Source organism: Actinomycetospora sp. C-140 (assembly GCF_054796175.1).
Map to the genome: position 1 here is coordinate 54,554 of NZ_JBTWNF010000025.1, position 47,749 is coordinate 102,302.

39 protein-coding genes (1 of these 39 only partly in view) are annotated in these 47,749 nt (G+C 75.1%); 22 read left to right on the top strand and 17 right to left on the bottom strand.

Annotation, left to right across the window (positions count from 1 at the left end; translation table 11 throughout):
- On the top strand, positions 1-176 hold the 3' portion of the coding sequence (locus ACR9E3_RS29910; RefSeq protein ID WP_460384545.1) for an alpha/beta fold hydrolase. It extends 667 nt beyond the left edge of the window; 176 of the gene's 843 nt are visible here — the last part of the coding sequence; the start codon falls outside the window, past its left edge; its stop codon occupies positions 174-176.
- Here ACR9E3_RS29910 and ACR9E3_RS29915 read toward each other — a convergent pair.
- Positions 173-841: a TetR/AcrR family transcriptional regulator gene (locus tag ACR9E3_RS29915; RefSeq protein WP_460384546.1), complete on the bottom strand. Its 669-nt coding sequence runs from the start codon at positions 839-841 to the stop codon at positions 173-175. The two genes, ACR9E3_RS29910 and ACR9E3_RS29915, sit on opposite strands and share 4 nt — an antisense overlap.
- Before the next feature lie 111 nt (positions 842-952).
- On the opposite strand from ACR9E3_RS29915, the gene ACR9E3_RS29920 reads away from it, so the two are divergent.
- Positions 953-3,472 (top strand): DEAD/DEAH box helicase, encoded by a 2,520-nt coding sequence (locus ACR9E3_RS29920; protein WP_460384547.1) that lies wholly within the window; start codon positions 953-955, stop codon positions 3,470-3,472.
- Positions 3,473-3,688: 216 nt separating this feature from the next.
- Positions 3,689-3,898 carry a hypothetical protein gene (locus ACR9E3_RS29925; RefSeq protein ID WP_460384548.1) on the top strand — a complete coding sequence of 70 codons (210 nt, stop codon included), beginning with the start codon at positions 3,689-3,691 and terminating at the stop codon, positions 3,896-3,898.
- A 4-nt stretch (positions 3,899-3,902) separates the two neighbouring features.
- On the opposite strand, the gene ACR9E3_RS29930 is transcribed toward ACR9E3_RS29925, so the two are convergent.
- Positions 3,903-4,775 carry an AraC family transcriptional regulator gene (locus tag ACR9E3_RS29930; protein ID WP_460384549.1) on the bottom strand — a complete coding sequence of 291 codons (873 nt, stop codon included), beginning with the start codon at positions 4,773-4,775 and terminating at the stop codon, positions 3,903-3,905.
- Positions 4,776-4,996: 221 nt separating this feature from the next.
- On the opposite strand from ACR9E3_RS29930, the gene ACR9E3_RS29935 reads away from it, so the two are divergent.
- Both ACR9E3_RS29935 and ACR9E3_RS29940 read left to right on the top strand, forming a co-directional pair.
- Positions 4,997-5,869, top strand: coding sequence for an NmrA family NAD(P)-binding protein (locus ACR9E3_RS29935; protein ID WP_460384550.1), 873 nt, complete (start codon positions 4,997-4,999; stop codon positions 5,867-5,869).
- 15 nt (positions 5,870-5,884) lie between these two features.
- Positions 5,885-7,240, top strand: coding sequence for a cryptochrome/photolyase family protein (locus tag ACR9E3_RS29940; RefSeq protein WP_460384551.1), 1,356 nt, complete (start codon positions 5,885-5,887; stop codon positions 7,238-7,240).
- A gap of 4 nt (positions 7,241-7,244) precedes the next feature.
- On the opposite strand, the gene ACR9E3_RS29945 is transcribed toward ACR9E3_RS29940, so the two are convergent.
- Positions 7,245-8,105, bottom strand: coding sequence for an exodeoxyribonuclease III (locus tag ACR9E3_RS29945; protein WP_460384552.1), 861 nt, complete (start codon positions 8,103-8,105; stop codon positions 7,245-7,247).
- 84 nt (positions 8,106-8,189) lie between these two features.
- Between ACR9E3_RS29945 and ACR9E3_RS29950 the strand changes: the two genes are divergently transcribed.
- Positions 8,190-9,791: an ATP-binding SpoIIE family protein phosphatase gene (locus ACR9E3_RS29950; RefSeq protein ID WP_460384553.1), complete on the top strand. Its 1,602-nt coding sequence runs from the start codon at positions 8,190-8,192 to the stop codon at positions 9,789-9,791.
- Positions 9,788-10,102, top strand: coding sequence for an STAS domain-containing protein (locus ACR9E3_RS29955; protein ID WP_460384554.1), 315 nt, complete (start codon positions 9,788-9,790; stop codon positions 10,100-10,102). The genes ACR9E3_RS29950 and ACR9E3_RS29955 overlap by 4 nt, the downstream gene beginning before the upstream one ends.
- A gap of 9 nt (positions 10,103-10,111) precedes the next feature.
- Here the strand turns inward: ACR9E3_RS29955 and ACR9E3_RS29960 are convergent, their stop codons facing one another.
- The 3 genes from ACR9E3_RS29960 to ACR9E3_RS29970 all read right to left on the bottom strand — a co-directional run bounded on the left by ACR9E3_RS29960 (position 10,112) and on the right by ACR9E3_RS29970 (position 14,303).
- Complete coding sequence (locus ACR9E3_RS29960) at positions 10,112-10,567, bottom strand: SRPBCC family protein (RefSeq protein ID WP_460384555.1); 456 nt, start codon at positions 10,565-10,567, stop codon at positions 10,112-10,114.
- A gap of 68 nt (positions 10,568-10,635) precedes the next feature.
- Positions 10,636-12,576, bottom strand: a complete 1,941-nt coding sequence (locus ACR9E3_RS29965; protein ID WP_460384557.1) for a trypsin-like serine peptidase — start codon at positions 12,574-12,576, stop codon at positions 10,636-10,638.
- Positions 12,573-14,303, bottom strand: coding sequence for a peroxidase family protein (locus tag ACR9E3_RS29970; protein WP_460384558.1), 1,731 nt, complete (start codon positions 14,301-14,303; stop codon positions 12,573-12,575). Before ACR9E3_RS29970 ends, ACR9E3_RS29965 begins: the two co-directional genes overlap by 4 nt.
- 357 nt (positions 14,304-14,660) lie before the next feature.
- Here ACR9E3_RS29970 and ACR9E3_RS29975 point away from each other — a divergent pair, with 357 nt between their 5' ends.
- Positions 14,661-17,435: a helix-turn-helix transcriptional regulator gene (locus tag ACR9E3_RS29975; RefSeq protein WP_460384560.1), complete on the top strand. Its 2,775-nt coding sequence runs from the start codon at positions 14,661-14,663 to the stop codon at positions 17,433-17,435.
- Positions 17,436-17,550: 115 nt separating this feature from the next.
- Positions 17,551-18,879 carry an ATP-dependent 6-phosphofructokinase gene (locus ACR9E3_RS29980; RefSeq protein ID WP_460384561.1) on the top strand — a complete coding sequence of 443 codons (1,329 nt, stop codon included), beginning with the start codon at positions 17,551-17,553 and terminating at the stop codon, positions 18,877-18,879.
- A gap of 22 nt (positions 18,880-18,901) precedes the next feature.
- Here ACR9E3_RS29980 and ACR9E3_RS29985 read toward each other — a convergent pair whose 3' ends face one another.
- Genes ACR9E3_RS29985 through ACR9E3_RS30005 form a run of 5 tightly spaced genes read right to left on the bottom strand, consistent with a single transcriptional unit; the run spans position 18,902 to position 25,142 of the window.
- On the bottom strand, positions 18,902-19,300 hold the full coding sequence (locus ACR9E3_RS29985; protein WP_460384562.1) for an FKBP-type peptidyl-prolyl cis-trans isomerase: 399 nt from the start codon (positions 19,298-19,300) through the stop codon (positions 18,902-18,904).
- Positions 19,301-19,311: 11 nt separating this feature from the next.
- Positions 19,312-20,628 carry an MFS transporter gene (locus ACR9E3_RS29990; RefSeq protein ID WP_460384563.1) on the bottom strand — a complete coding sequence of 439 codons (1,317 nt, stop codon included), beginning with the start codon at positions 20,626-20,628 and terminating at the stop codon, positions 19,312-19,314.
- A 30-nt stretch (positions 20,629-20,658) separates the two neighbouring features.
- On the bottom strand, positions 20,659-22,470 hold the full coding sequence (locus ACR9E3_RS29995) for a thiamine pyrophosphate-requiring protein (protein ID WP_460384565.1): 1,812 nt from the start codon (positions 22,468-22,470) through the stop codon (positions 20,659-20,661).
- A 20-nt stretch (positions 22,471-22,490) separates the two neighbouring features.
- Entirely contained in the window at positions 22,491-24,086 is a 1,596-nt protein-coding gene (locus tag ACR9E3_RS30000) for an alpha/beta-hydrolase family protein (protein WP_460384566.1), read from the bottom strand.
- Positions 24,087-24,095: 9 nt separating this feature from the next.
- Positions 24,096-25,142 (bottom strand): glutathione S-transferase family protein, encoded by a 1,047-nt coding sequence (locus ACR9E3_RS30005; protein WP_460384568.1) that lies wholly within the window; start codon positions 25,140-25,142, stop codon positions 24,096-24,098.
- A gap of 238 nt (positions 25,143-25,380) precedes the next feature.
- Here ACR9E3_RS30005 and ACR9E3_RS30010 point away from each other — a divergent pair, with 238 nt between their 5' ends.
- The 5 genes from ACR9E3_RS30010 to ACR9E3_RS30030 are packed head-to-tail and all read left to right on the top strand — an operon-like array spanning position 25,381 to position 28,836.
- The gene (locus ACR9E3_RS30010) at positions 25,381-25,956 is read left to right on the top strand and encodes a dihydrofolate reductase family protein (RefSeq protein WP_460384569.1); all 576 of its coding nucleotides are present in this window, start codon (positions 25,381-25,383) and stop codon (positions 25,954-25,956) included.
- Between the two features lie 14 nt (positions 25,957-25,970).
- On the top strand, positions 25,971-26,573 hold the full coding sequence (locus ACR9E3_RS30015; protein ID WP_460384570.1) for a dihydrofolate reductase family protein: 603 nt from the start codon (positions 25,971-25,973) through the stop codon (positions 26,571-26,573).
- Entirely contained in the window at positions 26,573-27,187 is a 615-nt protein-coding gene (locus ACR9E3_RS30020) for a dihydrofolate reductase family protein (protein ID WP_460384571.1), read from the top strand. Before ACR9E3_RS30015 ends, ACR9E3_RS30020 begins: the two co-directional genes overlap by 1 nt.
- Before the next feature lie 43 nt (positions 27,188-27,230).
- Complete coding sequence (locus ACR9E3_RS30025; RefSeq protein WP_460384572.1) at positions 27,231-27,611, top strand: YciI family protein; 381 nt, start codon at positions 27,231-27,233, stop codon at positions 27,609-27,611.
- A 4-nt stretch (positions 27,612-27,615) separates the two neighbouring features.
- Complete coding sequence (locus ACR9E3_RS30030; protein ID WP_460384573.1) at positions 27,616-28,836, top strand: RNA polymerase sigma factor; 1,221 nt, start codon at positions 27,616-27,618, stop codon at positions 28,834-28,836.
- A gap of 13 nt (positions 28,837-28,849) precedes the next feature.
- Here ACR9E3_RS30030 and ACR9E3_RS30035 read toward each other — a convergent pair whose 3' ends face one another.
- The gene (locus ACR9E3_RS30035; protein ID WP_460384575.1) at positions 28,850-29,467 is read right to left on the bottom strand and encodes a methyltransferase family protein; all 618 of its coding nucleotides are present in this window, start codon (positions 29,465-29,467) and stop codon (positions 28,850-28,852) included.
- 179 nt (positions 29,468-29,646) lie between these two features.
- Here ACR9E3_RS30035 and ACR9E3_RS30040 point away from each other — a divergent pair, with 179 nt between their 5' ends.
- From ACR9E3_RS30040 to ACR9E3_RS30050, 3 genes are all read left to right on the top strand, one after another.
- The gene (locus ACR9E3_RS30040; protein WP_460384576.1) at positions 29,647-30,114 is read left to right on the top strand and encodes a nuclear transport factor 2 family protein; all 468 of its coding nucleotides are present in this window, start codon (positions 29,647-29,649) and stop codon (positions 30,112-30,114) included.
- A gap of 142 nt (positions 30,115-30,256) precedes the next feature.
- The gene (ppc, locus tag ACR9E3_RS30045) at positions 30,257-33,040 is read left to right on the top strand and encodes a phosphoenolpyruvate carboxylase (RefSeq protein WP_460384577.1); all 2,784 of its coding nucleotides are present in this window, start codon (positions 30,257-30,259) and stop codon (positions 33,038-33,040) included.
- 285 nt (positions 33,041-33,325) lie between these two features.
- Positions 33,326-34,567, top strand: coding sequence for a hypothetical protein (locus tag ACR9E3_RS30050; RefSeq protein ID WP_460384579.1), 1,242 nt, complete (start codon positions 33,326-33,328; stop codon positions 34,565-34,567).
- Here ACR9E3_RS30050 and ACR9E3_RS30055 read toward each other — a convergent pair.
- From ACR9E3_RS30055 to ACR9E3_RS30075, 5 genes are read right to left on the bottom strand one after another with little or no spacing between them, the layout of a single operon-like run.
- Positions 34,564-35,379 carry a hypothetical protein gene (locus ACR9E3_RS30055; RefSeq protein WP_460384581.1) on the bottom strand — a complete coding sequence of 272 codons (816 nt, stop codon included), beginning with the start codon at positions 35,377-35,379 and terminating at the stop codon, positions 34,564-34,566. The genes ACR9E3_RS30050 and ACR9E3_RS30055 overlap by 4 nt on opposite strands.
- Positions 35,372-38,335 (bottom strand): sensor histidine kinase, encoded by a 2,964-nt coding sequence (locus ACR9E3_RS30060; protein ID WP_460384582.1) that lies wholly within the window; start codon positions 38,333-38,335, stop codon positions 35,372-35,374. The genes ACR9E3_RS30055 and ACR9E3_RS30060 overlap by 8 nt, the downstream gene beginning before the upstream one ends.
- The gene (locus ACR9E3_RS30065) at positions 38,332-39,747 is read right to left on the bottom strand and encodes a sensor histidine kinase (RefSeq protein ID WP_460384583.1); all 1,416 of its coding nucleotides are present in this window, start codon (positions 39,745-39,747) and stop codon (positions 38,332-38,334) included. Before ACR9E3_RS30065 ends, ACR9E3_RS30060 begins: the two co-directional genes overlap by 4 nt.
- 12 nt (positions 39,748-39,759) lie before the next feature.
- Positions 39,760-40,425 (bottom strand): response regulator transcription factor, encoded by a 666-nt coding sequence (locus ACR9E3_RS30070; RefSeq protein WP_460384585.1) that lies wholly within the window; start codon positions 40,423-40,425, stop codon positions 39,760-39,762.
- Positions 40,416-41,009 carry a histidine kinase gene (locus ACR9E3_RS30075; RefSeq protein WP_460384586.1) on the bottom strand — a complete coding sequence of 198 codons (594 nt, stop codon included), beginning with the start codon at positions 41,007-41,009 and terminating at the stop codon, positions 40,416-40,418. The genes ACR9E3_RS30070 and ACR9E3_RS30075 overlap by 10 nt, the downstream gene beginning before the upstream one ends.
- A 197-nt stretch (positions 41,010-41,206) precedes the next feature.
- On the opposite strand from ACR9E3_RS30075, the gene ACR9E3_RS30080 reads away from it, so the two are divergent.
- The 5 genes from ACR9E3_RS30080 to ACR9E3_RS30100 all read left to right on the top strand — a co-directional run.
- On the top strand, positions 41,207-43,297 hold the full coding sequence (locus ACR9E3_RS30080; protein ID WP_460384588.1) for an Hsp70 family protein: 2,091 nt from the start codon (positions 41,207-41,209) through the stop codon (positions 43,295-43,297).
- A gap of 160 nt (positions 43,298-43,457) precedes the next feature.
- Complete coding sequence (locus ACR9E3_RS30085) at positions 43,458-45,380, top strand: DICT sensory domain-containing protein (RefSeq protein WP_460384590.1); 1,923 nt, start codon at positions 43,458-43,460, stop codon at positions 45,378-45,380.
- 39 nt (positions 45,381-45,419) lie between these two features.
- Positions 45,420-46,463 (top strand): methylenetetrahydrofolate reductase C-terminal domain-containing protein, encoded by a 1,044-nt coding sequence (locus tag ACR9E3_RS30090; protein WP_460384592.1) that lies wholly within the window; start codon positions 45,420-45,422, stop codon positions 46,461-46,463.
- Positions 46,460-47,236 carry a class I SAM-dependent methyltransferase gene (locus tag ACR9E3_RS30095; protein ID WP_460384594.1) on the top strand — a complete coding sequence of 259 codons (777 nt, stop codon included), beginning with the start codon at positions 46,460-46,462 and terminating at the stop codon, positions 47,234-47,236. Before ACR9E3_RS30090 ends, ACR9E3_RS30095 begins: the two co-directional genes overlap by 4 nt.
- A 220-nt stretch (positions 47,237-47,456) precedes the next feature.
- Positions 47,457-47,749 (top strand): hypothetical protein (locus ACR9E3_RS30100; protein ID WP_460384596.1); only part of this gene is annotated, 293 nt, incomplete at its 3' end.

Genomic DNA, 47,749 nt, shown 5'->3' on the forward strand with positions numbered 1-47,749 from the left:
CCCGGATCGTCGTCGGCATCGGCGAGCGGTCCACGGGCCAGCTCTGTGACCGCACCTCACGCGCCCTGGCCGACGGGCTGGGCGTGGCGCCCGTGCTCTTCCCCGGCGACCACATCGGCTTCGCCGAGGACCCGGCCGCCTTCCTCCCGGCCCTGCGCGCGGTCCTGCCGGGCTAGTCGCCGTTCCCCGACGCCGACGACGCCGGCGGCATGCGCAGGAGCAGCCGCAGCACGCGGCTGAACAGGTCGGTCGGGACGGCGTCCTCGCCGAGGACGCGGCGCAGCCGGATGAGCCCGTGGTGCAGCGCGGCCGCGGCGACGACGAACTCGTCGTCGCGGACCGCCGTCCGCACCGCCGGGTCGACCTCGTCCCAGTTCCGTGAGAGCAGTTCGGTGGCGAAGCGCGCGAGACGGACCTCGTGGTCGGCGAGGCGACCCGCGAACTCCGGGTGGCGCACGGCGTAGAGCCACACCTCGGCGTCGAGCAGCGCCTCCTCGCGGGAGTCGGCGATCTCTCCCACCATGCGGTCCAGCGCGGCGAAGGTCTCTTCGGGGTCCCCCTGCACGAGCGCGGCCTTGGCCGCGACGTCGGCCGAGGTCTGCTCCTCGACGAGGGCGGTGAACAGCGCTTCCTTGCTCGCGAAGTGCACGTACACCGAGCCGACCGAGACCCCGGCCGTGCGGGCGATCTCCTCCACCGACGCCGGGCCGTAGCCGCGCTCGGCGAACACCCGGCGCGCCGCCGTGAGCAGGGACTCCCGGGTGCGCGCCTTGTCCGCCGCCCGCCGGCCGAGGGGCGCTCGCACCGACCCGGCCGCCGACTCTCCGCCACCCTCGGTCACGTCCTCATCCTCCCTGGCACCGTCCGGCCCAACGAGGAGGTCCTCGGGCGGTGACGCATCGTAAACCGCGGGGTCCGGCGAGCCGAACGCTCGATCACCGACAATGGAGAGGTGACCACCTCCACCGCGCTCCTGGCCGCCCCCGGCGCGGACCCCGACGAGCTCTACGAGGGGTTCTCCGACTGGGCCGCCGAGCGGGGCCTGGAGCTGTACCCCGCGCAGTCCGAGGCGCTCATCGAGCTCGTCTCGGGGTCGAACGTGATCCTCTCGACGCCCACGGGGTCGGGGAAGTCGCTGGTGGCGCTGGGCGCCCACGTCGCCGCGATGTCGCGGGGCGAGCGCACGGTCTACACGGCGCCGATCAAGGCCCTGGTCTCCGAGAAGTTCTTCGCCCTCGGCGCCCAGCTCGGCTACGCGTCGGTCGGCATGCTCACCGGTGACGCCGCGGTGAACCCCGAGGCGCCGGTGATCTGCTGCACCGCGGAGGTCCTCGCCAACTGGGCGCTGCGCGAGGGGACCGCGGCCGAGGTCGGCCAGGTCGTCATGGACGAGTTCCACTACTATGCCGACCCCGAGCGCGGCTGGGCCTGGCAGGTGCCGCTGCTGGAGCTGCCGCAGGCCCAGTTCCTGCTGATGTCGGCGACGCTCGGCGACGTCTCGTTCTTCGCCGAGGACCTGACACGCCGCACCGGGCGCGAGACCGCGGTCGTCGCCCACACCGAGCGCCCGGTGCCGCTGTCGTTCCGCTACGCCCGCACGCCGCTGCACGAGACGATCACCGAGCTGCTCTCCGGGCAGCAGGCGCCGGTCTACGTCGTGCACACCACGCAGGCCGCGGCGATCGAGCAGGCCCAGGCGCTCATGAGCCTCAACGTCTCGTCGAAGGCCGAGAAGGAGCAGATCGCCGACCTCATCGGCGGCTTCCGCTTCACCGCCGGGTTCGGCAGGACGCTCTCGCGCCTGGTGCGCCACGGCATCGGCGTCCACCACGCCGGCATGCTCCCCAAGTACCGGCGGCTGGTGGAGACGCTCGCGCAGGCCGGGCTCCTCAAGCTCATCTGCGGCACCGACACCCTCGGGGTCGGCATCAACGTCCCGATCCGCACGGTGCTGTTCACCGCGCTGACGAAGTTCGACGGCCAGCGGGTGCGACACCTCCGGGCCCGGGAGTTCCACCAGGTCGCCGGACGCGCGGGCCGCGCCGGGCACGACACCGCCGGCTACGTCGTCGCCCAGGCACCCGAGCACGAGGTCGAGAACGCCAAGCGCCTCGCGAAGGCCGGCGACGACGTCAAGAAGCAGCGCCGCGTCGTGCGGGTCAAGCCGCCCGAGGGCTTCGTCTCGTGGTCGGAGAAGACGCTCGAGAAGCTCGTCGAGGCCCAGCCCGAGCCGCTGACCAGCCAGTTCCGGGTGTCGACGGCGATGCTGCTGCAGGTCGCCCAGCGGGCGCAGCCCTTCTTCCCGGCGATGCGCCATCTGCTCGAGGACAACCACGCCGACCGCCCCGCCCAGCGCCGCCTGATCCTGCGGGCGATCGCGCTCTACCGCGGCCTGATCGAGGCGGACGTGATCGAGCGGGTGGAGACCGACGCCGGGCCCGACGTCCGCCTGGTCGACGACCTCCAGGTCGACTTCGCGCTCAACCAGCCGCTGTCCCCCTTCGCGCTCGCCGCGTTCGACCTGCTGGACAAGGAGTCGCCGACCTACGCGCTCGACATGGTCTCGGTCGTCGAGTCGACGCTCGACGACCCGAAGCAGGTCATCCGCGCGCAGGAGAACCAGGCCCGCGGCGAGGCCGTGCAGGCGATGAAGGCCGAGGGCATCGAGTACGAGGAGCGCATGGAGCTCCTCGAGGACGTCACGTGGCCGAAGCCGCTCGCGGAGCTGCTCGGAGCCGCCTACGAGTCCTACCGCTCCGGCCACCCGTGGGTCGCCGACCACGAGCTCTCGCCGAAGTCGGTGGTCCGCGATCTCTACGAGCGCGCGATGACGTTCACCGAGTACGTGTCGTTCTACAAGATCGCCCGGTCCGAGGGCCTCGTCCTGCGCTACCTCACCGACGCGTTCCGGGCCCTGCGCCAGACGATCCCGGAGGCCGCGCGCACCGAGGACCTCGACGACCTCGTCGCCTGGCTCGGCGAGCTCGTGCGCCAGACGGACTCGTCGCTGCTCGACGAGTGGGAGAACCTCGCCAACCCGAGCGAGCTGGACGCCGCGGGCAGCGACGCCCGCCCGGTGGACCAGGGCCCGCCGCCCGTCACCCGCAACGAGCGGGCGTTCCGCGTCCTCGTGCGCAACGAGATGTTCCGCCGCGTCGAGCTGTTCGCCCGCCGCTCCCCCGCCGAGCTGGCCGAGCTGTCCGAGGACGGCCCGGACGCGGCGTTCTGGACCGACGCCATCGAGGGCTACTTCGCCGAGTACGCCGAGCTCGGCACCGGCCCCGACGCCCGCGGCCCGGCCTTCTACCGCGTCACCGTCGACGGGCGGGTCTGGCACGTCCGCCAGGTCCTCGACGACCCGGACGGCGACCACGACTGGGCCATCAGCGCCGACATCGACCTCGACGCCTCCGACGAGCTCGGCACCGCCGCCGTGTACGTCACGGCCGCGGGGCCACTGACGCCGAGCTGATCGAGCGGCGACGTCGAGCGCGACCGATCGGGCAGGTGCTCTCCAGATCGATCTCTCGAGGATGTCACCAGCAACGTCCGCGAGGTCCGATCACGACAGCGCTCCTGACACTCTCGGGAGATCGATCTGGAGAGCATCGATCAGGATTCGAGAAGCCCGTCGGGCCGACGGCTCCCTAGCGTCTCGACGGTCGGACCCGTCGTCGAGGGAGCAACCATGAGCGCCGACCGAGCCGTGCGACAGACCCACCGCTGGACGAGCATGCTGTTCGTGGTGACGGTCGTGGTCACGACGATCGCCGTCGCGCAGGGCGCTGAAGCGTCGTCGTGGATCGTCTACACGCCGCTGTTCCCGCTGGCCCTGCTCCTGCTCACCGGCCTCTCCCTGTTCGTCCTGCCCTACCGGGCGCGGCGGCGGGCCGGCTGACGGCTCACGCCCCGAGCAGCAGCGGCTCCTCCTCGCGGGCCCGGGCGCGCACGGCGCCGGGCGGGGTGCCGACGACGCGGCGGAAGGCGCGGCTGAAGGCGGCCTCGGAGCGGTAGCCGAGGGACGCGGCGACGGTGGCGACCGTGGTGTCGCCGGCCCGCAGCCGGTCGTGGGCGACGAGCATCCGCCAACGGGTCACGTACGCCATGACGGGCTCGCCGACCAGCGCGGTGAAGCGCGCCGCGAACGTCGAGCGCGACAGCGCCAGCTCGCGGGCCAGGCCGGCGACCGACCAGTCGCGGGCCGGGTCGGCGTGCACCAGCGCGAGCGCCCGCCCGATGTCGGGATCGGCGAGCGCCCCGAGCCAGCCCGTCCGCGCGGCCGGGTCGTGGGAGAGCCAGGCCCGCAGCATCTGGACCACGAGCACATCGGCGAGCCGCGTGATCACGGCCTCGCCCCCGGGGCGGACCTCCTCCACCTCGAGCGCCATGAGCCGCAGGGTGTCGTGCAGGCGCGAGGTCAGCGGCGAGACCGGCACGTGGATGATGTCGGGCATCAGCGCGACGAGCCGCTCGGCCATCGGGTGCTCGAACCGGACCGCGCCGCAGATCATGGTCGTCGTCGGGCCGTCACCGCCGTGGCGGATCGACGCGTAGCGGTCGCCGTACCAGGTGTGGGGCAGCGTCAGGACGTCCGGCACCGACGGGCCCGGGGGCGGGTCGACCGAGTGCAGCTGGTGGCCCTCGCCGCGCGGCAGCAGCACGATGTCCGACGGCGAGAGCGTCACGACCTCCTCGCCGACGAGGAACGTCGCCGTCCCCGACGTCACGACGTGGAACCACAGGCAGCCCGGGGTCGCGGGCAACCGGAGGCCCACGGCGCGCCGAGCTCGGAGGAGCAGTAGAACGTCCCGCTCATCCGCAGGACGTGCAGCGCCTCACCGACGGCGTCGGACGGCGTCCACGGCGGCTGGGTCACGGTGCCGAGAATCCAGCACGACGGACGATCGAGCAAGAGACTCGGCGTGGAGGCGATGGTCCGTCCACCGTCCTCCCAGCAGGCTCGGACGCAACACACCGAGCCACGAGGAGATCGATCATGATCACTGTTCTGGGAGCGAGCGGGAACACCGGCGGGCAGGTCGTGCGCCGCCTCCGCGCGGAGGGCGTGCCGGTGCGCGCCGTGGGGCGTGACGCCGCCCGCCTCGCCGACGCGACGGCGCACGGCGCGGAGCCGGTGGTCGGCGACATCACCGACCCCGCCGTCCTGACCGCGGCCTTCCGCGGCGCCGAAGCGGCCTACGTCCTCCTGCCCCTCGACCTCGCCGCGCCGGGCTACCGGCGCCAGCAGGAGCAGGTCGGCACGGCGATCACCGCGGGTCTGCGCGCCGCCGGGGTGCCGCGGGTGGTGGCCCTGAGCTCGCTCGGGGCGGAGATCCCGAGCGGGACCGGCTTCCTCGAGACCCTGCACGCGCAGGAGGAACGACTCGCCGGCCTCGACGCCCGGGTCACGCTCCTGCGGCCGGGGCTGTTCTTCGCGTCGTTCCTGCCCTCGCTGTCCGCGATGCTGGCCACGGGCGTGCACCACGACACGGTCGACCCGGACGTCGCGCTGCCGATGGTCGCGACGGCGGACGTCGGGGACGTCGCGGCGGCGGCGCTGCGGGACCCGGACGCGGCCGGGGTGCGCGAGGTGCCCGGCCCCGAGGACCTCACCCTCCCGGACGCCGTCGCGCGGCTCGGCGCGGTGCTCGGGACGCCGCTGCGCTACGAGCGGGCGCCCGACGACGTCATGCGCGAGGTGCTGGTCGAGGCCGGCCTGCCCGCCGACCTCGCCGACGAGCAGCTCGCGATGAACGCGGCGTTCAACCGGCGCGCCGTGCGGAGCCACGCCGGACGCACGCCGGCCACCGCGAGCCCCATCACGATCGAGCAGTGGGCGGCGAGCCTCGTGAGTACGACCGGGATCTGACGGGAACGCGGCGGGGTGCCCACGATCTGCCTGTTCACCCGGGACCTGCGGGTCCACGACCAGCCCGTGCTCCACGGCGCCGCCGAGGGCGCGGAGGACGGGCAGGTCGTGCCGCTGTTCGTCGTCGACGACGCCGTGCGCGGCTTCCGCGTGCCGAACCGGGCGCGGTTCCTCGCCGAGTCCCTCGCCGATCTCGACGCCGGTCTGCGCGAGGCGGGCGGCCGGCTCGTGCTCCGCTGGGGCGACGTCGTCGAGGAGGTCCGGACGCTCGCCGGCGAGGTGGGCGCCTCGGCGGTGCACGTCGCGGGCGACGTCAGCGCCTACGCGGGCCGGCGACGCGAGGCGCTCGAGAAGGCGCTCGGCGACGACGACCGCGAGCTGGTCGTGCACGACGCCGTCGTCACCGTCGTCTCCCCCGGCACGGTCACGCCGACGAGCGGCGACCACTTCAAGATCTTCACGCCGTACCACCGCAAGTGGGCCGACGTGGAGACCCGCGAGCCGCTCGACCCGCCGACGAACCTGACGCTCCCGCAGAAGGTCAAGACCGGGACGGTCCCGACGGCGAAGGACCTCACCGATGGTCCGGCCGGCGACACCGCGCCCGGGCTGATGCCCGGCGGGGAGAAGGCCGCCCGGCAGCGGCTGCAGGACTGGCTCGACCACATCGACGACTACGCCGAGGGCCAGGACCTCCCGGCGCGCGACGCGACGTCGCGGCTCTCGCCGTACCTGCACTTCGGCTGCGTCTCCCCCACCGAGATCGCGCGTCGGGCGGGCACCTCGTCGGACGCCGCGGCGCAGTTCGTCCGCCAGCTCGCGTGGCGCGACTTCCACCACCAGACCCTCGCCGCGGTGCCCCGGGCGTCGTCGGAGGACTACCGCGACCGCGGGGACCGGTGGCGCCGCGACGACGAGGAGTTCCGCGCGTGGGCCGAGGGGCGCACCGGGGTGCCGATCGTCGACGCCGGCATGCGCCAGCTCCACCACGAGGGCTGGATGCACAACCGCCTGCGGCTGATCACCGGCAGCTTCCTCGCCAAGTCGCTCTACCTGGACTGGCGGCTCGGCGCCCGCCACTTCCTCGACCACCTCGTCGACGGCGACGTCGCCAACAACCAGATGAACTGGCAGTGGGTGGCCGGGACGGGCACGGACACCCGCCCGAACCGGGTGCTGAATCCGATCACGCAGGCCAAGCGCTACGACCCGGACGGCGAGTACGTGCGCCGCTGGGTGCCCGAGCTGGCCGACCTGGAGGGCGCACGCATCCACGAGCCGTGGAAGCAGTCCGGCGAGTTCGACTACCCCGCGCCGGTCGTGGACCTCGACGAGGCCGGGTCGGCGTTCAGGGCCGCCCGCGGGGCGTGACCCCTCAGGCCTTCTTCGCCCGCGAGCCACCCTTCTTCGCGCCCAGCGACGGGGGCGGCACCACGGGGCCGATGTCGCCGTCGGGGGCCTCGTCGAGGTCGAGGATCACCGGCGCGTGGTCGGACGGGCCGCTGCCCTTGCGCGCCTGGCGGTCGACCCACAGCGCGGCGCGACGGGACGCGATCGGCCCACCGGTGAGCACCAGGTCGATGCGCATCCCGCGGTCCTGGTGGAACGCCCCGCCGCGGTAGTCCCAGTACGTGAAGACCTTCTCGTCGGGCCAGCGCTCGCGCGTGACGTCGTGCAGCCCGGTCTTGAGCAGGGCGGCCAGGGCCTCGCGCTCGGGCGGCGTGACGTGGGTGGACTCGGCGAACGCCTCGACGGAGTAGACGTCGGGATCGGCGGGCGCGATGTTGAAGTCGCCGGCGACGACCGCGTGGTCGGCCCCGGCGGCCTCCACCTGGTCGCGCAGCGCGGCCAGCCACTCGAGCTTGTAGGCGTAGTGCGGGTCGGCGGGGTCGCGGCCGTTGGGCACGTAGACCGACGTGACCCGCAGCCCGCCGCACGTCGCGGTGACCGCGCGGGCCTCCTGGTGCGGGTAGCCCGGGGCACCGGGCAGCCCGTCGGTGACGTCGTCGAGGCCGACGCGCGAGAGCAGCGCGACGCCGTTCCACCGGCCCTCGCCGTGGTGGGCGACGGCGTACCCCCGCTCGGCGAGCGGCGCGCCGAACGACTCGTCGAACGCCTCGTCGGACAGCTTGGTCTCCTGCAGGCAGACCACGTCGGGCGCGCGGTCGTCCAGCCAGCCGAGCAGCCGCGGCTCCCGGGCCTTGGCCGAGTTCACGTTCCAGGTCGCCAGTCGCACGCCCGCCACGCTAGCCCGGTGGTGCGACGATCTCCCCCGGCCGGGCCCGTTCCCCGCAGCCCGGACGACGACTAACTTGCCCCCATGGCCGCCTCCAGCGCCGTCACGGACGAGGATCGGCTGCGCCGTATCGAGCAGATCACCGACACCAGCCTGTCGCACCTGCGCATCGAGGACCTGCTCACCGAGCTCCTGGACCGGGTCCGCTCGCTGTTGGAGGCCGACACCGCCGCGGTCCTGCTGCTCGACCCCTCCGGGACCAACCTCGTGGCCACGGCGGCCCGGGGCATCGAGGAGGAGGTGTACCAGGGCGTCCGCATCCCGGTCGGGAAGGGCTTCGCCGGGCGCATCGCCGCCGAGAGCCGGGCCGTGATCATCGACGAGGTCGACCACTCGAACGTCCTCAACCCGATCCTGCGCGAGAAGGACATCCGCTCGCTGCTGGGCGTGCCCCTGGTCGCGGAGGGCGGGGTGATCGGCGTCCTGCACGTCGGCACGCTGCGCCCGCGCCTGTTCACCTCCGACGACGCCGACCTGCTGCAGACGGCCGCGGACCGGATCGCCATGGTGACGCGCACCCGGATGTCCGACCTCGACCGGGCGGCGGCGTCGGCCCTGCAGCGCAGCCTGCTGCCGGGCCAGCTGCCCCGGGTGAACGGCATGGAGTTCGCGGCGCGCTACATCCCGGGCGAGGCCGGCGGCCTGGGGGGCGACTGGTACGACGTCTTCTCGCTGCCGTCGGGGCGCATCGGCGTGGTCATCGGCGACGTGGTCGGGCGGGGGCTCCAGGCCGCCGTGGTGATGGGTCGCCTGCGCAGCGCCCTGCGGGCGTTCGCGCTCGAGGAGGACGACCCGGCGGAGGTCCTGGAGCGGCTGGACGGCAACGTGCAGCACTTCGAGGACAACGTCATGGCGACGGTGATGTACGCGATCATCGAGCCGTCGCTGGAGCGGCTGGCGCTCTCGACGGCCGGGCACCTGCCGCCGATCCTCGCGCAGCCCGGGACGCCGTCCGCGCTGGTCAACATCCCGGTGGACCTCCCCGTCGGCGTCTCCGTGGGGGCGCCCCGACGCACCACGCTGATCGACCTGCCCTCCGACGCGCTGCTCTTCCTCTACACCGACGGGCTCGTCGAGCGGCGGGGCCGCACGCTCGACACCGGCCTCGACGACCTCAACGCGGCCGTGGTCTCCGACGACGCCGAGACGGTGTGCGCACGGGTCCTGCACGACCTGGTCGGCGGCACGCCGGTCGGGGACGACGTCGCGATGCTCGTGCTGCGCCGCCTGGGCACGCCGGACGTGGTGCCCCTGAACATCGTGGTCCCCGCCTCGCCGCGCACGCTGGCCGACATCCGTTCGGCGGTCCGTCGCTGGCTCACCGCGACCGGCGCGCCGCCCGACGTCGCCGCCGACATCCTCGTGGCCGCCGGCGAGGCGTGCTCCAACGTCATCGAGCACGCCTACGGACCGGCCGGCGGGAGCCTCTCGCTGCAGATGGACCTGGACGGCTCGACGATCGTCACCGTCGTGCGCGACAACGGGCGGTGGCGATCGGCCCGGGGCCACAACCGCGGCCGCGGCACCTCGCTCATCCAGCGCTGCAGCGACCACATGGACGTCGTCGCGGGCGTCGGCGGCACGACGGTGACGTTCTGGCGCACCATCACGGAGGCCGGCTCATGACCACGGCGACCGTCGTCGTCCATCCTCGCGACTCCGCCGTGCGCATCGACATCGGCGGCGAGGTCGACCTGGAGAACGCCGCGACCGTCGAGGAGCAGCTCAGCGCGGCGATCCCGAACGAGACGACCGAGGTGACGCTGGGGCTCGGCGAGCTCTCGTACCTCGACAGCGCGGGCCTGCGGGTGCTGTTCGCGCTCGCGGCCCGGCTCGAGGTGCTCCAGATCGAGCTGCGCGTGCACGTCCCGCCGGGTTCGGTCACGCGCCGGGTGCTCGAGCTCTCCGGGTTCGAGGGCGTCGCGTCCCTCGAGTGACCCCGCGCGTCAGCCCTGCTCGGCCTTCCTGCGCACCGCGTCGAGCGTCTGTTCCATGCCGCGCCGGTTGGCGCCGGGCACGTCCCAGGCCCGCGCGCGGCCCACGACGTTCGCCAGCGGGCTGCGCCGGTCCTGCCAGAACTGCTCGACGCGCGTGCCGCCGTCCTGCGGCGTCAGGCGGAAGCCCCAGCGGGCGACCGGCTGGCCCAGGAGGTCGACGTCCCAGGTGATCTCCCGCTGCGGCGTGTAGTCGACGACCGTGCCCGTCGTCGACCAGCGCAGCAGGCCCTTGCGGTTGTGGCCGCGGAACCGCGCGCCCGGCTCCGGCCCGGACGCACCGCCGAGCCAGTCGACGCGGTGGCATTCCGGCGAGATCCCGCCGATCCGGGCGGGGTCGCCGACGAGGTCCCAGACGCGGTCCGGGGGCGCCTCGACGGTGCGGGTGACGACGACGTCGTCGGCCACGGTTCCTCCAGACGGACGAGGGGCGGGTCGGTCGCACCGTAGCCGGACGACCGACCGCCCGCTCGTCGTCAGGCGCCGACCACCTCGCGCGCGACCCGGACGTCGGCGAGGTACTCGACGATGTCGTGGGCGCGGTCGAGCGGGTTCGCCGTGACGTACTCGACGACGTCGGGTCCCCAGGTCCGCGCCAGCGGGCACCCGATGGCCACCGCGTCGGCCGGGCACCAGGCGTTGACCCAACGACGCAGTCGAGCCGGTCGGACGGGCCCGCCGACGAGGAGGCGCTTGGTCACCGCGTCCATGCCCAGCGGACTGCCCGCGGTGACGAGGCGGAGGTCGACGTCGGCCCCGAGGCGGGTCACGAGGTCGAGCGCCACGACGGTGCCGAGGCTGTGCGCCACGAGCGTCGTCGGCCCCGAGGACGGGAAGGACGCGAGGACCGCCGCGAGCACCTGGTCGCGGACCCCCTCGTCGTCGAGGTACCGCGCGACGTCCCGGAACACGAGCGCGATGAACCAGTCGTCGAGGTGGGTGACGTTCGCCAGCCAGCCCAGCTGCGGCGACAGGGCCCCGATCACCGAGTCGAGCAGCCCCTCGCGGGCGTCCGCCGGTGTCGCGAGACCGGTGACGAAGCCGCGGCGCTGGGCGGCGTCCTCGATCAGCGCGGCGTACACCGCCCGGGCGCCGGCCCCCGGTGGGGCGTAGCGCTCGACGACGCTCGACCCGTCCGGGGCGCTCTCGCGGACGTCGGCGCCGCCGTCGACGAGGCCGGCGAGCAGGTCGCCGTAGAAGGGGAAGTACACGCCGCCGGGGTCGACGGCCGGCTGACCCGCGACCGCGAGGCCCCGGTTCAGCCCGCCCGCCCACGTCGCGCGGAGGACGGCGGGATCGCGGCCCTGCTGCGAGCGCCCGTGGAGGAACACCAGCCGGGGCTGACGCGGCACCGTCGGCACGAGGGACACGGACTCGAGGGCGCGGACCGCCGGCGCCCGCGGGGCCCCGGACTCCCGCGCGGGCGCGACGGCCGACTCCGGAGCCGGCACCTCGCCGAGCTCGTCGAGCACCGTCTGCTGGGCGGGCGGCAGGTCCAGCCCGCGGAACCGTCCCAGCACCACGCTGATCCGGGCGCCCTCGTTGGCGATCCAGTCGATCGCGTCGTCGCCCATCGAGGGCTGCCACACCGTGCCCTGGGCGGTCAGCTGCCGGCCCTGGTCGTCGGTGCGCGGCACCCCCGAGTGGTGCAGGGCGACGACCTCCCACTGGTCGTTGAACACCGGCGACCCGGAGTTGCCGGGCTCGGTGTCGGCCTCGTAGTGGAGGAACAGCGGGAGCTGGTCGAGCAGCTCGTTGTGCCGGATCGCGATCTCCTTGCGCCGCCCCGACGGGTGGCCGACCACGTTGGCGGGCTCGCCGATGACGATCTTGCCCTGCTGGGCGAGGAGGTGGTTCCAGCCGTGGCGGTCGCCCGCCCGGACGCCGTCGGCCCCGGGGGCGACCGCGACGAGCGTCGCGTCGATCTCCGCGTCGGTGACGAAGAACGTCGCCGGGTCCAGGGAGTACGCGACGGGCGACTCCGGCATGCCGTCGATGCCGACCTCCTCGTCGAACTCGACGAACGACGCGGCGGCGACCGCGATGTCGGGCAGCACGTGGTTGTTCGTGAGCACCAGCCGTCGGCCCACCAGGAACCCCGTGCCGAGGCTGTCAGAGGTCGAGATCCGACCGACCGTCTCCGCGGCCCAGGCCCCGCGCGCCAGGAACGCCACCGGGCGCTGGTCGTTGTCGCCCAGGATCCGCTCGAGCAGATCGGTCGGGGCCTGCTGGCCAACCGACCGGGCGGTCGGTCCGCCGCCGAGCAGGCGCTCGGCACGGGCGCGGATCTGCTCGGGTGTGTCGACGACCCGGACGCCCCGGGTCTGCTGCTCCGCCTGCGTGGCCCGCCGCGCGTCGACCCGGTCGCGGTAGCGCTGGGCCGCGCGTGCCTGCTGTTCGGTCCGGTCGACGCTCACGGCGTGCCGCCGGGGAAGAGGACACCGGCGATCTCGAGGAGGTCCTTGATCGTGGAGAGCGTGCGGCCGTTCGGCAGCACCGGCGTGAAGGACGGCTGCTGACGCAGGTAGGAGTCCGGGTCCTTCCGGATCTGACCGATGATCGTCTCGGCGACGATGTGGCTGCCCGCGGTGCCGAGCGAGTTCCCGTCGACCTCGACCTCCGCCTCCTTGAGCACGTAGAACCACAGCGGCGTGTCGGTGAGGAAGCCCCCGTTCGCCAGCGCGGCTGCCGTGGCCTGGTTGGGGCCGCTGAGCAGCTGGGTGGTCGAGAGCGGGTCCGGGATGACGCTCGCGCCCAGCTTCTTCTGCAGCTCGCCGACGACGGCCTGCCCGGTGGGGATGCCGAGCTTGTAGCCGCGCAGGAGGTTGCGCATCGCGAGGTTCTTGAGGATGGCCCGCACCGGGAACGAGTCGGCGAGGTCCTGGCCCTCGTTGATCATCGTGAACAACGGCGGCGCGAGCCGGGTGTCGATCTTGCGGGCGAAGCGGACACCGCCCGGCGGCGACGACGGGACGTCGACCATCCGGTCCCACTCGGCAGGCCAGTTGTCGGGGAGGGTCGGCGCGCCGAGCATGGAGAAGGCGGGGTCCTGCGGCTTGCCGGTGAACTGGAACAGCTGCTCGAACGTCGCGACAGCCGCGGGCGACGCCGGCTGGCCCGGCGCGGGGACCCCGAAGTTGCGGTTCCAGTCGTAGGCACCCCGCACCATGCTGTGCCCGAACCGGTAGGCCGCGACGGAGAACTCCAGCGGCATGAAGACCGCGGGGTCGGTCGGGTCGAGCAGCGGCTGCGGGTTCGCCATGACGCTCGCCACGGTGCCCGGCTTCGTGATGGTCTCGAGGAAGTCGTGCACGACCAGCCACTGGTAGGTCCACCGCACGAGGCGCTGGGCCTCCGCGAAGACCCCCGCCGCGTCGAGGCTCGGATCAGCCGCCTCGACCAGCGACACCACCTCGTTGTGGAAGCGCAGGAACGCGACGTGCAGCTGCGCGATGACGAGGTTCTCGTCGTTGCGGCCGTCACCGATCCGCGCGACCTTGTCCGCGTCGCGAGGGAGATCGCGGGCGGCGTCGGCTGCCGGCGGGACCCGCAGGATCGGGGGGTTGGTCCCGCCGAGGGGCGTCGTGGCGCCGAGGACGAAGCGCTTCCCGTCCTGGTAGGGCACCGCGTCCGCGGCGGTCGACCCGGGACCCTCGCCGTAGAGCGAGTCGAGGTTCAGCGCGGGCTGGCGCAGGTTGCGGAGCTTCTGGACGACCTTGTCCGGGCTCAGCGGGACGAACGGGGCCGACCCGCCCATGTCCCCGCGGGTGATCGCGAGGACGTCCTCGCGGTCGGTGTTCGCCGTGAGGTCGTGGTCGATGAACTGACCCCAGTAGGTGTAGATCGGCCGGATCGTCGCGTTGGCGTCCGCCGCGTCCCCGGGATCGCCGTCGATCATCGCGGCACCGAGCGCCTTGAGGGCCGCCACCACCGGCTCGGGGTCCTCGGGCGGCAGGTAGCCCACGGGGAACTGGTCGACCAGGCCGGGGAGCAGATGACCGAACGGGGTCCCCACCACGCTCTCGTCGGCGACGTCCTCGAGCAGGCTGAGATCCGTGCGGTTCTCCGCGTTCGCGACGTCCTTGAACAGTTCCTTGGGCAGTGCGTGCCCCCCGTGCCGCAGATACCTCAGTACCCGCGCCACGCTCTGCTTCTTGGCCACCGTGGCCCCCCTTCTCTCCGTACACGACGATTCCGCTCCGTGTCCGCCGACGGCAGAGGGGAGAACTCCCGGACCAGCGTGAACGCGGTCGCGAGGGGTACCGGGTCGGTCACTCTCGGCTGGGACGGCCGAGCCGACCGGACGTCCCGTTCTGTCGTCCCGTGACCGATCGATTGCGTACGGTCGTTCCTCTCCGACAACGGGGGGAACGCGTTGTTTCCCCACCCCGGGGAATTCCCCTGGGTCCGACCCGAAAGGCGGCACTCCCACCCCGAGGAGCAGCGGCATCCTGTGTCCCACCCACCACGCACGCCCCGGTGTCACCACCACGGGGGGACGATGACCACCGCGAGCGAGGGACGGACCGCGTCGGCCTTCGTCGGCCGACGGGCCGAGATGGACGTGCTGGGCAGCGTCGCCGCGGGCCGGTGTGCCGAGCGGGTCGCGCTCGTCCGGGGCGAGCCGGGGATCGGGAAGACGGAGCTGCTGGCGCAGGTGCTCGCCGGTGCCGACGCACGCACGCTGCCCGTCGCCGGGGTCGAGGCGGAGTCCCACCTGGCGTTCGCGGTCCTGGCCGACCTCGTGCGGCCGTTGGCCGGTGCGCTCCCGGCGGTCCCCGACGTCCAACGGGACGCCCTCGAGGTGAGCGTCGCGCTGCGGGCCGGGCGCGCCGGCGGATCCCTCGCCGTGTGCGTGGCGACGCTCGGCCTGCTCGAGGCGGCCGGCGAGATCGAGCGACTGCTCGTCGTCGTCGACGACCTGCAGTGGGTCGACGCCCCGTCGCTGGAGGTCCTGCTCTTCGTGGCCCGGAGGCTGCGGTCCTGCCGGGTGGCGCTGCTGCTCGCGACGCGCGAACGTGGACGGGCGGTGCCGGGCGCGCACGTCGTCGACCTCGATGGCCTCAGCGGCGACGAGAGCCGGCGGCTCCTCGGTGCCCTCGCCGGCCCGATCCGCCCCGTGGCCCTCGACCGGATCGTGGACGAGCTCGCCGGGCACCCCCTGGCGCTCGTCGAGCACGCGCGCCAGGCCACCGACAGCACCGACAGCACCGGCAGCACCGACAGCGCCGGGCACGGGCGGATCGCGCTCCGGCCCGGGCCGACCCTCGAGGCCCGGTGGACCGCCGCGCTGGACGCCCTGCCCGACGCGGCGCGCACGTCCGTGGTCGTCGCCGCCGCCGCGGGCTCGGCGGACGCCGGTGTCGTCGACCGCGTGCTCGCCGACCTCGGCCTGTCCGCCCACGACCTGCTCGTCGCCGAGCAGGCGGGCCTGCTCCGGGCGGGCGGCGGCGTCCGCTGCGGGCTGCGTCACCCGTTGCTGCGCCACGTCGCCCTGCGGGTCGACCCCGCGACCACCCGCCGGGTGCGCCGCGCCCTCGCCGAGCGCTCGTCGGGCGCGCGGCGGGCGTGGCACCTGGCCGCCACCGTCGACGGCACCGACGACACCGTCGCCGCGCAGCTCGCCGAGGCGGCGGCCGCGGCGACCGCGCGCGGCGGCCACCGCAGCGCCGGCGAGGCGTGGGCCCGCGCCGCGGAGCTCAGCGGCGCCCGCCGGGACCGCGCCGACCGTCTGCTGGCCGCCGCCCGGGCCTTCCTCCTCGCGGGAGCACTCGACCTCGCGGCGGGCCACGCCGAGGCGGCCCAGTCGCTGGACGACGACGCCGTCTTCGGCGCACGGGTCGAGATCGTCCGTAGCCGGGCCACCGCGTGGCTCGGGGACCCGCGACGCGCGCACGACGACCTCGTCCGGGCCGCCGAGCGCGTGACGGACGCGGACGCCGGTCTCGCGGCCGCGCTCTACGCGGAGGCGACGACGCCCGCCGCGATGGCGGGGCGGGTCCACGCGATGCTCGACCTCGCGCGCACCGCGACGGCGCTCGCGCCGGCCGCGGGGCGGTCGGCGACGGCCTGTGCCCTGGTGCTGCGGGGCGAGGTCCCGGCGGCGCTCGTCACGCTCGACGGGCTCGACACCGGGGGCGCCGCGTGGGACCTGAGGGACGACGCCCGGCTCGCGCACGTCGCCGTCGTCGTCGAGCGTTTCGACGAGGCCGAGCGGCGGGTCGGCGCCCTCCTCGCGGCGGGTCGGCGGCACGGCGCCGCGACCGTGCTCGCGTACGCCCACGCGGTCCGCGCCGAGCTCGAGTACTGGCGTGGGCGGTGGACCGCCGCTCGCGCCGACGCGGCCGAGGCGCTGCAGTGGGCCGAGGAGCTCGGCGAGGCCGGCACGGGAGCGATCGCGGCGTTGATCCTGGCCCGGTTGGACGCGGCGACCGGGGACGTCGGGCGCTGCCGCGCGCGGGCCCGGCGGGTCCTCGCCGAGGTCGGCTCGCACGGGATCGACTGTCTGCTCACCTACGTCCCCGCGGTCCTCGGGCTCGCCGCGCTCGCCGCCGGCGAGCCCGAGGAGGCGGCCGATCAGCTCGACGCGGCCCGTCGCCGGGCGAGCGCGGACGGACTCGGCGCCAGCAACGTCGTGCCCTACGGACCGGACCTCATCGAGGCCCTCGTCCGCAGCGGCGACCTCGCGCGCGCCGGGGAGGTGCTCGCCTGGTGGGAGGAGAAGACCGCCTCCGGCCTCGCGTTCCCGGCGGCGACGGCGGCGCGGTGCCGGGGCTTCCTGGCCACCGACGCCGACGAGGCCGCGGCGTGCTTCGCACGGGCGCGCACCGCCCACGACCGCTGCGAGCAGCCCTTCGAGCGCGGCCGCACGCTGCTCGCCGAGGCGGAGTGCCTGCGACGGCTCCGCCGCCCCGCCGCGGCGCGGGTGGCCGCCCGCGACGCCCACGCGGTCTTCGTCGGACTGGGCGCCGGGCCGTGGACGCGGCGCGCCGAGGCCGAGCTCGCCGCCGCGGGGGTGCCGGCCCCGCGCAGCGCGGACGCCCGGACCGCGTGGGCGGCCCTCACACCGCAGGAGTTCCAGGTGGCCCGCGCCGTCGCCGAGGGGCGGTCGAACGACGAGGCGGCCGCCGCGCTGTTCGTCTCCCGCAAGACGGTCGAGAACCACCTCACGCGCGTCTACCGCAAGCTCGGCCTGCGCTCGCGGACCGAGCTCGTCCGCCGCTTCCCCGACGGACCGCCGGCCCCGGAGGAGAACGCGGGACCCGTGGCGTTGTGAGCAGCGCCCGCGGGGGCCGCCCGGGAGCACCCGCTCCGTTATCGTGACCGATGCAGATGCCGGAGACCCGCAACGACGCGACCGGTCGTCCCACCACGACCCCTGGGGGTCCCCCGTGACGCTCGATCTCGACGACCTGCGCGTCCGCAGCCTGGGCGAGTGCCGCCACGACTCCCCGTTCGCGGAGATGCTGGCCACCAAGCGCACGTCGCCCCACTACGTCCACGAGGACGACCGCGTGCTCGTCGACGACACCGTCTCGGTGCTGCTCTCCCGGGGCGTACCGATCGACCGGCTGCCGAGCCTCGAGGCGGCCGGGCCGCGACGGAAGGTGTACTTCGACCCGGCGGCGACGAGCGTCGGCATCGTGACCTGCGGCGGCCTGTGCCCGGGGCTCAACGACGTGATCCGCGGGATCGTCCAGGAGCTCACCGAGCACTACCACGTCGCGCACATCTACGGGTTCCGCAACGGGTTCGCCGGCCTCACGCCCCAGCACCGCGAGCGCGTCGTCGATCTCGACCTGGACGCCGTCCGCGACATCAACAACGACGGCGGCACGATCCTCGGCAGCTCGCGGGGCGACCAGGACGCCGAGCAGATGGTCGACACCCTCGTCGAGCTCGGGATCGACGTCCTGTTCGTGATCGGCGGCGACGGCAGCATGCGCGGCGCCATGAAGATCACGAAGGAGGTCGACTCGCGGGGCCTCGACGTGGCCGTCGTCGGCGTCCCGAAGACGATCGACAACGACCTCCCCTACACCGACCAGAGCTTCGGCTTCCAGACCGCGTTCGCGCAGGCGACCGAGTTCATCGCCTCGGTGTTCATCGAGTCCCAGGCCGCCGAGAACGGTGTCGGCATCGTCAAGCTCATGGGCCGGCACTCCGGCTTCATCGCCTGCTACGCGGCGCTGTCGAACAACGACGCCGACTTCGTGCTGATCCCCGAGGTCCCGTTCGTGCTCGACGGGCCCAACGGGGTGCTGCGCCGGGTGGAGGACCACGTCCGCCGGCACGGCCAGGTGGTCGTCGTGGTCGCCGAGGGCGCCGGGCAGGACCTGCTCGAGGAGGAGGGGCAGACCACCGACGCGTCGGGCAACACCAAGCTCGGCGACATCGGGCTGTTCCTCAAGGAGAAGATCACCGAGCACCTCACCGCGGTGGACCTCCCGCCGACGGTGCGCTACCTCGATCCGAGCTACGCGATCCGCAGCGTCGCGGCCAACGCCTACGACAGCGTCTACTGCGTCCGGCTCGCCCACGCCGCGGTGCACGCGGGCATGGCGGGGCGCACCGAGACCGTCGTCGTGCGCTGGCGGCGCCGGTTCGTGCACATCCCGATGGGCCTGATCACCGCCCACCGCAACCAGGTCGACCCGGACGGCGACCTGTGGATGTCGGTGCTCGAGGCCACGGGGCAGCCCGCGTCGTTCGGGGTCTGAGCACGCACCGGCGCTGCGCGCCTCAGTTGACCTTGACGAGGTCCACGACGAAGACGAGGTGGGCGTTCGCCGGGATCACCGGCGGGACGCCGCGGTCGCCGTAGCCCTGGTGCGGCGGGACGACGAGCACGCGCCGCCCGCCCTCGCGCATGCCGGAGATGCCGAGCTTGAACCCGTCGATGACGCCGTTCAGCGGGAACTCGACCGGGGCGCCGCCGCGGGACCACGACGAGTCGAACTCGCCGGAGTCCGAGACGCGGATGCCCTGGTACTGCACCTGCACGGTGTCACGCGGGCCGGCCTCGGTGCCGCCCCCGATGACGAGGTCGGTGATGTCGAGGTCGTTCGGCAGGGTGTCGGGGGAGACCGACGCGCCGGGCGCGCGGGTCAGGTCGTCGGTGTTGTCCACGGTGACCGCCATGTCCCGAGACCCTACGGACGCTCGGCACCGGCCTCCGCAGGGCCCGCGGGGACGGCGGCGGCCAGCTCCTCGTCCTCCCGCGGGTCGTGGTCGCGCCCCAGCGCCAGCCCGATCACCGACAGGACGCAGGCCACGGCGACGTAGGCGGCCGCGACCGACCACCCGAAGTCGGCGTTCAGCGCGGTCAGGATCACGGGGGCGAGCGCACCACCGAAGACACCGGCGATCGTGTAGCCGAGCGACGCGCCGGTGGAACGCAGGCGCGGGGAGAACTGCTCGGTGATGAACGCGGCCTGCGGGCCGTACGCCATCGCGTGCAGGACGAGACCGACGACCACGCCCAGCACGAGCAGCCCGAACGCCCCGGAGGCGATGACCGGGAACAGCACGAACACCCACACGCCGGTGCCCACCACGGCGACCACGGAGACCAGCCGGCGGTTCCAGCGGTCGGACAGGGCCCCGAACGCCGGGATGAGCCCGAGCTGGAGCGCCGAGCCGACGAGCACCGCGGAGAGCACCTCGGCGCGCGCGAAGCCCGCGGTCCTCGTGGCGTAGGTCAGCACGTAGACGGTCAGCAGCGAGTACGCGACGTCCGGTCCGAGGCGGGAGAGGATCGCCGCGATCAGCCCGCGCGGCTGGGTGCGCACGACGTCGCGGATCGGGCTGCCCGAGGTCTCCCCCGACTCCTGCAGCGCGCGGAACACCGGGGTGTCCTCGAGCGTGAGCCGGATCCACAGGCCGAACGCGACGAGCAGCGCCGAGAGCAGGAACGCGACGCGCCAGCCCCAGGACAGGAGCTGGTCGGTCGACAGGGTCGCGGCGAGGACCGCGAACACGCCGTTCGCGAGCAGGTTGCCCGCCGGCGGCCCGATCTGGGCCGCCGACGACCAGAAGCCGCGGCGGCGCGGGTCGCCGAACTCCCCGGAGAGCAGCACCGCGCTCCCCCACTCACCGCCGACGCCGACGCCCTGGGCGAAGCGCAGCAGCACCAGCACGATCGGCGCGGTGACGCCGATGGTGGCGTAGGTCGGCAGCAGCCCGATCGCGACGGTGGCGACGCCGATGAGCAGCAGCGTGGTCACGAGGACCCGCTTGCGCCCGAGCGTGTCCCCGAGGCGGCCGAACACGAACCCGCCGATCGGCCGCGACACGTACCCGACGGCGAACGTCGTGAAGGCCAGCAGGGTCCCGGTCAGCGGGTCGTTGCCGGGGAAGAACAGCTGCGGGAAGACCAGCGCCGACGCCGTCCCGTAGACCGCGAAGTCGTAGTACTCCAGCGACGTCCCCGACAGGGACGCGACGAACGCCTTACCCCGGGCTGCCATGCCGGGTCGTGTGCCCCGTCCGGGGACAGATCACTCCTTCGGGGGCAGACCGAGCACGGAGCGGGCCTTGGCGCCGACGGTCTCCTTCACGCCGTTGGCGATGATCGCGAGCGCGTCGCTGTCGCCGGCGAGCTGGGAGCGGGCGGTGTTGAGGGCCTGCTGGACCGTCACGTGCGGCGGCACGAGCGGGATGTCCTTGTCGACCTTCGCGTCCACCACGAACGGCCTGTCGGCGGCGAGGGCGTGGTCCCACACGGCGCCGATCTGGTCCCGCTCGCGCAGCTCCAGGCCGTCGAGCCCGAGCAGCATCGCCCACTGCGCGTAGGGCACGTCGGGGATGGCCTGGGACTGCGGGTCCGGCGGCTCGCCGAGCATCCCGCGGGTCTCCCACGAGACGTAGGACAGGTCGTCGTTGGACAGCACGAGGACGACGAGGCGCGGGTCGGCCCACTGGCGCCAGTACCGCTGGACGGTGATCAGCTCGTTGACGCCGTTCATCTGCATCGCGCCGTCGCCGACGAGCGCCACGACGGGACGGTCGGGGTGCGCGTTCTTCGCCGCGATCGCGTAGGGCAGGCCGCCGCCCATCGACAGCAGCGTGCCCGACAGCGAGCCGTACTGGGCGCCGTGCAGCGTGACGTCGCGGGCGTACCAGGAGGTCGCCGTGCCGCAGTCGACGGCGAGCAGGGCGTCGTCGGGCAGGCGGTCGGAGAGCTCGCGCACCACCAGCTCCGGGTTCAGGGCGCTGGTGTGGGCGTGCGCGCGCTGGCGGGAGTAGTCGTCCCACGCACTCGTCCACCGCTCGACCTGGGCGCGCCACGACGAGTCGGTGCGCTCGCGGAGCCGCGGCAGCAACGCCGCGAGGGTCGCCTGCGCGTCGCCGGTGAGGTTGACCTCGGTGTCGTAGCGGATGCCGCACCGCGAGCCGTCGACGTCGATCTGCACCGCCCGCGCCTGGCCGGGCGCCGGGTAGTACTCGGTGTAGGGCATCGTCGAGCCGACGATCAGCAGCGTGTCGCACTCGCGCATGAGGTGCCACGACGCCGTGGTGCCCAGCAGGCCGATCGCGCCGGTGACCCAGGGCGAGCGCTCGTCGACGACGCCCTTGCCGAGCAGCGCGGTGGCCATGCCGGCGCCGAGGACGTTCGCGACCTCGGTGAGCTCGGTGGACGCCCCGAACGCACCGGCGCCGGCGAGGACGGCGACCTTCTCCCCCGCGTTCAGCACCTCCGCCGCGGCGTCGAGCGCGGACTCCGGCGGCGCCGCGATCGCGGAGGAGGGCACCGCCGACGTGTGGTAGTAGCCGTGGGCGTCGGGCGGGTCGACGACCGCGGGCTGCTCGAGCACGTCCGAGGGCAGGATGACCACCGCGACCGTGCGGTCGGCGAGCGCGCTGCGGCAGGCCCGGTCGACGACGTGCCGCACCTGGCTCGGGTCCTCGACCTCGGCCAGGTAGCCCGCGACGTCGGAGAACAGGGCGCCGAGGTCGATCTCCTGGTAGTAGCCGCCGCCCTGGGCGGTCTGCGCGGTGTGCCCGACGAGGGCGACGACGGGCTGGTGGTCGAGCTTCGCGTCGTAGAGGCCGTTGAGGGCGTGCACGGCCCCGGGTCCGCTGGTCACGGCGCAGCAGCCGATCGGCGACCCGCCGTACTTCACGTCGGCGCAGGCGGCGAACGCGGCGGTCTCCTCGTGCCGCACCTGGACGAACTCGGCGTCGTCCCGCTCGGGCAGGGCGGTGAAGACACCGCCGATGCCGTCGCCGGGATAGCCGTAGAACCGGTGGACACCCCACGCGGCGAGGCGGGCGAGCACGTGCGCGGCGACGGTCTTCGGAGCACTCACCCGGGAGGCTCCCCACGATCTCAGCCCGCGAACACCTGCCGCGCCCGATCCGTGTCGGCGTCCGTCCAGCCCGGTGGCGGCGCCACGGCGGCCCAGCCGTCGACCAGCAGGGCGTCGTAGCGGTGCCCGTGGTCGGGCGTCAGGGACTGCGCCCGCGCGAGGTCGACGGTCGTCTGCCAGAACGTGATCACCGGGTACCACCGCTGCCCGGCCGGGACGTCGGAGCCCGCCGGCTCGGAGAACCGGTCCGGGCGGTGCCAGAGCAGGTCCGGGGACCACCACACGACCGGGTCCGAGGGGTGCTGGAGGTAGAGGACGCGGGGCTCTTGCCACGGCGCCCACGGAGGCCCGCCCGCCAGGTCCGCGGGACGCCCCGCGAACCGCACCGCCCGGCCGCCGTCGACCACCGGGAGCACCTCCGGCGTCCCCGGATCGCGGCGGGCGACGAGCCCGGTCCAGGGCTCGCTGCCGTGGGGCGGACCGACCCAGAGGACGCCGTCGGCACGCGCCCGGGCGTCGTCGAGCGAGCCGAACGCCGCCTGCGACCCCAGCGAGCCGAGGCTCTGCCCGAACACGAGCAGGCGGGGCCGGCGGTCGGGCGGGCGCTGCGCGAGGCGCGCCCGCACGGCGTCCAGCAGCGCCGCGGTCGACGCCCGGGCCTCGGGCCCGTCGACGAGGAAGGACAGGTCGCTGGGCAGCGTCGAGTACTGCACGGCCGCGACGGCGGTGTCGCCCCCGCGGACCAGCTCGAGGGCGTCGGGGATCTGGGGGTCGACGGACCCGGACCCGGTCGGGGTCACGAGCGCGAGGACGGAGCGGTCGAGGGCGCCCGCTCGGTCGAGCTCGGCGACCGCGAGGGCGGCCCGTCGCGCCGGGTCGGGCGCGCTCTCCAGCCCCACGTAGACCCGGACCGGGTCCCGGGGCGCACGGCCCGACGCCGCGGCCAGCTGGTCGGCGGACCGGCCGCCGGCGACGAAGCGACGGCCGTCGCGCCCGAGCGTGTCCCACCCGACGAGCGAGGTCGGCGACCCGGACCGCGCCGCGCGCGCCGGCGGCCCGCCGATCGCCCCCGGCTCGTCGTTGCGGGCGCGGAACGCGGCCTCGGTGACGGTGAGGCCCACGGAGGTCGCGACCCCGGCCACGACGAGCGTCGCGAGCGCGACCGTCGCGACGACGGCCGGGCCGGGCAGGCGACGGCGGAGCAGACCGGTCGACCGGCGCAGGCCCCGCGCGACGGCGACCAGCAGGGCCACGACGGCCACCGTCACCGGCACCCCGAGCAGGAACGCGGCGGTCGACGGCGGCGTGGCGCCGATCAGCGCCGCGGCCTGCTGCTGACCACCCGCGGCGACGCCGACGGCGGCCACGAGCACGCCGACGGCCACCACGGGCAGCCACACGCCGGGCCGGCGGCGGGGCCGGACGCCCCCGCGCCGCAGCAGGACCGACACCGTCGCCCCGAGCCCGTACCCGAGGGCCGCGACGACCCCCGAGACGACACCCTGGGTGACACCGTCGCGCGGCAGGAGCCCGGGGCCGAGGGCGAGGACCGCGGCGGCGGTGGCGACGAGGAGCCCGGCGGGGTCGACGTGCCACCACCGACGGTCCCGGCTCACCCCTCGACGCTAGGCGCCCAGGGGCGGGAGCGGCCGCAACGGGCCGTCGAGGGGCTCGGGCGGAGTGCCGTCGCCGAACGGCGAGCCGCCGAGCTCGTCGCGGCGGTGCGGCTCCAGCCAGGCCGAGGGCTCCGGGCCCAGCGGGACGATCTGCGTCGGGTTGATGCTCGTGTGCACCTGGTAGTAGTGCCGCTTGATGTGGTCGAAGTCCACGGTGTCCCCGAAGCCGGGGGTCTGGTAGAGGTCGCGGGCGTAGGGCCAGAGGTTCTCGAACTCGGCGAGCTTCTGCCGGTTGCACTTGAAGTGGCCGTGGTAGACGGCGTCGAAGCGCGCGAGCGTCGTGAACAGCCGGATGTCGGCCTCGGTGATGTGGTCACCGACGAGGTAGCGACGGTCCGCGAGCCGCTCGTCGAGCTCGTCGAGCCGTGCGAACAGCGCGGTGAACGCGTTCTCGTAGGCCTTCTGCGTCGTGGCGAAGCCGGCCTTGTAGACGCCGTTGTTGACGTCGTGGAAGACGCCTTCGTTGACCGCGTCGATCTCCGGGCGCAGGTCCTGCGGGTACAGCGTCGGGGCGCCGGGGCGCTGGTACTTCGCCCACTCGGTGCCGAGGTCGATGGTGATCTGCGGGTAGTCGTTGGTGACGAGCCGCCCGCTCGACTCCTCGACGAGCGCCGGGACGCTGACCCCGTTCTCGGTGCCGTTCTCCGGGTCCCGGGCGAGATAGGCCTCCTCGAGGTACCGGTAGCCGAGCACCGGGTCGACGCCGTTCTCGTCGAGGGTGAAGCGCCAGGAGCGGTCGTCCTGCAGCGGGTCGACGATCGCGAGGCTGATCGCGTCCTCGAGTCCCATCAGCCGCCGGACGATGATCGAGCGGTGGGCCCACGGGCAGGCGAGCGACGCGACGAGACGGTAGCGGCCCGCCTCGGCGGGCCACTCGCCGTCCGCGGCGGGCTCGGCGACGATCCGGTCGGTGAACCGGGGACCGCGGCGGCGGAACGACCCGCCGGCGTCGGCGTATGGACTGTTGCCCACGGCGTGGTCGGTCGGGGTGCTCACGGGGACACGGGTGCCCCGCCGCGGGCCGGCGTCAACGTCCGTGATCGGTGGCGCAACAGCCACCACTCGGCAGGCGGATCCGGCGCGCGTCGCCGCGCGGGTGGACGATGCGGTCGGTCAACGACCCTGACCTTGCTCGTTCGTCCAGGAGCCGCGGTGCTCGACCAAGGGCGACGGGGCCGGTCGACGTCGGGGTGACCGGGCCGCCAGCGGCCCGCCGGACCCCGAGGAGCACGCCGTGACCCGCACCGTCAGCGCCAACATCACCCTCTCCCTCGACGGCTTCGCCGCCGGCCCGGGCGGCGACATGTCCTGGCTCGTCGAGACCGCCCTGCACGAGCAGTGCGCCGCCGGGTTCGCCGGCTACTACCGGGGCGTCGAGACCGTCCTGCTCGGCCGCACCAACTACGAGGGCTTCCACGGCTTCTGGCCCGCCGTCGCCGACGACCCGGCCGCCGACGCCCGCAGCCGCGACTTCTCGCGCTGGTTCGACGCCGTGGAGAAGGTCGTGTTCTCCCGCACGCTCGCCGAGGCGACGTGGACGAACGCGCGGGTGGCGAGCGACCTCGAAGCGACCGTGGAGGCCCTGCGCGAGACCGGGGGACGCACGATCTCGGTGTTCTCCAGCATCAGCGTCATGCAGGCCCTGCTGGCCGCGGACCTGCTGGACGAGCTGCGGATCACCCGCGTGCCCACGGTCCTCGGGGAGGGCGTGCCGTTCTGGACCGCGGCGGTCGCGAGGTCGGCCTGGGCGCTCGACTCGCTGCAGACCATCCCGACCGGCGCGGTCGTCTCGCTGCTGCGCCGGCGCTGAGAAAGGACCTGATCATGGGCAACATCGTGCTGTACATGTGGATGTCCCTGGACGGCTTCATCGCCGGTCCCGACGACGGGCCGGACCAGGGGCTCGGGGTCGGCGGCGAGCGGCTGCACGACTTCCTGACCTTCGAGGGCCCCGATCACCCGGAGGCCGCGCACACCCGCGACGAGGTCGGCGCCACCGTCATGGCCGAGGCGATGACCACCGGCGCCGTCCTGACCGGGCGGCGCACGTTCGACCACGCCGGCGGGTGGGGCGGCGATCACCACGACGGCGTCCCGATCGTCGTGCTGACCCGGTCCGTACCGGCCACCCCGGCGCCCGGGCACGCCCGCTACGTCACCGACGTCCGCGCGGCCGCCGCGCAGGCGAAGGAGGCCGCCGGCGACCGCGACGTCCTGCTGCACGGCGCCGCGGCGGCGCAGGCCTGCCTGCGCGCCGGGGTGCTCGACGAGATGGCGCTGCAGATCGTGCCGGTGCTGCTCGGCCAGGGCCGCCGCCTGTTCGACGAGACGCAGGACGACCTCGTGGAGCTGGAGCTGACGCGGTCGCTCGACGGGCCGGGGATGGTCCACCTGCGCTACCGCGTGCTCCCGGGTGGTGAGTCGTGATGGCGATCCGACTCGACATGACCGTCTCCCTGGACGGCTTCTGCGCCGGACCGGACGACGGACCGGACGACCCGATGGGCGTCGGCGGGTTCCGCCTGTTCAACTGGCTCGACCGCCGCCTCGACCCCGGACCGGCCGGCGAGGTCTTCGCCGAGGCCATGGCCACCCGGGCCGTGCTCTCGGGCCGGCGCACCTACGAGCTGGCCGGGCGCTGGGGCGGCGACCACCACGACGGCGTCCCGATCGTCGTCCTGACCCACGCGGTCCCCGACGAGCCGCCGCCGGGCACCGTCCTCTACGCCACCGACGTCCACGACGCCGCGGCCCGGGCACGCTCGGCGGCCGGGGACGGCGACGTGCTCGTCCACGGCGCGGGCGCCGCGCAGGCCCTGCTGCGGGCCGGCGAGCTCGACGAGATCGAGCTGCACGTCGTCCCCGTCCTGCTCGGCCGGGGCCGGCGGCTCTTCGACCACCTCTCGGCCGAGCACGTCGAGCTCGAGCTCGTGCGCCGTCTGACCACCCCGGACACCGAGGACCGCGCCCGGCGGGCGACCCATCTCCGCTACCGGATCCGCCGAGCTGTCGATTCCCGCGACCGCTCCGCGACGACATGATGAGGGCCCCGCCGCGGGGCCCCGGAACCCCGAGGAGACCACCATGGGCCAGTACCTGATCCTCATCTACACCGACGAGGCGCCGATGGCCGCGCTCGCCGAGGACGAGGCCGGCGCGCTGATGGAAGGGCACCAGCGCTTCGGGGCGAAGCACGGCGCCGTCGTGGCGGGCGGCGGGTGGCTCCACCCGACCGCGACGGCGACGACCCTGCGCCCGCCGGACGGGCGTGGGTGGGACGACCTCGCCCCGGGCGAGGACGCGCTGGTCACCGACGGCCCGTACGTCGAGACCAAGGAGGCGCTGGCGGGCTACTACCTCGTCGAGGCCCCCGACCTCGACACGGCGCTCGCCATCGCCCGCGACGTCCCGTCGCCGTTCGGCGGCATCGAGGTGCGCCCGCTGCGGCCGACGCGGCAGCAGTGAGGCCGTGACCGTCGACCCCGGGTCGGCCGTCGCCGACGCGCACCGTCGCGAGTGGGCCGGAGTGCTCGCCGCGACGGTGCGCGTCACGCGCGACATCGACCTCGCCGAGGAGTGCGTCCAGGAGGCGTACGCCCAGGCCCTCGTCGCCTGGCGCGACGGGGTCCCGGCCCGGCCGGGTGCCTGGCTGACGACGGCCGCCCGGCGCCGCGCCCTGGACCACCACCGCCACGCCGCGGTGGCGCAGCGGGCGCTGCCGCTGCTGGTGGTCGACGAGGTCGCCCCGGAACCGGCGGGACCGCCGCCGGACGACCTGCTCGCGCTGCTGTTCACCTGCTGCCACCCCGCCCTGACCGCCGAGGCCCGGGTCGCGCTGACCCTGCGCCTGCTCGGCGGGCTGTCCACCCCGGAGATCGCGCGGGCGTTCCTCGTCAGCGAACCGACGATGGCCGCCCGCCTCACGCGGGCGAAGAAGAAGATCGCTACGGCGGGCGTGCCGTTCCGGGTGCCGGCCCCCGAGGAGCTGCCCCGGCGCCTCGGCGGCGTCCTCGCCGTCGTGCACCTCGTGCTCACCACCGGGCACACCGCGCCCACCGGGGCCACGCTCGTGCGCGACGACCTGCTCGACCGGGCCCACGACCTCGCCCGCCTGCTGCGCTCCCGGTTCCCCGACGACCCGGACGTCGCCGGGCTGCTCGCGCTGGTCCTGCTCACCGACGCGCGGCGGGCGACCCGGACCGACGCGGACGGGGCGCTGGTCCTGCTCGCCGACCAGGACCGGTCGCGCTGGGACGCCGCGATGATCGCCGAGGGCCGGTCGCTGGTGCTCGGGGCGCTGACGTCCAGGCCGGTCGGCCGGTACGCGGTGCTCGCGGCGATCGCGGCCGTCCACACCGACGCCCCCACGTTCGACGACACCGACTGGCCCGAGATCGTCGGGCTCTACGACGTCGTCCTCGCCCGCTGGCCCTCCCCCGTCGTCGCGCTCAACCGCGCCGTCGCGGTCGGGTTCGCCGACGGCCCCGACGCGGGGCTCGCGGCCCTCGACGCCCTCGCCGGCGAGCCGCGGCTCGCCGGCTACGGCTACCTCGCGGCCGCGCGCGGCGAGCTGCTGCGCCGTGCGGGCCGCCCCGAGGAGGCCCGCACGGCGCTCGAGGAGGCCGCCCTGCTCACGGCCAACGACGTCGAGCACGAGCTGCTGGCCGGCCGCCTCGAGACGCTGCGCTGAGATCGCCGCCGCGTCAGGAGCCGCTCCGCACCGGGCGGCGCGGCGGGCGCTGTGGGCGCTGTGGGCGCAGCCTCGGCAGCAGCCGGCCCGTCGTCGCGGCGTACTCGTCGTAGGCGGCGCCGAGCCCGGTACGCAGGGCGCGCTCCTCCACCGCGATCCGGTAGCCGACGCCGAGGCCGACCACCGCGGTCGTCACGAGCGCCGCCGCGACGCTGCCCGCGGTGATCCCGAACCCGAGGACCGCGACGAGCGCGCCCAGGTAGGACGGGTGCCGCAGGTACCGGTAGGGGCCGCGGCGGACGACCTCGTGGTCGGCTTGGACCGTGACCACCCCGCGGAAGAACCGCCCGAGCACGAGGATCGACCAGAACCGGAAGGCGATCCCCGCGACCGCGATCGCGAGCCCGAGCCACAGCGCCACCGGGTCGGGCAGGACCAGGAGCCCGCGGAAGGGCGCCGACGCGAAGCCCGACAGCACGCCGGCCACGGCGATGACGACCAGGCTCGGCCACTCCCAGCGGCCGCCGCCCCGGCCGCGGCGCCACTGGCGCACCTGCAGCGCGACCTCGCCGACCAGCCACACCACCGCCAGGGCGAGGACCAGCTCGCCCCCGCCCACACCCGCGTCCATCGCGTCCTCCCTCGCTCGCGGGCCCCGACGGCCCGGATGCGTCCACGGTCGTCGCGCGCGGCCACGGCGTCGTCGACCCCGGAGTGGAGGTGGGGTGGAGGGCGGGGTGGAGGACCAGGTGGAGGGCCAGGTGGAGCGAGCGGTCGCGGCCGGTCGGCCCCGGGTGCGAGCATCGGAGGATGACCAAGGCCGTCCAGGACCTCATGGTCGCGGTCGAGCGCACCCGCGACGGGTTCGCGACAGGGGTCCGCGACGGCGACCTGGACGCGGCCCTCGCGGTGGTGGCCGAGGAGATCGTGCTGGAGAACACGCCGGCCGGCACCGGCGCGCGGGGCGCGGCCGCGCTGCGCCGGTACCTGGCCGAGGAGGTCCTGCCCCACCGTCCCGGCGACCTCACCACGCGGCGGGTGTCGCGCACCGGCGACCGCTTCCGGGTGGTCGACGAGGAGATGGTGACGTTCACCCACGACCGGGAGCTGCCCTGGCTGCTGCCCGGCGTCGCCCCCACCGGCCGGCGGGCCGAGGTGCTGGCGATCTCCGTGGTGGCCGTGCGCCGGGAACGGATCACCGAGGTCCGGACGCTGTGGGACCACCACGGGCTGCTCACCCAGCTGGGCCTGCTGCCGGCGGCCGCGCGGAGCGCCTGAGGCGTCACGTCCGGGGTGTCGCGCGGCCCGATCGGGGGCACAATCCGACGGCGTCCCCACCGTCGCGGACCCACCTGAGGAGGACGGTCTCGCTGGTCGAGCACCCCTCCGCTCCGTCTCCGTCGACCAGGAGGGCGCCCCCATGAGCGAGAACAGCAGGCCCGCGCGTGCCGACCGCGTCTCCACCGAGGGCAGTGTCGCGTCGGAGTCCGAGCACTCGGCCCTGCGGGCCGACATCCGCCGGCTCTCGACGCTGCTCGGGCGCACCGTCGCCGCCCAGCACGGCGACGACATGCTCGAGCTCGTCGAGAAGGTCCGCCGCCTGGTCCGCGAGATGCCGGAACGGGGTGACACCGAGATCCGCGACATGCTCGCCGAGCTCGACCCGGGCACCGCCGCGGTCCTCGGGCGGGCCTTCGCGACGTACTTCCACCTCGCGAACCTCGCCGAGCAGCTGCACCGCTCGGAGGAGCGCGCGGAGGTCCACGCCTCCGGCGAGGGCCCGTTGCACACGCTCGTCGACCGGCTCGTGAGCGACGCCGACCCCGACGAGCTCTCCACCGCCCTGTCGCGGCTCGAGCTCAAGCCGGTGTTCACGGCGCACCCGACCGAGGCGCAGCGCCAGTCGGTGCTGGGCAAGCTGCGGGCGATCGCCGGCGTGCTCGCCGACGACCTGCCCGAGCAGCTCGCCGAGACCCGCCTGCACCGCCTCGTCGACCTCATCTGGCAGACCGACGAGATCCGCCCCGAGCGCCCCACCGTGCTCGACGAGGCCCGCTCGGTGTCCTACTACCTCGAGCAGCTGGGACGCCGGGCCCTGCCCGAGGTCCTCACCGAGCTCGACGAGGAGCTGGACCGCGCGGGGCTGCGGCTGCCGGACGGCTCGCGCCCGCTGGTGCTGGGCTGCTGGGTCGGCGGCGACCGCGACGGCAACCCCAACGTCACCGCCGAGCTGACCCTCGAGACCATGCGGATCTACGGCGAGCGCGGCGTGCGCATCCAGATCGAACTGCTCGAGGACCTCGTCCAGGAGCTCTCGGTGTCCACCCGGCTGGTCGGCGTCTCGGAGGACCTGCGCCGCAGCCTCGCCCGCGACCGCCGGGCGCTGCCGGAGATCCACGACCGGTTCGTCCGCCTCAACGCCGAGGAGCCCTACCGGCTCAAGTGCTCCTACGTCCACGCCCGCCTGGAGAACACCCGCCGGCGCTACACGGAGGGCACCGCCCACCAGCCCGGCCGTGACTACCTCGGCGCCGGGGAGTACCTGCGCGACCTCGAGGTCATGGACGCCTCGCTGCGCGCCCACCAGGGCGAGCGGATCGCCGACGGCGGGCTGCGCGACGTCATGCGCTCGGCCAACGCCGTCGGGCTGCACCTGGCGAGCGTCGACGTCCGCGAGCACACGAACTTCCACCACACCGCGCTCACCGCCCTGTTCGACCGGCTCGGCGAGCTCGAGACCCCGTACGGCGAGCTCGACCACGCCGGGCGCACCGAGGTGCTCTCGCGCGAGCTCGCGGGCCGGCGCGCGCTGACCCCGCGCCGCAACTGGCAGCAGATCGGCGACGACTCGTTCAAGGAGACGCTCGAGGTCTTCGACTGCATCCGCACCGTGCAGGAGACCTACGGCGAGGAGGCCCTGCACACCTACGTCATCTCCATGGCCCAGAACGTCGACGACATCCTCGCCGTCGCCGTCCTGGCGCGGGAGGCGGGACTGGTCGAGCTGACCGCCGACGGCGCGCTGGCGTCGATCGACATCGTGCCGCTGTTCGAGACCGCGACCGAGCTCAAGATCTCCGGCGACCTGCTCGACGGGATGCTCTCCGACCCGTCGTACCGGGCGCTCGTGGCCGCCCGCGGCGACGTCCAGGAGATGATGCTGGGCTACTCGGACTCCAACAAGGGCGCCGGGCTCACCACGTCGCAGTGGTCGATCCACCAGGCCCAGCGCCAGCTGCGCGACGTCGCGACCAAGCACGGCGTGCGGCTGCGGCTCTTCCACGGCCGCGGCGGGTCGGTCGGGCGCGGCGGCGGCCCCGCCGGCGAGGCGATCGCCGCCCAGCCGCACGGGGTCGTCGACGCCTGCATGAAGGTCACCGAGCAGGGCGAGGTCATCTCCGACAAGTACTCGCTGCCGATGCTCGCCAAGGACAACCTCGAGATCATGCTCGCGGCGGTGCTCGACGCGACGCTGCTGCACCAGACCTCCCGGGTGGAGGAGGCGACGCTCAAGCGCTGGGACGAGGCGATGGACGTCATCTCCGACGCCGCCCAGGAGGCCTACACGAAGCTCGTCTCCCACGAGGGCCTGCCGAACTTCTTCACCCAGGCCACGCCGGTCGACGAGCTCTCGATGCTCAACGTCGGGTCGCGGCCGGGCAAGCGTCCCGGCGCCGGCGGGCAGGCGTCGCTGGACGACCTGCGCGCGATCCCGTGGGTGTTCGGCTGGACCCAGACGCGGATGATCGTTCCCGGGTGGTTCGGGCTCGGCACCGGGCTGAAGGCGGCCCACGACGCCGGCTACTCCGACGTCATCGACGAGATGCGTGACTGGGCGTTCTTCGCGAACCTCATCTCCAACGTCGAGATGACGCTAGCCAAGACCGACATGCGCATCGCGGCCTTCTACGTCTCCGAGCTCGTCGACCCGGAGCTGCAGGAGGTCTTCGAGATCATCAAGGCCGAGCACCGGGTCACCGAGCGCGAGGTCCTCAAGCTCTCCCCGGGCGAGCAGCTCCTCGGCGGCAACCCCCTGCTGCGCCGGACGCTCGACATCCGCGAGGGCTACCTCGAGCCGCTGCACCACCTGCAGGTCCACGCCCTGCAGGAGCGCCGCAAGGTCGCCGACCCCGACCCGGATCTCCAGCGGGCGCTGCTGCTGACCGTCAACGGCATCTCGGCGGGGATGCGGAACACGGGATAAGGCGCGTCACAGAATGGCGGCACCATTCCCGGCAACAGTCACTAACAGAAGTTGGTCGATGACGCGGAGCAATCTCTCGGGCTGTCCAATGTGCTCGTTGATCGGCCCCGGTGATCGTGCGAAAGTGATGACGTGGGTCCTCAGGGGGGAGCCGGCCGGCGGAGGCGTTCGTCACTCGGGTCACGGGCGCCAGCATTCTCGAGCCCGAGAAAGGTTCCACGCCCGATCGTGGAGCCGCTCGGAGACGGGAAGGATGATTTTGTCGCGGCTCGCACCAGAGCTTGTGTGATCATCGCGAGCGGTCTCGCTCTGGTGGTCATCTCCCTCATGATGATGCTGAGTGCCGAGAACCTCCACGACAGTGGCGCTCCCGGCCACCCAGACTTTCCAGCAACGCGGGGCAAGGTCGCGAGCTACTATCCGGACAACAGTCATTCGAGACGGACAGACATCGAGTTCTCCCGGGGAGCCGACGGTGGCTTCTCGCTGAACCTCGAGTCCACCGACGCCGATGCAACGAACGCTCTGACCGCAGCGCAGGTCGCACCCAGCGGCACGCTGCAGCCCGACGGCGACATCGTCGCAGAGTTCGAGCTCACCGCCGACGCCAAGTACGTCGAGCTCCCAGCGGTCACTCCGAGCCAGTCCTACATGGTGTCGTTCATCCCAGCACCGGAGGAACAGTACGATTCGCCCCCCGACTACCGGAACCTCAGCCAGTACGTCGCCGTGACCCGAGACCCGATCTATCGCTCACTCCCGGTCCATTTCGTGCTATCGGGACCGATCGGTGGTCGCCTCGAGACCGCTCAGAACGAACGACGGGCAACGACGACACCCGAGATCGAGGTGCCCAAACTGTGCGAGGACGCCGCGCTCTCCTACAACTACACACCCAGGGACGGTAAGAGTGCGGTCTGCGTTCCTGCGCTCGACAGCTCGACCACCACGACCTTGCGGCACACCGATGAAGCGGTCGACGTGAACTACACGAACGTCGAGTTGCCGGACGACGCACGATTGTCATGGCCCCTGGACACGCATCGGGTGGGCGGGATCGGTCAGCAGTATCGAGCGCTGTACACCGAGCTGAACGAAGCGGCAGTGGGCTCGGACAACCTCTTCTGGTCGGCGGCACTCATCGGTCTCGCCGCCGCGATCTGCCCGATCGGGGCGACGGTGATCGTGTCCGGTTGTCGAAAGCTTCTCAAGGCCCGAGGTCCGCTGCCGCTCAGCCGTGTCGCGGCAGAACCGCCTGGCGACCGACGGCTCGGGGTCGCAGGACACGCACGCCGGCCAGACCTCGTCGGCGCCTCGCCCACCACTCACAGAGCTGTGGGTCGGAGTCGAGTCTGGGAGCGCTCCCGCACTCCGGTGGTCTGGGTCAGCTGGATGGAGGACGAACCGGTCGAGCGGCACTTGTTCCCTTGGGTGCCAGTGCAACGAGGGAATGGACTGCGGTCGGACCGCTCCTCGGAGATGGGGCCGACATTTCGTGCGGCTCGGGATCACGCTGTGCCGGGTTAGGGCCGCAGACACTGCTCCGGGACGTAGGGCGGGACCTGCCGCGCCGCCGAGATCAGCCGCTCGAGCCCGGTCGTGGGGCTGAAGAACGGGCTGCCCCGGGGCGCGTCGGCGGAGCACACGTACCGGGCCTCGACGTCGCCGGTCGGGATGCGCCGGAGCCCGCCGCTGCGGTCGAGGTCGTCGTAGAGCAGCGTCACCGACGTGTCGTCCACGGACACGACGTATCCGTACAGCATCCCTCCGACGGCGCGGATCTTGACGGCCTCGTACGGGAACCCGGGCTGGGCCGACAGGAACCCGATGACGAGGAAGGCGGCCAGCCAGCCCCAGCCGTAGACGAAGCGCGGCCACCGCGCCGACGCCGCCGCGGAGCGGTCCGCGACGAGCCCGGACGCGTAGACGATGACGCCGAACAGGATCGCGACGGAGATCGCGCTCGGCACGTCGTCGTAGACCAGGAGCCAGCTGATCGCGGCGGCGACGACGACGCCCAGCAGTGCCGCCGTCGCCACCGAGCGGCGGCCGCGCGGCGAGGGCTCGGGAGCCTCGCGCGCCGCTCGCACGCGGGGGGAGACGAGCGACCGGTACCACCAGAACAGGAAGATGATCGGCGCCGTCGCGGTCAGGGTGCTCACGGCCACCGTGATCCAGACCGCCCCGAGGTCCGCGCTCGCGACGATGGCCTGGAAGGTGTTGATGTCGCCCCGCGACTCGACGACGTAGAGCCGGAACACGGCGACGACGAACGGGGCGGCCGCCAGCGCGATCGACCAGACGGCTTCCGGCGGGAGCCGCGGGCCCGGATCACGCACGGGGGGCCGGCCCCGTCTCCGCGAGGATCGCCTCGCAGGCGCCGGCGAGGACGAGCGACGCGTCGCGGACCGCGCGGGAGGCGGTGGGGTGCGCGGCGCGGGAACGCCAGGTCGCCAGCTGCTCGTGCGCGGCGCGGCGGACGTCGTCGGGGGCGGCGTCGACCGCGAGCCCGAGCCGGGTCGCGACCGGGTCCGCGGCGCGGACGAGCCGCTCCCCGGCCTCCTGCTCGCCGGCCGGGAGCACGACGTCGCGGCGGCGGAGCGCGTCGGCGAGGTCGGCCTCGGCGACCTCCCGCGCCCCGGCCAGCCGGGTGCGCTCGACGACGTAGCGCAGGTGGTGCGACCAGTCCCGCCCCCCGGCGCCGTCGCGGGCCAGCGCGTCGAGGGCGTCGAGGGCCCGCCCGGCGCGCCGCGCACCGGGGCCGGTCGCCGGGTCGTCGAGCGCGGCGGCGATCTCGCCGACCCGTCCGGCGACCGGGGGCGGCGGGACGAGGCCCGCGAGGAGCTCCTGGACGGCGGCGACGAACCCCGAGGCCTCGGGCCCCGGCACCTCGGGTGCCGCGAGGGCGTCCTTCGCTGCCTCCGGCGCAGCGAGGGCGTCCTCCGCTCCGTCGCCCGGTGCGTCCTCGGGCGGTACGAGGGCGTCCTTCGCTGCCTCCGGCGCAGCGAGGGCGCCCCTCGCTCCCCCACCCGGCGACGCACCGGGCGCCGGCACCGGACCGGTCGGCGGGTCGTCGGCGGCGTCTCCCGTGTCGGGCAGCGGGATCGACCCCGCGACGGTCGTCCCCCGCCCCGGCGCCGAGTCGAGGCGCACGCCGCCGCCGACCGCGGCGACGCGGGTCGCCACGTTGCGCACGCCCCGCTCCCCGCCCGCCGCGGCGGGACGCGGGGTGAAGCCCGGGCCCTCGTCGCGGACCGAGAAGCGCAGCGTCCCGCCGGACTCCGCGAGCGTGACCGTGATCGGTGCGCCCGCCGCGTGCTTGCGGGCGTTGTTCACCGCCTCGAGGCAGCAGAAGTACACCGCCGACTCCACGTCGGCGTCGTAGCGGCGCCCGCCCGCCACACCGGCGACGTCCAGGGTCACCCCCGTCTCGCCGCCGGTCAGCTCGCGGCGCAGGGTCTCGACGAGGCCGTGCTCGGCGAGCCCCGCGGACGAGACGCCGGCGGCGGTCTCGGCGAGCACCGCCTCGGCGGTGTCGACCTGCTCGAGGATCGCCGCGAGCCGCTCGGCGGCGGCGTCGAGCGTCCCCGCACCGATCTGGTGCTCGGCGAGCCCGAGCAAGAGGCGCAGGGAGACGAGGTGGTGCTGGGCGCCGTCGTGCAGGTTGCGCTCGATGGCGCGGCGCTCGCCGTCCATCTCCGCCACCGCGGCCCGGCGGGACTCCGCGATCCGCTCCCCGTGCGCGACGGCGGCGCGCAGCTGGCGCTCCAGCTCGATCTCCTGGCGGTGGGCCTGGAGCACGGCGCCGAGGCTGTCGGCGACGTCGGCGAGCAGGCGGGGCCGGTCGCTGCCGCCGGCCACGGCCTCGGCGTCGACGGCGAGCACCCCGACCTCCTCGCCGTGCTGGCGCACCGGGAAAGCGACCAGCTCGGCGTCACCGGCGTCCGGGGCGTCACTCCGTCGCCACCGGTGCTCCCGCGACCGCAACCCGGGCCGGTGCACCGTCAGCGCCACGGTGCGGGCGCCCAGGTGGCGCCCGATCGCCTCCGGCAGGCGCTCCAGGTCGGTGCCGGCGGACGCGGTGCGGGAGAGCTCGGCGACCTCGAGCAGCACGCGGTACGGCGTCGGGCGCCGGCCGTACAGGAGGCGCTCGACGAGACGGTCGGCCCGGGCGGAGACCGCGAGGAACACCGCCGCGCCCACGACCCCGCCGAGCACCCAGCCGACCGCACCGCCGCCGGCGAGCGCGGCCACCAGGGCAACGGCCCCGCCGACCGCGACGACCTCCACCACGACCGTCAGGGCCCGGTGCAGCCGGTCGGCCGAGGCGCGCAGCCGCGGACGGTAGGCCGCCAGCACCGCCAGGGCGATGGCGGCCGCCGAGATGCGCGCGAACCAGAACAGCAGCGCCGTCGGCTCCCCGCCCGACCCGTGGCGCGCGGTGGGGTCGTCGAGCGTGAGGCCCGGGCGGCCCAGCGCCGCCATGACGAGCGTCAGCAGCGCGAGCACCGTCGCCGTGGCCAGCACGCCGGTGAGCACGGTGGCGAGCAGACGGGCCTGGTCGCGGCGCTCGCGGGTCGCGCCGGCCCGCAGGTGGCGCGCGACGCCGACGGCACCGACGAGCGGGACCCCGAAGCCGAAGAACACCACGCAGCTCACCGTGTGCGGCAGCAGCGCGGTGCCCATGCCCGCGACGAACAGCGCCAGCCCGGCGAGGGCCACGAGCAGCCGCTGCCCGCCGCGCGCCGCCGCCACCCCGGCCGGGAACAGCAGCAGGGCCCCGACGTAGGCCGCGCTGGCCACGCCGTGCAGCAGCACCTGGTGCGCCTCGCCGATCCCCAGGCCCGTGGCGACGCGCACGACGGTCGTGGCCGCGTGGGCCTGGAGGTTGAACGCGCCCGCGGAGCCGATCATCGCGAGGATCAGCAGCCGCACGGTCCAGGTGCGCCCGCCGCTGCGCCAGAGCACGACGGCGACGACGAGGTTCGCGAGGCTCGCGAGGTAGTCGAGGACCGCCTGCGCCCCGGGCTCCCCCATCGCGAAGCCCTCCACGACGCCCCGGGCCCAGGGGTTGCCGCCCGCCGCGGCCGCCCCGACCGCCGCGCCCAGGGCGGGCACGTGCGCCGCGAGCGCCACCACCGCGCCCAGCGCCAGCCACACCACCGCGAGGACGGTGACGGCGACGAGCGCGACCCACCACGCCGCGACCCACCCGCCACGGGGCGGTGCGGCGGTGGGCGGCACGGCGTCGGCCTCCGCGGCGGACGTCGCCGGCGGCGCCAGCGTCCCGGTCACGGCGGACCCCCGAACGCCCGGGGCGAGCTCGGCTCCCCGGTCGGCGTGCTCCCCGTGGTGTCCCCCGCATCGAGCGCCACCGGCCGCAACCGGTCGGGCAGCCAGGCCTGCAGCTCCACCGCGCCGCCGGGACGGGCGACGAGGTCGACCGATCCGCCGAGCGCGGCGAGCCGGTCGGCGTCGTCCGCGAGCGCCGCGCGCAGTTCCTGCGGGTCGCCGTCCGGCTCGGGGTCCTCGACCCGGACGCCGACGGTGTCGCCGCGGCGTTCGAGGGCGACCTCCAGCGGGGACCGGCCGCCGTGCGCCGCGAGCAGCGCCAGGGCGGACGCCGCGGCGTAGTAGAGCCCCGACTCGATCTCCCAGGGGAGCCGGTCGCCGAGCCGCCCGGTGAGCCGGACCGTGCGGGGCAGATCCGCGACGACCTCCTCCAGCGCCGCGCGCGGGCCCTGCTCGCGCAGCACCGCGGGGTGCACCCCGCGCGCGATGACCCGGAAGCGGTCGATGAGCCCGGTGAGGCGCTCCCGGGCCTGATCGACGTGGTGGCGGGCCATCTCCGCGGCGTCCTCGGGGTCGTCCGACGCGTCCTCCAGGGCCTCGGCCGCGTCGGCGATCGATTGCCGGAACCCCGCCAGCCGGTCGGTGGTCGCGCCCTCGAGCTCGGTGACCAGACGCCGGCGCTCCACCTCCCGCGCGACCTCCAGCCGCCGTCGCGACGCCGCGGTCTCCGCCGCCAGCTCGTCGACGCGACGCACCCGCGCCGCGAGCTCGGCACCCCGCGCGACGCCCTGGAGCACCAGCTGCGCGCCGCCCGCGACGTCGCGCACGAGGCGACGGTCGCCGGGGGTCACCGGCCGCCCGGACTTCGCGATCGTCAGCACCGCGCGCAGGCGCTCGCCGTCGAGCACGGGCACGGCGTGGTCGATGCCCGGCCGCGTCAGGAGCACGCCGAGGGACCGCACACGCTCACCGGCGTCCTCCTCCGGCGGGTACACCGCCTCGGCGACGAGGACGTCGTCCACCACCAGCCACACCACGGCCCGCTCGGCCGTGGTGCCCTCGCCGAGCACCCGCGCCAGGCCCGGCAGGGCGTCGGCCAGTGACCCCTCGCGGACGCGGGCCGCGGTGTCGGCGAGCACCGCGTACGGGGTCGGCGCCGGGCGCCGGGTGAGCCGCCCGGCGGCCCGGTCGACCCACGGTCCCGCCGCCCGCGCCCCCGCGACCGCGACGGCGGCGGCCACGAACGGGCCCACGACGGCCGCGAGCGCCGGTCCGGTCAGCAGCGCCCACTCGAGCGTCACGGCCACGAGCACCACCGCGACGCCGGCGCCGAGCAGCGCCGCGCGCACCGGCAGGGGCCGGCGGGCGCCCGCGAGCGCCTGCCCGGCCGTCCCGGCGACGCCGCGATCCGACACCGGTCCGGCCCGTCAGTCGTCGCCGCGCTGGGAGCGCAGGTAGGTCAGCACGGCGAGCACCCGGCGGTGGTTCGCGGACGTGTCGGCGTGCAGGCCGAGCTTGTCGAAGATGTTCGCCACGTGCTTCTCGACGGCCTTGCCGCTGACGAACAGCGTGGAGGCGATGCCGCCGTTCGAGCGGCCCTCGGCCATGAGCTTGAGGACGTCGCGCTCGCGCTCGGACAGGGTCCCGACGAGGTCCCGCTTGTCGCTGCGCGGGCGCTCGACGAGGCGTTTCGCCAGCTCCGGTTCGATGACGATCTCGCCGGCCCCGATGCGGGTCAGCGTGTCCGAGAGGACCTCGACGCTGCCGACCTTCTCCTTGAGCCGGTACCCGATGCCGTCCGTGCCGATCTCGAGGATCCGCATGAGGTAGTGCGACTCGGCGTAGTGCGAGAGGAACAGCAGGCCCATCTCGGGGTACTGCGCGCGCAGCCGCTCGGCGGTCACGAGCCCGCCGTCGGGCTCGGGCGGCATGCGGATGTCGAGCAGCGCGACGTCGGCCGGGGTGCGGGTGAGGGCGGCGACGAGCTGGTCACCCCCGGGCTCGCAGGCGACGACCTCGTGGCCGGCCGCCTCGAGCAGCATGACGAGGCCCTGGCGGAAGAGGGCGCCGTCCTCGGCGACGGCTACGCGCACGGGAACCTCGCGGTGATCGTGGCGCGCCCGGCGCCGTCCGGCGTGGCGTCGACCGAGCCGCCGAGCGGGGCGGCCTCGTCGAGGACCGCGCCGCGCTGCCCGGGGTCGACGCCGTCGAGCGTGAGCACCAGGTCGCCGCCCTCGACGCGGACCCGGACGACCACCTCGCCGTCGCCCTCGCCCGCGGCGGCGAGGCACGTCGCGGCCGCGAAGTAGGCCGCTCCCTCCGCCGCGGTGCCCGCCCGGGCGTCGACGGCGTCGATCCGGGCGGTCGCTCCGGTGGCCGTCGCGAGCTCGCGGAGCGCGGGCCCGAGGCCTGCCTCGTCCAGCAGCGGCGGGTAGAGCGCGCCCTCCACCTCGCGCAGCTCCTGCAGGGCGGCCCCGAGCTCGTCCTGGAAGGCGTCGAGGCCGCGCACCCACTCGCGCGACGGTGCCTCGGCACGCAGGACCCCCAGGCGCAGCGACAGGGCCGAGAGGCGCAGCGCCGGGCCGTCGTGCAGCCGCCGCTCCCACCCCCGGCGGGCGTGCCACCGTTCCGCGCAGCGGCGGCGGTGGTCCTCACCCGGGTCGTCACCGAGGGTCATCAGCGCAGCCTCCTGTCGCGACCGGCGTGCCGACCAGGGTGTGCACCCTCGGGGGTGGTCGGGAGAGCCCGACCTCTCCCGTCGTCGCCGCACACTGCGCGTGTTCACTGGGACTCCCTGAGTGGCAACCGGGCGTGGACTCCTCGCTGGCGAGGAACCCGGAAGTTACTATCCGTCAGATTGCCGGAGGAGGGGTCGTGACGTACAGCCTCGGGATCGATCTCGGCACGACCTTCGTCGCCGCCGCGATCTCCCGGGACGGCCACCGCGTCGAGATGGTCCCGCTCGGCGATCGCACGGTCACCGAGCCGTCGGTGGTCATGCGCCGCCAGGACGGCACGCTCGCGGTCGGGGACGCCGCCGCCCGCCAGGCGGCCGCGCGCCCCGGCGACGTCGCCTGGGGCGTCAAGCGCCGCCTCGGCGACCCGACCCCGGTGGTGCTCGGCGGCGCGTCCACGCCGGCCGACGAGCTGCTCGGGGCGATGCTGCGCGACGTCCTGTCGCGGATCGAGGCCGAGGAGGGCGGCCCGCCGGACCGCGTGGTGCTGACCCACCCGGCCAACTGGGGGCCCTACCGGCGCGGGCTCTTCGAGGACGTCGCGTCGCTCGCCGGGTTGCAGGACCCGCCGATGCTCACCGAGCCCGAGGCCGCCGGGGTGCACTTCGCCGTCACGCGCGGTCTCGCGGAGGGCGAGCTGCTCGGCGTCTACGACCTCGGCGGCGGCACCTTCGACGCCGCCGTGCTGCGCGGGCGGGCCGCCGGGGTCGAGATCCTCGGGGTGCCCGAGGGCATGGAGCACCTCGGTGGCGTCGACTTCGACGAGGCCGTCCTCGACCGCGTCGACCAGGCCTGCGGCGGCGCGGTCAGCGAGCTCGACCCCCACGACAGCCGTGCCCGCGCCGCCGCCGCCCGCGTGCGCCAGGACTGCGTCGTGGCCAAGGAGACCCTCTCGGTCGACGACGAGGCGAACGTGTCGGTCCTGCTGCCCGCCCGGCAGGACGACGTGACGGTCACCCGCGACGAGTTCGAGGCGATGGTCCGCACGCCGCTCGAGTCCACGGTCGCGGCCCTGCGCCGGGCGCTCGAGTCCGCGGGCGTGACCGCGGGCGCGCTGAGCGCCGTGCTCCTCGTCGGCGGCTCCTCGCGCATCCCGCTGGTGGCGCGGATGGTCGGCGAGTCCCTGGGCTGCCGCACGGTCGTCGACAGCCACCCGAAGCACGCCGTGGCGCTCGGCGCGGCGGTCGTCGCCGCCCGGGGCACCGACGCCGTCGACACCGCGAGCCGCGCGACCGCCGACGACCCGACGCCCACCCCGGCCCACTCCTCCGGACGCAGCCCCCAGGCGTCGCCCGCCCTGCCCGTCACCGACGCCCCGGCGCCCGAGGTCGTGCACTCCCCCGACCCCGTCGCCGCGACCCGGGCCCTGCCCCGCGACCTGGCGAGCCGCGCCGCGTCCGTTCAGCCGGTCGGGCCCGACGGGTCCGGCGTCGGCCGGCCGGACCCGGGCCACCCGGGCGCTGCGGGTCGCGCGCCGGGCGGGGGCGCGCAGCACGCCCCGTCGCCGGGCTCTCCTCGACCGGCGGCCGGTCCCGCCCCGGGCCACGCCGCCGCAAGCGCGGGCACCCCCGACAGCCACCGTGTCCCGGGGGCTCCGGGTCCACCGGGGGGCCCGCCCGGCCACGCCGCGCCCGGCCCGCCCGGTCAGCCCCCGGGCGCGCGCGGCGCACCGGGCGGCGTCGGTCCCGGGGGTGCCGGTCCCGGGGGTGCCGGTCGCGGTGGTCCTGGTGGTCCCGGCCCTGGCGGCGGCGGCCCCGGTGGTGCCGGCCCCGGTGGTGCCGGCCCCGGTCCCGGTGGCCCGGGTGGTGCACGACCCCGCGCCCCGTATCCCGGGCCCGGTGGTCCTCCTGGTCCCGGTGGTCCTGGGCGACCTCCCGGCCCGGGCGGCCCAGCGGGTGGCGGCGGTCGCCCGCCCTACGGCCCCGCCGCTCCCGGCAGCCCCTACAGCCCCGGCAGCCCCGGAGGTCCGGGCCGCCCGCCGCCCGATCCCCGTCTCCCGGCCCCGCCCGCACCACCCGCGCGGCCGGGCGACACGGCCGGCGCCGGGGCGGCGCCGGCCGACGCCCTCACGTCGACCGTCGGGGCGGCGGGCACGGTGAAGGGCAACGAGCCCGACGTCACGGTCGCCGGAGACGACGGCCAGCGGGTCCGTGTGATCGCCGTGATCGTCGTGGCGGTGCTCGCCGTCGCGATCGTGGTCGGGTTCCTCTTCTTCCTCGGCATCCTCTGAGGGCCCGGGCGGTCCACCGTTCGCCGCCCTGCGTGGCCCATTCGACGCACACGGTGGCGTGCAGACGGTCATGTTCCCCACCGTTGGGGGTACGGCGACATCACCCGGACGGTGGCTCGGCGACGACGCTGGGCACGCGGGTGGGCGGACGGAGGGCTGCATGGTCGACGACGACACGAGCGCGAGGCGTGCCGAGCGACCGGAGACCGACCCGTGGTCGCCCGACCGGCCGACGCCGGCGTCGAAGCGCTCCCTGGTGGCCGTGTCGCACGCGATCGAGGCCGCGGTCCTCGCCGGGCCGGTCAACGCCCCGACCGTCGTCGTCGCGCTGTTCCAGCACCAGGCCTACTTCGCTCGCGAGTACGCGGTCTACGAGCGCATCGCGGCCTCCGGCGCCGTCGTCGTGCTCGCGTTCGCCGACGGCGAGGCCCACGACGTGCCGCCGGGGTGCCAGCTCGTCGTCCTCGACCCGACCGAGCCGCTGGCCGACGAATGGACCGTCGTGGCCGTCGGCCCGCAGGCCGGGGCGTTCCTCGTCGCGACCGACGCCCACCGGATCGACCCCACCGAGCACAGCCTCGAGGCGGGCCGCGAGTTCATCGGGCGCTGGGGCTGGTCGCGGGTCCAGGCGGCCAACGAGCTCGCGCGGATGCGCTCGGCGCTCGGGACCCGGCTCGAGACCGCGGTCGGCTACACGATCGACGGCCTGCTGGCGCGGGTGATGCCGGCCGGGGGCGCGGCCGCGGCGTCGGGAGGCACCGACGGCGAGCGCTGGGCGACCCACGCGCTGCACCGGATGGTGCGCCGGATGCAGGACGCGCGGGAGGGCACCCGGGTGCTGCGCGCCCAGCTCGTGGATGCGCACGCCGCCGTCGCCGCCCGCTCCGCCGCGCACGTCGACCCGCAGTCCGGCCTGACCACGCCCGAGTTCCTCACACGGTGGACGAACACCGGCGGTCCCACCGCCCTGCCGGTCGGCGTGGCCCTGATCGACGTCGCGGCCCTCGGCGGTGCCGAGCAACGGCTCGGACGCCGCGCGGCGTACCACGCGGCCCGCCGTGTCGCGGCCGCCGTCAGCGAGCCCCTGGGACCGGTCGACGCGGCCATCCGGCTGTCCGAGCGGGAGTTCGCGCTCGTCGTGCCGGGAGCGTCGTCGCGGCACCTCGCGGGGCTGGTCGACGCGGTCGTGGAGCAGCTCGAGCTCTCCTCGGACGGCTACCCGAACCTGCCGCTGGCCGGGCCGGTGGCGTGGACCGTCACCCTCACGCGGCCGCTGCCGCTCGACGACCTGCACCTCGCCCTCGGGACCCCGGAGCAGCCGGCCGCCACCCTCGCCGGCGACCCGATCACCGTGCGCGAGCTCGCCGACGACGGGGCGGGGACCGGCGCCCACCACCGCGAGGAACCGGTCACCGACCGCATGCCACGCCTGCGGGTCTCCGACGCCGCCACCACGGAGCCGCCGGAGGACGACGTCGCCGCGTGGCCGGCGCCGTCGGGGGACGACGCCCCCGACGCCGTGCCCCACGCGGCACCCGAGCCCGACGCGGCCCCTCACGCGACCACGGCGGCGGACGGGGACGCGCCGTCCGGGCCCCGGCCGGTGCCGGGCCGGCGCGGTGTGCCCGACCCGGACGAGCAGGGCGGCCCGGGGCTCCCCGGCGGCCGGTCCGGCTGGGACCCGTTCGGGGCATCGGTCCCGCCCGGCCCCGCGCCCTCGGGTCCCGTGCCCACGCCACAGGACCCCGACGGCGACCGCCACGGCACCAACGGCACGGGCCCCGCGGCAGAGGTCGGCCACGGTCCCGGTGCCGCCGGGTCGGCCGAGCACGGCGAGAGCGGCGACCCCGCCGACCGTCCGTCGCCCAGCCCGTCGCCCAGCCCGTCGCCCCGCCCGGGCCGTCGGCGTCTCGCGGGCGGGGAGCCGGCGCTGAGCATGCTCTCCGACCTGCCCCGGCGGCGGCGCACGAACGGGACCGCGCCCGGGACGTCGGAGGGCGGTACGGAACCGTCCCGTCCGACGTTCGGCGTTCCCGGCGTTCCCGGCGATACCGGGGGTGACCCGCCGCCCACCGCCTCCTGAGGCGGTTTACCGCCGGGTCGCCCGCGGGAACGTCGCCGCGTGCTCGACCAGATGCCCGCCCCGGCGGCGGGGTGCCCCAAGCGCATGGTGTTCGGGCCGTGCGGCGGGGTGCGCAGCGACGGTTCCTGCGAGCTCGACGCCGCCCGGACCTGCCCGTGGTGCGACGACGGCGACCCGCTCGCCGTGCGTCCGTGGCCGTCGCCGACGGTGACCGGGCCGGCCGACGCGCCGGCGATCCTCACCGACCTGTCCGTCCCGCCGTACGACCTCGCCGCGACACGGGAGATCCTCGGGCTGCTCGCCCCCGTCTCCGACGCCGTGCTGGTGGGCGAGCACCACCACCGGCCGGACTTCCCGCCGACCATGGTCGCCGCGGAGATCCTCGCCGCGGGCACCGGGCCCTGGATCACGCTGACGTGCCGCGACCGCAACCGTGTCGTGCTCGAGCAGGAGCTCGCCGGGCTCGCCGCGCTCGGGATCGACGGCGTGCTGTGCGTGACCGGCGACGGCCGCGGGCAGGACGTGCGCCCGGAGGTCACCCAGGTCTTCGACCTCGACAGCACCCGGCTCGCCCACCTCGCCGCGACGTCGGGCCTGACCACCGCCGTCGCCGTCGCCCCCGCCGCCCCGCCCGCCGACCTGCGTCCGGCGGCGCTGGCCGAGAAGCAGCGCGCCGGCGCGTCCCTGGCCGTCGCGAACCACGTCGGCTCGCCGGCGGCCCTGTCGTCCTTCCTCGACCGCGCCCGTGCGGCCGGCGCCGACCTCCCCGTGATCGCGGGCGTCGCCGTCTACACCGACGAGCGCTCGGCGGCCGTGCTCGCCGCCTTCCCGGGGCTCGCCCTCGACCCCGACGCCGTCGCCGCCGTCCTCGCCGCGCCCGACCCGCGCGAGGCGGGGATCGAGGCCGCCGTCGCCGAGGCCGAGGCGCTGCTCGCGGTGCCGGGCGTGGCCGGGGTGAATCTGTCCGGGCTCGCGTCAGCCGACGGCTGGCGCGCGGGCGCGGAGGTCAAGGCCGAGGTCGCCGCGCGCATCGCCGAGCGCACACGCGGGGACGCGGGCCTCACCCCGGGGCGGCGACGGTGAGCGCCCCCGAGAGCGCCATGGAGGCCGAGTTCGACACGGTCGCGGCGTGGACCGAGGAGGCCGTCGAGGCGCTGGGACGGGACCACGCGATCCCGGCCGCGTGCCGCGGCAGCGGCTCCCCCGCCGACCTGGCGTGGCTCGCGCGGGGCCTCGACCTGAGCGGCGACGAGGCCTTCCTCGACGCAGGCGCCGGGCTCGGCGGACCGGCGGCGTGGCTCGCCGACCACGTCGCCGAACGCTGGCGGGGACGCCCCCTGCTCACCGAGCCGATGGTCCACGCCGCCCGGTCGGCACGGCGCCTGTTCGGGTTCCCGACGGTCGCGGCGGTGTCCGAGGAGCTGCCGGTCGGCTCGGACAGCGTGGACGTCGCGTGGTCATTGGGCGTCCTGTGCGTCACGCCCTCCCGGGACGCGATGGTCGCCGAGCTGCGCCGGGTGCTCCGGCCGCAGGGCCGCCTGGGACTGCTGGTGCTGGAACGCGGCGAGGCGCCGCTCCCCGAGCAGCCCGAGGGCAACGACTTCCCCACCCGCGAGGAGCTGGACGACCTGCTCGGCGACGCCTGCTTCCACGTGGACGACGAGATCGACGCCGCGCGCCTGCCCGGGGCGCCGTCGGCGTGGTCGGAGCGCGCCGACCGCGTCGACGAGCACCTGCGCCGGCACCACGGCGAGCACCCGGCGTGGCGCGCGGCCCAGGAACAGGAGCGGCTGATGGGCCGGTTGCTGCGCGAGCGGTACATCGTGACCCGGCTCCTGCGCGCCACCGCACGCTGACGCGACGGGCGGGCCGCACGTGCTCCTCCTGCGCTCGGCGGCACGTCCGGACGGGCGACACACGGGCGGGCGCACCACCCGCCGCGGAATCGGTTCAGTTCGGCGCGATCACGGCGTGCGCTCCTCGCCGGGGCGACCCCGGGCGTCTTCACTGGAACCGAGCCGGACGACCCTCTCCCCCGCGTCCGCGGGTCGTCGCCCGGCTCCGGGAGGAGTTCAGGTGACCTACGACGCGGTCAGTGCCTACACGGTGCTGTTCGGCGACGGCGAGGCGCCGGCGACGGTCAGCGTGCACGGTTCGGCCGAGGAGGCCTGGGGTGCGCTCGACGTCCTGGTGCGCGGGCGTTCCCGCCGCTGGCGCGCCCGTCCGGGCACGGTCGACGAGGACCGGGTCGCCGAGCTCGCCGAGCGCTGGCGCCGGGCCGACCCCGAGCGGCGCTACTGGCAGGTCGCCCCGCACCGCCTGCGCGTCACCGTGCCGGCCATCGCCCACGACCGCGCACCCCGTCCCGC

What these genes read in the sequence shown, in the direction of transcription:
- ACR9E3_RS29990 (WP_460384563.1), bottom strand. Translation starts at nt 20,628, where the DNA reads ATGGCAGCCCGGGGTAAGGCGTTCGTCGCGTCCCTGTCGGGGACGTCG.
- ACR9E3_RS29955 (WP_460384554.1), top strand. Translation starts at nt 9,788, where the DNA reads ATGACCACGGCGACCGTCGTCGTCCATCCTCGCGACTCCGCCGTGCGC.
- ppc (WP_460384577.1), top strand. Translation starts at nt 30,257, where the DNA reads ATGAGCGAGAACAGCAGGCCCGCGCGTGCCGACCGCGTCTCCACCGAG.
- ACR9E3_RS30020 (WP_460384571.1), top strand. Translation starts at nt 26,573, where the DNA reads ATGGCGATCCGACTCGACATGACCGTCTCCCTGGACGGCTTCTGCGCC.
- ACR9E3_RS29925 (WP_460384548.1), top strand. Translation starts at nt 3,689, where the DNA reads ATGAGCGCCGACCGAGCCGTGCGACAGACCCACCGCTGGACGAGCATG.
- ACR9E3_RS29975 (WP_460384560.1), top strand. Translation starts at nt 14,661, where the DNA reads ATGACCACCGCGAGCGAGGGACGGACCGCGTCGGCCTTCGTCGGCCGA.
- ACR9E3_RS30035 (WP_460384575.1), bottom strand. Translation starts at nt 29,467, where the DNA reads ATGGACGCGGGTGTGGGCGGGGGCGAGCTGGTCCTCGCCCTGGCGGTG.
- ACR9E3_RS30025 (WP_460384572.1), top strand. Translation starts at nt 27,231, where the DNA reads ATGGGCCAGTACCTGATCCTCATCTACACCGACGAGGCGCCGATGGCC.
- ACR9E3_RS29935 (WP_460384550.1), top strand. Translation starts at nt 4,997, where the DNA reads ATGATCACTGTTCTGGGAGCGAGCGGGAACACCGGCGGGCAGGTCGTG.
- ACR9E3_RS29985 (WP_460384562.1), bottom strand. Translation starts at nt 19,300, where the DNA reads ATGGCGGTCACCGTGGACAACACCGACGACCTGACCCGCGCGCCCGGC.
- ACR9E3_RS30075 (WP_460384586.1), bottom strand. Translation starts at nt 41,009, where the DNA reads ATGACCCTCGGTGACGACCCGGGTGAGGACCACCGCCGCCGCTGCGCG.
- ACR9E3_RS29950 (WP_460384553.1), top strand. Translation starts at nt 8,190, where the DNA reads ATGGCCGCCTCCAGCGCCGTCACGGACGAGGATCGGCTGCGCCGTATC.
- ACR9E3_RS30040 (WP_460384576.1), top strand. Translation starts at nt 29,647, where the DNA reads ATGACCAAGGCCGTCCAGGACCTCATGGTCGCGGTCGAGCGCACCCGC.
- ACR9E3_RS30015 (WP_460384570.1), top strand. Translation starts at nt 25,971, where the DNA reads ATGGGCAACATCGTGCTGTACATGTGGATGTCCCTGGACGGCTTCATC.
- ACR9E3_RS30085 (WP_460384590.1), top strand. Translation starts at nt 43,458, where the DNA reads ATGGTCGACGACGACACGAGCGCGAGGCGTGCCGAGCGACCGGAGACC.